Origin of the sequence: Bradyrhizobium sp. HKCCYLRH2060, from assembly GCF_051168135.1 — a bacterium.
In the GTDB taxonomy this organism is placed as follows: Bacteria; Pseudomonadota; Alphaproteobacteria; order Rhizobiales; family Xanthobacteraceae; genus Bradyrhizobium.
The window spans coordinates 225,919-280,950 of sequence record NZ_JBNPUK010000011.1 but is presented as its reverse complement, the minus strand read 5'-3'; the positions used below and the strand labels follow the sequence as shown (position 1 = coordinate 280,950).

The following is a 55,032-nucleotide window of genomic DNA, read 5'->3' as shown; positions in this document are numbered from 1 at the left end:
CTCGATGATGTAGGCTCGGTCCGAGATCAGCTTGGCGAAATGCAGGTTCTGCTCGGAGACGACCAGCGAGACGCCTTCCTTCTTCATGGTCAGGATCGCATCGACCATCTGCTCGACGATCTTCGGCGACAGGCCTTCCGAGGGCTCGTCGAGCAGCACCAGCGACGGATTGCCCATCAGTGTACGGGCGATGGTGAGCATCTGCTGTTCGCCGCCGCTCATGCGGCCGCCCGGGCGGTTCTTCATCTCGCCGAGATTGGGAAACAACTGATAGAGTTTCTCACGCGTCCATTGCGGCGCATTCGGCCGCGGCTTCTGCCGCCCGACCTCCAGGTTTTCCTCCACCGTCAGCTCGGTGAAGATGCGGCGCTCCTCCGGAACGTAGCCGAGGCCGGCGCGGACGATCTCATGGGTGGGCGCCGACGAGATGTCATGCCCCTCGAACATGATCTGGCCCTCGCGCAGCTCGACCAGGCCGACGATCGACCGGAAGGTCGTCGACTTGCCGGCGCCGTTGCGCCCGAGCAGCGCCACCACCTCGCCCTCGCCGACCTCGAGGCCGATGTCGAACAGGATATGCGCCGGACCATAGTGGCTGTTGAGATTGGCGACGGACAGCTTCATGCCGGCGCTCCCTCGCGATGATCGGCATCATAGAGCAGGCCTTCGCCGAGATAGATCGCCTGCACCTCCCGGTTGGCGCGCACCTCGGCTGGCGATCCCTCGGCAATGAGGCTGCCGCGATTGAGCACGAGAATGCGGTCCGCATGCTCGAACACCACGTCCATGTCGTGCTCCGTGAAAAGGACGCCGATCGACTGCTCGCGCGCGATTCCAGCCGTCAGCCGCATCAGCTCGACACGCTCGCGCGGCGCCATGCCGGCGGTCGGCTCGTCCATCAGCAGGAGCTTCGGTTGGTTGGCCAGCGCGATCGCGAGCTCCAGCCGCTTGAGGTCGCCATAGGCGAGCTCGCCGCACGGACGCTCGGCATAGCCGGCCATGCCGACGAGATCGAGCAGGCGATCGGCCTCGCCGCGCTCGATTGAAATCATCGGGCTCCAGAAATCGAACAGACGGTGATGATGCGAGACCAGGGCGACCTGGATGTTCTCGCGCACGGTCATGGTCGGATAGGTCGCGGTGATCTGGAAGGTGCGGCCGACCCCGAGCCGCCAGACCTCGCGCGGCCTGTGCCCCGTGGTCTCCTGCCCCATCACCGTGATGCGGCCGCTGTCCGGCACGTTCTGGCCGTTGAGCATGTCGAAGCAGGTGCTTTTCCCCGCGCCGTTCGGGCCGATCAGCGCCAGGATCTCGCCGGCCCGCAGCGTGAACGACACGTTGCGGACCGCGTGAATGCCGCCATAGGATTTCGACAGGCCTTCGACCGAGAGCAGCGACACGCCGGGGCTCATTGCGCGCCCTCCATCTTGGCCGACAGCGAAGCGCCCTTGGGGGCCAGTGCGCGACGCCGATGCATGACGGTTTCGACCACACCCACGATACCTTTCGGGAACACCACCACGATCAGCACGATGAAGATGCCGAGCACGAGCTTCGACCAGTCGGTCTGGCTGACCAGCCAGATGTTGAGCGCCTTGTAGACGATGGCGCCGAAGATTGCGCCGGGCACCGTCTCCACGCCGCCCAGCAGCACCATGACCAGCGCATCGACCGAGAGCGAGATGCCCATGTTGTCCGGAAACACGCTGCCCTTGAGATAGGCGAACAGGGCGCCGCCGATGCCGGCCGTGGTGCCGGCGATGATGAAGGCCGTCCACTGGATGCGCTTGCCGTTGATGCCGATGGACTCGCTGCGCAACGGCGAGTCCCGCATGCCGCGCAGGGCATAGCCGAACGGCGAGAAGGTGATCAGGCGCAGCACGCCGACGACGAAGGCGGAGACGCCAAGCGCGAGCCAGTAGAAATGCGACGGCGACGCCGCCCATTTCTCCGGCCAGAGCCCGAGAATGCCATTGTCACCTCCGGTCACCGCGACCCATTGGAACGCGATCGACCACACAATTTGCGCAAAGGCCAAGGTGAGCATCGCGAAGTACACGCCGGAGAGCTGCACGGCGAAGGCCCCGAACACGGCCGCACCGAGCGCGCCGAGCAGCGGCCCGAGCAGCAGGCAGACAATCATCGGCAATCCCGCAAGCTTGGCGAGGAACGCGACGCCGTAAGCGCCCAGGCCGAAATAGGCGGCGTGGCCGAACGAAGCGAGGCCGCCGACCGCCATCAGGAAATGCAGCGACGCCGCGAAGATCACGAAGATCGCGATCTCGGCGCCGACGGTCAGCGCGTAGTTGCCGGCGATGAAGGGCAGCATCGCCGCCAGCGCCAGCGCGACGAGAGAGGCCAGCCGCTCGACCGAGCTCAGCGGGCGCCACGGAATGACGGTCAGGCCCGGCGTGCGGCGCGCCGGCGCCTCCTTCTTGCCGAACAGGCCCCAGGGCCGCACGACCAGCACGACGGCCATCACCAGGAACACGAGGATCAGCGAGATCGTGGGGAAGATGAGAATGCCGAAAGCATTGAGCTCCGACACCAGCACGGCGGCAACGAACGCGCCGAGGATGCTGCCGAGGCCGCCGATCACGACGACCACGAAAACCTCGACGATGATGCGCAGGTCCATCGCGTGATGGACCGCGTCGCGCGGGATCTGCAGCGCGCCGCCGAGCGCGGCGAGGAAGACGCCGACCGCGAACACCGAGGTGAACAGCCATTTCTGATTGACGCCGAGCGCCGCGACCATGTCGCGGTCCTGCGTCGCCGCGCGCACCAGGACGCCCCAGCGGGTGCGCTGGAACAGCAGCCACAGCACCCCGAGCACGATCGGACCGAGCGCGATCAGGAACAGGTCGTAGCTCGGGATGTTCTGACCGAAGAAGTCGACCGCCCCCTTGAGGCCAGGTGCACGGCGGCCGACCAGATCGTCCGGTCCCCAGATCAGCACCACGAGATCTTCGACCATCAGGGTCAGGCCGAAGGTCGCGAGCAGCTGGAACAGCTCCGGCGCGTGATAGATCCGGCGCAGCAGCACGATCTCGACGAGGACGCCGATGGCCGCGACCGCGAGCGCCGCCACGACGATGCCGCCCCAGAAGCCGAGCGAGCCAGACAGCCGCTCCGTAAGCGAGAACGCCACATAGGCGCCGAGCATGTAGAACGCGCCATGGGCGAAATTGACGATGCGGGTCACGCCGAAGATGATCGACAGTCCCGACGCCACCAGGAACAGCGAGGCTGCGCTGGCAAGGCCGGTCAGGAACTGGACGAAATAGAAGGCCATGGGCGGTCCGCGTCAGGAGATCGTCTGTATCGAATGAGCCGCGTTCGAGCTCGTGTGCCCTGTCAATGAGCCGGCGAGCAAGCGTGGGGTGAGGGATCTCGGCCTGAACCTGTAGATCAGGCGTCGCGCGCCCTCACCCCGCCCGCTCTCCTCCGCGGGAGGAGGAGGCAGGAAGACCTCACTCAGTCCTTCGGACGGAGCTTGGAAACTTCGGCATCGCTCGGCAGATAGTCCGAGCCCTTGCGATAGACGGTGTCGACCATGATGCCCTTGCCGTCCTTCAGCGCGGTCTTGCCAACATAAGCGCCGAGCGTCGACTGGTGGTCGATCTTGCGGAAGGTGATCTCGCCGAAGGGCGACGGAACGGACAGTCCCTCGGCCGCGGCGATCAGCTTGTCGGTATCGGTCGAGCCGGCCTTGGCGAGGATGGCGGCCGCCGACTTGATGGTCTGGTAGCCGACGATCGAGCCGAGCCGCGGATAGTCGTTGTACTTGGCCTGGTAGGCCTTCAGGAACGCGTCGTGCTCGGGCGTCTTGATCGAATACCAGGGATAGCCGGTGACGATCCAGCCCTCGGGCGTCTCCTCCTTGAGCGGATCGAGATATTCCGGCTCGCCCGTCAGGAAGCTGACGACCTTGCGGTCCTTGAACAGGCCGCGGGTGTTGCCTTCGCGGACCAGCTTGACGAGATCGGCGCCGAAGGTGACGTTGAGGATCGCCTCCGGGTTGGCGGCGGCGACGGCCTGCACCACCGGACCGGCGTCGATCTTGCCCTGCGGCGGCCACTGCTCGTCGACCCACTGGATGTCCGGGCGCTTCTCGGAGAGCAGCTTCTTGAACACGGCGACGGCCGACTGGCCGTATTCGTAGTTCGGCGCGATGGTGGCCCAGCGCTTGGCTGGAAGCTTCGCGGCCTCCTCCACCAGCATTGCCGCCTGCATGTAGTTCGACGGACGAAGGCGGAAGGTGTATTTGTTGCCCTTGGCCCAGGTGATGGCGTCGGTCAGCGGCTCGGCCGCCAGGAAGAACACCTTCTTCTGGTTGGCGAAGTCGCTGACGGCCAGACCGATGTTCGACAGGAACGTGCCGGCGAGCATCGCCACGTTCTCGCTCGACACCAGCTCATTGGCAGCGGTCTGCGCGTCGGCCGGCTTGCCGCTGTCGTCCTTGGAGACGACGACGAGCTTCTTGCCGTTGATGCCGCCGGCCGCGTTGACCTCCTCGACCGCGAGCTGCCAGCCCTTGCGGTAGGGCTCGGTAAACGCCGGCAACAGCGAGTAGCTGTTGATCTCGCCGATCTTGATGACGTCCTCGGCACGCGCCGTGCCCGTCAATCCGGCAACGGCAAGGCCCAGGCCTGCCGCAAGCATCGTTCTCCGTCGCATCCCTTCAGCCTCCAATTTTGATTTGAATTATCTTAGACCGTCGTCGCCCTTGATCTCGGCGACCGTGAGCCCGCCGACCCTTGGCAAGGGACGCCCGCTGTCGGTGACCGCGAGCGCGACCATGATCTCGTTGGCGCGTGGCGCGTCGTTGATCTGCACCTCCATGCCGTCGAAATGGCTGCGCACGAAGGCGGCGTCCTTGTGCCCGAGCGGGATGTCGAGCGTGCAACCGACGCCGCCGCGCTTTTTCGATGACGGGATCAGCGCCGCGCCCTTGCCGAGCACCTTGCGCACCGGCGCGCCCATTTTCGGATGCAGGATCGCGGCGGCATGCTCCAGCTCGCCGTCGCTGCCGACGGCCGCGGCCTTGCCGTAGCTGTGCGCCGCCGGCCCCTCGATGCCGAGCGCGGCCACGGCGCGCTTGGCGAGCATCTCGCCGAGCTCCTCGCCGATCGCGATCAGCGGCGTGAGGTCCTCGACATAGCGGCCGGCAAACGGATTCTCGATCACCGCCACTGCCGCCGCGCGCCGCGTCGGCGGCGACACGGTCCGGCCTATCTCCTGATGGACTTCCTCGACCACGGTCACGATCTTTCTGATGACGGCGCTCATCGTCGACCCTTCGTGTTCCTGCACATCATGCATCAAACCTCACGCCGCCGCCGCCCGCAACTGCGGCCGACGAACGATCTCGATCGCGCGCGGACCGACAACGCGAATGTTGCCGCGGAGCTGCAGTACGGCGCCTTCGATCAGGCCGGCCGAGAGCAGCGACTGCGCACGATGCTCGCCCACGGCCAGCGCTTGGGCAATCTCGGCATCACCGAGATCTCCGACCTCGCATGTGACGAGGCGGTCACCGAGATCGCTGTCCGGCTGCAGCTCGCAGGCGGGTCGGCGAAGCACGGCCGGATGACCCGGAAGGTCAACGGCGTTGCCGATCACCGTCGCCGCCGCATCGGCCTGCGCCGCGCTGCGCGCGAGCACCGTCACCGCGTCGGCAATGCCCAGCGAGAAGCTGCGGCCGTGGCGGCCCGATGTGGCGACGCCGCCGATCGCATCGGCAGCACGAAGCGTCATCCTGCGCATCACGCCTGCGCCGTCGGGACGGTCCATCAGCCCGACGCTGAACGTGGCGGCATCCCGCAGATGGAGTGCGATGTCACCGCCATTGTTGACATAGGCCCGCGTCAGCTTCGCCGCGCCGCGCATGGCGCCGAGAATCTCCTCGGCGACGCTGCCCGCGACCGCGGCCATCGGCGTGATGAACATCTCGCGCGCGAACGGCGACACGGCCGCATGCATCCGCCGCGCAACGACGCCTTTCAATGGGCAACGATCGTGATCGGCTCCCTTGCGCAGATCGGACAGTTCCGCACACAGCTCGTCCAAGAGACCCGTGAAACGCTCGGCCGCCGCACGATAGGCCGCGCGGATATCGCCATCGGCGGCGTCGGCGCCGATGATCAGATCGATCGGGCCGTCCTGCAGATGCAGCCGCCGCTCGGGCAACAAGGCGATCTGTGGCTGCCGGGTCATGCGCCCGGCCTCGGCCACGGCAGCTGGCGAATGTCCTTGCTGACATCCCTGAGCGACGTGAGCGGCTGGACGTAGTCCATGTGCCCACCGAGCGCCGCGTAGTCCGATAGCCTCAACGTGAACTCGATCGGTGCGACGATCGCCGGCGTCGGCACATAGCCGAAGGCGCCGGCCGGCATCTGGGTCACGTCGACCATGTAGGTGATGCCGCCGCCCGGCCAGACATAGACCGGCGCACCGCCGCTCGTGACCCGCGTCAGCGTATCCTTGACCGACCGCGTCAGCCGCACCGGATTGTCGGTGACGCCCGCGCGCAGCGAGCCGCCGGCACCGGCCATGAACAGCACGGTGCACAGTGCCGGCTCGCAGTTCTCCTGGATGCGCTCGACCGAGAACTGCAGCTCCGGCGGCATCTCGCGCTGCACCGGCTTGAGCGACTCGTCGAGCACGTAGTAGCCGGCGTGTTCGCCGGTCGTGGACACCATCAGCAGCGTCGTGCCGGGCTTCGCCGTCTTCGCATCGAACGGCCCGAGAATCGACAGCGGATCGGAGATGTCGGTGCCGCCCCAGCCGGTTCCGGGCTGCGCCACCTGGAAGTAACGGCCCGGCGTGGAGCGCCGTCCCTTCATCTTGATGCCGGTCGCGGCAATGTCGAGCAGCTTGCCGGCCTGGTGCTCCGACAGCACGCCGGTGATATGATCATCGACCACGACGACCTCGTCGACCTTGCCCTGCCATTGCTTGGCGAACATGCCGATCGTGGCCGAGCCGCAGCCGACGCGCATGCGCTCTTCCTTGACGCCGTTGACAACAGGCGGCTGCCCCGCCTGCACGATCACGCTGGAGCCGCCGTCGACAACGAGCTCGACGGCCTTGCGGTTGCTGAGGTCCATCAGCGCGTCGCAGGTGACGCGCCCCTCCTTCTTGGAGCCGCCGGTGAGATGATGCACGCCGCCGAGCGACAGCATCTGCGAGCCGTATTCGCTGGTCGTGACGTGACCGACGGCCTCGCCGTCGACCCGCACCGTCGCCGCTTCCGGGCCGAGATAGCGATCGGTATCGATCTTCACCTTGACGCCGCAATAGCTGAAGATGCCCTCGGTCACGACCGTGACCATGTCGACGCCCTCGACCTGCGAGGACACGATGAACGGCGCGGGCTTGTAGTCGGGATAGGTGGTGCCGGCGCCGATCGCGGTGACGAACAGCTCCGGCTGATGCACGATCTTGCCGTCCCAGTCGCCGCTCGCCTGGAACGGCACCAGCTTGCCGCCATGCGACACCGTGCGCTCCAGCAGGATATGCGGATCGACGCGCACCAGCACACCGTCCTGATTGGCATAGCGGTCGCAGGCGCCAGCCGCGCCCGGCTTGATGTAGCACATCACCGGACAGGCATCGCAGCGGATCTTGTCCCCTGCACCTTCGCTCGCCGTCTCAGTCACCATGCAGAGAAGCCCATCTTGAAGCGGAGTTGACGGCAACCGTCCGCACGCCGCGGCAATTCGTTCGTATACGAATGATGTCGCGCCCCTCCGCCGACTGTCAAGCGCCACCGCGAACGAAAAGCACGATTGCCGGATAAACGATCAGTTTGCCCTGCACAATGACGACAAATCGTGCACACGCTGCAGCGCAAAACGTGGCACTTGCATGTTAGTACACAAACGATACGCTCGGAGCGATCACCATCGCATCCTCGTTAACGATAGCACAGCGGACGGCAGAAGGGCATGACGCCAGCAACGATTCGGCTGACCGTGAACGGACGGGCGCATGACGTTGCGGCCGCGCCGGACACGCCCCTGCTTCATGTGCTGCGCAACGACCTCGCTCTGAACGGTCCGAAATACGGCTGCGGCCTCGGTGAATGCGGCGCCTGCACCGTGCTGATCGACGGCCGTGCCGCCCGCTCCTGCGTCATTCCGGTGGAAGGCTGCATCGGCCGCGACGTCACCACGCTTGAAGGGCTGGGCTCGCGCGAGGCGCCCGATCCGGTGCAGCAGGCCTTCATCGCCGAGCAGGCCGCGCAATGCGGCTACTGCCTCAACGGCATGATCATGACGACCAAGGCGCTGCTGGCGATCAAGCCCGATCCGTCACGCGACGAGATCAAGCAGGCGCTGCGCTACAATCTCTGCCGCTGCGGTGCCCATGTCGAGATCCTCCGCGCGGCGATGCGCGCGGCCGGCCACACGCTCGAGGCGCTGGACTGATGAACGATCGCCTCACCAAGGACGCCGACACGCCTCGCGGCTGGCTGGTTGTCGAACGTCCCATCGCCGGCAACGATGGCCGGTTCGAAACCTTCATCCGGATCACGGCCGCAGGCGAGGTCTCCGCCTTCAACGGCCACGTCGATCTCGGCACCGGCATCCGAACCGCGCTGGGACAGATCGTCGCGGAAGAGCTGGATGTCTCCTTCGCCCGTGTCGTGGTCGTGCTCGGGGACACCGCGGTCGTGCCGAATCAGGGCGCAACCATCGCCAGCGAGACAATTCAGATCACCGCCGTGCCCCTGCGCAAGGCTGCGGCGCAGGCCCGCGCCTTCCTCCTGGCGCGGGCGGCAGCGCAACTCGACCTCGACGTCGTGGATTTGAGGGTCGAGGACGGACTGGTCCGCGGTCCCGACAACCGCGTGCTCAGCTATGGCGAGCTGATCGGCGATGAGACGTTCCGCCTCGCCCTCGCCGACGATATCGTCGTCAAGTCGGTGAACGACTATCAGGTCGTCGGCCGGTCGGTGCCGCGCGTCGATCTGCCGGCAAAGGCGGCCGGTGAACTCACTTATGTCCATGACGTTCGCGTCCCCGGCATGCTGCATGGCCGCGTCGTGCGTCCACCCTATGCCGGTGTCGATGCCGGCCCCTTCATCGGCACCAGCCTTCTTGGCGTCAACAGGGAGTCGGTGCGCGACGTACCGGGCCTGGTTGACGTCGTCGTCATCGGCGACTTCATCGGCGTCGTCGCCGAGCGCGAGGAGAACGCGATCCTCGCCGCCGAGCGGCTCCAGGCGAATTGGAAGCCGGTGCCGAGCTTGCGCGACCTCGACGATGTCGAGAACGCGCTGCGCGCCAATCCGTCCGAGCCGCGTCGGCTGCTCGACAAGGGCGATGTCGATGCCGCCATCGCCGGCGCCGCCAAGCCGATGCGGCGGACCTATCTCTGGCCCTACCAGATGCACGGCTCGATCGGGCCGTCCTGCGCGGTGGCCGACTATCGCGACGGGCAGACCCGCATTTATTCCGGCACGCAGAATCCGCACATCCTGCGCGGCGATCTCGCCAAGCTGATCGACTGTCCCGAGGATCACATCGAGCTGATCCGGCTGGAGGCCGCCGGCTGCTATGGCCGCAACTGCGCCGACGATGTTACCGCCGATGCGCTGCTGCTATCGCGCGCGGTCGGCCGTCCGGTGCGGGTGCAATTGTCGCGCGAGCAAGAGCATCTGTGGGAGCCCAAGGGCACCGCACAGCTGATGGACGTCAATGGCGGCCTCAATGCTGATGGCTCGGTTGCGGCCTATGAGTTCGCCACGCGCTATCCCTCGAACGGCGCGCCGACGCTGGCGCTGCTGCTGACCGGCCGCATCGCGCCGGAGCCTGCGGTGTTCGAGATGGGCGATCGCACCGCGATCCCGCCTTACGACTACGACCACATGCGCGTCACTGCGCATGACATGCCGCCGATCGTGCGTGCGTCCTGGATCCGCGGCGTCTCGGCGCTGCCCAACACCTTCGCGCATGAGTCCTATATCGACGAGCTCGCGGCGGAGGCTTGCGTCGACCCGATCGAATACCGGCTGCGCTATCTGAAGGACGAGCGCGCGCGTGATCTCGTGAACGCCGTGGCCGAACGCGCCGGCTGGACGCCGCGCCCCGTGCGGGAAGATAAGGCGCCCGAGAACGGCGTCGTCCATGGCCGCGGCTTCGCCTATGCGCTCTACGTCCACAGCAAGTTTCCCGGCTACGGCGCGGCTTGGTCGGCGTGGATCGCCGATGTCGCGGTGAATACGACGACCGGCGACGTCAGCGTCACGCGGGTCATCGCAGGCCAGGACTCCGGCCTGATGATCAATCCGGACGGCGTACGCCACCAGATCGAAGGCAACGTCATCCAATCCACCAGCCGGGCGCTGATGGAGGAGATTCCGTTTTCGCGCGGCAAGGTCGCGGCCCGGGAATGGGGGGCGTATCCGATCATCACCTTCCCCGATTTGCCTGAGATCGACGTGCTGATGCTGCGGCGACCGGATCAGCCGCCGCTCGGCGTCGGCGAGTCCGCGTCCGTGCCGAGCGCCGCCGCGATCGCCAATGCGATCTACGACGCCACCGGCGTCCGCTTCCGCGAGCCGCCATTCACGCCGGAGCGCATTCTGAAAGGGCTGCGCGGCGAACAGGTCGAGACGCCGGCGCCGCAGTCGCTGCCCGCCCCTGAAAGACCGGCGACCACATGGCTCAAGCCCTTTGCCAGGCGGGGCGGCGTGATCGCCAGCGCCGTCGCGGCCTGCGCCGCGGCGATCGGCGTCGCCACCGCCGTGTTGCCCTGGCGCGCCATCGCGCCGATCACGCGCCCCGATCCCTCGGTCTATTCCGCCGCGACGATCGCACGCGGCGAGGCACTCGCGGCGCTCGGCAATTGCGCGGTTTGTCACACCGCGGATGGCGGCCTGATCAATGCCGGCGGCCGTGCGCTGGAGACGCCGTTCGGCACGCTGTTCAGCACCAACATCACGCCCGACGTCGAGACCGGCATCGGCGCCTGGTCCTATCCCGCCTTCGAGCGCGCCATGCGCGAGGGCGTGCATCGCGACGGCCGGCAGCTCTATCCGGCGTTTCCCTACACCCATTTCGCGCGAACCGATGAGGCCGACCTGCAGGCGCTCTACGCCTACCTGATGGCACAGGTGCCGGTGAGACAGCAGGCGCCCGACAACGCGCTGCGCTTCCCGTTCAACCTGCGGCCGCTGATCGCCGGATGGAACGCGCTGTTTCATGACACCCAGCCGTTCAGGCCTGATCCAACCCAATCGGAACAGTGGAATCGCGGCTTCTATCTCGTCGAAAGCCTCGGCCATTGCAGCGCCTGTCATTCGCCGCGCAATGCGCTCGGTGCCGAGCAGCGCAACGCATATCTGGCTGGCGGCTTCGCGGAGGGCTGGGAAGCCCCCGCGCTGACCGCGCTCTCGACTGCCCCGATCCCGTGGACCGAGGACGAGTTCTACACCTATCTCCGCTCCGGTCAGTCGCGCCTCCATGGCGTGGCCGCCGGTCCGATGGCGCCGATCGTGAAGGATCTCGCGACGCTGCCCGACGCAGACATTCGGGCCATGGCGGTCTATCTCGCCTCCTTCCAGACGCCCTCGCCCGAGGCAGCGAAGCTGGAGGCGACGGCAGCGGAGTTGGAGGCGCGCACCAGGGTGACCTCGGCGGCATCTCCGGCCGCCCGGCTCTATCTCGGCGCCTGCGCGGTCTGTCACGAGATCGGCGGCCTGCCGCTGTTCGGCAGCCGGCCCTCGCTGGCGCTGAACAGCAACCTGCACAGCGCCACACCCGACAACCTGATCCAGGTGATCCTGCACGGGATCATGAAGCCGGCCTCGTCCGATCTCGGCTACATGCCGGCGTTCAAGGACCATCTCAGCGACGTCCAGCTTGCCGAACTCGTCTCCTATCTCCGTCAGCAATTCGCCCCGGACAAGCCGGCCTGGACGGACGTGGACGCCGTCATCGGTCGCATCAGGTCGGCCGCGGTGCAGTGAGGCCGAGCATGCTCCTTCAGCGCCCGGCGCCCCGCCCACCACCCTGACGCGCATTCGGGCACCTGCTTGCCAGTAATTTCGCCTTGCGGCAGTCGCCCTGCCGCTTCTAGAATTCGGGACTACGTTCCAAAAAATGGAACAAACGGTATCATCATGAGCGCCCTGACCAACGCCATCGACATCCTGCGCTGCTTCTCGACCGCGCGGCCCGACCTCTCCTTTGCCGACGTCCAGGTCCTGACCGGCAAGCCGAAGAGCTCGACCTCACGCCTGCTCCGCTCGCTGCGCGATTGCGGCCTGCTCGAGCAGGATCCGCACAGCCGCCGCTACCGGCCGGGCCTGCTCACCTTCGAGCTCGGGCGGCTGCACCGGGCCCATGACGACCTGATCGCCACCGCCGAGCGCGAGCTGCGTGATGTCTGCGCGCGCACCGGACACACCGGCTACATCGCCGTGCTCGACGGCTATCAGCAGGTGGTGCTGCGCATCGTGCCCGGCTCCAACCCGCTGCGCGTCGTCAACCCGCCGGGCCAGCGCACGCCGGCCATCATCACCTCGAACGGCCGCGCCATGCTGGCGCGTCTGTCGGACCAGGAGATCCGGGCGCGCGTGCCGCTCGACTATCCGAAGGTCCCGGCCAACTCGCCGCAGAACTTCACCGAGCTGATGGCGCGGCTGAACGAGATCCGCCGGACCGGCATCTCGGACGCCGCCGACGAGGCCATCGAGGGCGTCGGCTCGCAGGGCTTTGCGCTGGCGAGCGGCGAGAGCGGTGAGCTGATCGGCATCGCCGTCTCCTACTCGGTCCAGGCCACCACCGAGATCGAGCGTGCCAATGTCCGTCGCGAGCTCGGCAGCATGGCCGCAAAGCTGCGGCGCATGACCGGCGATCCGCTTGGCCAGACCATCGAGCAATTGGCCGGACTGGCCTCCTGATGACGAGCAGCAGCGCGCCGCGCGTCAACAGCCTGGCGCTGTTGATCCTGCCGAGCGCGCTGCTTTTTGCGCTGTTCTTCTTCCTGCCGATCGGATTGATGGCGGTGATGAGCGTCCTGACCGGCAACCCCGTGGTCATGCCGAACGTCGCCCTCACCGCCAGGCACTATGCCCGCATGGGCGATGACGGCTACTATCTCGAGGTGATCTGGACCACGATCCGGATCGGCCTCTGGACGACCCTGGCCGCGCTCATGATCGGCTATCCGCTCGCGCATTGGATGGCGCGGATCAAGAGCCGCACCGGCCACGCGCTGCTGCTGATGGCCGTGCTGGCGCCGATGCTGACCGGCATCGTGGTGCGTACCTTCGCCTGGATGACGCTGCTGTCCGACAAGGGTGTCATCAACCAGATCCTGACCTCGCTCGGGCTGGTCACCAGGCCGTTGCAGCTGATGTACAATGAGACCGGCATCATCATCGGCCTCGTCCACATCTATGTGCCGTTCATGGTGCTGACGCTGACCGGCGTGATCGGCCGCATCGACGAACGGCTGGAGCAGGCGGCGGAGAATCTCGGCGCCAGCCCGTGGCGCGCTTTTCTCGAAGTCACCCTGCCGCTCAGCCTGCCCGGCATCCTCGCCGGGTCGCTGCTCGTGTTCGCGCTCGCGATCAGCGCCTATGTGACCCCGATCCTGCTCGGCGGCTTCCAGGTCATGACCCTGCCGATCCTGATCTACCAGCAGATCTCCGCCAACTTCAACGTCGGCTTCGCGGCTGCGCTCGGCATGGTGCTGCTCGTCATTTCGCTCTCGCTCGTCATCGCGTATAATCACGTGCTCGGCCTCGTCTCGGGCCAGCGCGAGCTGCAATGAGGGCGCAGATGACGAGCCTTGCTCCAGGATCGCAGCCGCCGCTTGCTGCGCCGATCGATCTGGCGGCCGCACCCGCGCTTCGCGGCAGGAAGCGGCCGCTCCGGTGGGGTCGCAGGCTCTATCTCGCCGCCAACGGCGCCGTCCTCGTCTTCCTGCTGGCGCCAATCGCGATCGTGATCGTGTTCGCGCTGAATCCGACGCCCTTCATCCAGTTTCCACCGGTCGGCGTCTCCTTGCGCTGGTTCGAGAAATTCTTCGCCTCGCGCGACTTCATGCACGCGCTGCTCTTGAGCATCGAGGTCGCAGCGATGACCACGGTCGCGGCAACCGTGCTCGGCGCGTCGGCCGCGCTGGCGGTCGCGCGCGGCAACCTGCCGGGCTCTCGCCTGATCGTGGCGACCATGCTGTCGCCGCTGATGCTGCCTGCGATCCTGACCGGTCTTGCACTGTTCCAGTCCTATGTGCTGCTCGATGTCGGGCGCCCGTTGTGGGGCCTTGTCGCCGGCCATACGCTGGTGACGATTCCCTACGTCGTGCGCACCACCCTCGCCGTGTTGCATAATTTCGATGTCAGGCTGGAGGAAGCCGCGCAGAATCTCGGCGCCAGCCCCACCCGGACCTTCTTCGAGATCACGCTGCCGCTGGTGAAGCCCGGCGTACTGGCAGGCGCGATCTTTGCTTTCATCGTCTCGTTCGACCAATTCCCGGTGTCGCTGTTCCTGGTCGCGCCCGGCAGCGAGACCTTGCCGATCACGCTGTTCAACTACCTCAAATTCGATCTGGACGGCACCATCGGCGCCGCCTCGGTGATCTCGATCCTGCTCGCCTTCATCGTCGTCATCGCGCTCGACCGCACCGTTGGCCTGCGCTCCTACGTCAAACTCTAAGGGAGATTCCGGACATGACCGACTCATCGCGTCGCTTCCCCATGAGCCGCCGGCGCCTGCTGACTTCGGCTGCTGCGCTTGGTGCAGGCGTCGTCGCGGCGCCTTACGTCGCGCGCGCCGAGGAGCCCGTGCTGAACATCACCGGCTGGGGCGGCAAATGGGGCGACGTCATGAAGGCCGAGATCGGCCCCGCCTTCGAAAGCGAGTTCAAGTGCAAGCTCAGGACCGACACTGCGCTGCCGTTCCTGCCGAAGCTGCAGGCGAGCTCGCGCTCGGCGCCGATCTACGACGTGCTGCACACCAACTCCAACGAGCAGTGGGCAGCGGTCGAGATGGGCCTCGTCGAGCCGAAGGTCGACCCCAAGCTGGTGCCGAACATGGCCGACGTCTACCCCTACGCGGTCAGCGACAAGATCGTCGGTGTCTGCATCTTCACCAGCGCCATTGGCTTGGGCATGCGCACCGACAAGGGCTACGCCAACGTCACGTCCTGGAAGGAGCTGTGGGACGCGAAGTACAACGGCGTGCGCGGCGGCTATGTGATCCCTGTCAACAGCCTGGGACAGGCTTTCCTGATGATGTGCGGCACTCTCTACGGAAAGGGGCAGACCGATCTCGACGCGGCCTATGCGGCGCTCGAGAAGCTGAAGCCGATCAAGCTCGTCGACTTCACCGGCGCGATGGAGAAGCTGTTCCTGTCCGGCGAGGTCGGCCTCGGCGTGATCCACGACTCCGGCATCTACCGCTATGACGGACAAAACCAGCCGATCGACTTCGTCACCCCGAGCGAGGGCGTGCTGTCGCTGGAGCAGGTGCTGAGCATCACACCCGGCAGCAAGATGAAGGAGCTCGCCAACGCCTATGTGAACTACATGCTGCGCCCCGAGGTCCAAAAGCGCCTCGCCGAGACCGTCTGGTACTCGCCGGCCAACAAGAAGGTGAAGCTCGACGCCAAGTACGACGCCAAGCTGCTGACCACTCCGGAAAAGGTCAGCAAGCTGATCCAGGTCGACTGGAAGTGGTACAACGCGCAGAAGGACGTGATCGACAGCCGGGTCAACCGGATCTTCCGCGCATGAGCGCAAGCATCGAGATCGCCAGCGTCAGCAAGGTCTATGACGGCGGCGTACGCGCCGTCGACGCGGTCGCCATGGACATCCGTCCGGGCGAGTTCTTCTCGCTGCTCGGCCCGTCCGGCTGCGGCAAGACCACCACGCTGCGCATGATCGCGGGCTTCGACAGCCCCAGCACCGGCGAGATCCGCGTCGACGGCGCCGACATCACCCATGTCCCCGCGCACAGGCGCGACATGGCGATGGTGTTCCAGAACTATGCGCTGTTTCCGCACCGGACGGTGGCGGAGAACGTCGCCTTCGGCCTGCGCATGCGCAAGACCGACAAGGCCACGATCGCGTCCAAGGTCACGGCCGCGCTGGCGATGGTCGAGCTGTCCGGCATGGAGGACCGCAGGCCGGCACAATTGTCGGGCGGCCAGCAGCAGCGCGTCGCGCTCGCCCGCGCCATCGTCATCTCGCCGCGCGTGCTGCTCTGTGACGAGCCGCTCGGCGCGCTCGACAAGAAGCTGCGCCAGCAGATGCAGTTCGAGCTCAAGCAACTGCAGAAGACTCTCGGCCTCACCCTCGTCTTCGTCACCCACGACCAGGAGGAGGCGCTGGCGATGTCCGACCGCATCGCGGTGATGAACGCCGGCCGCGTCGAGCAGATCGGCACACCGGTCGAGATCTACGACCAGCCGCGAACCCGCTTCGTCGCCGACTTCATCGGCGACACCAATATCTTCCGCGGCCAGCGCGTGACGCTGGACCACGGGACCGGAATCGCGGTCGGCAATGGCCTGGTGCTGGCCCTGCCGGATGTGTCCGCAACGGCCGGTGGCGAGGTTCTGTCGGTCGCCTTGCGGCCGGAGAAGATCATGGTGTCGCCAGCCGGCCCGGTCGATGCCGAGAGCAAAGGCACGTCCGCACGCGGTACGGTCGAGAGCACGAACTTCCTTGGCGGTGCCGTCCTCTACCGCATCGTCCTGGACGGTGGCGAGCGGGTGCTGGCTCAGCAGCCGAATTCAGGAGCCGGTCCACTCCACGCACCCGGCCAAGCCGTCGCGCTCGGCTGGCGGCCGACCGATCTCGTCATTCTCGAGGATTGATATTGTGAACGTCATACTCCCGTCCCCTTCCCTCGATGTGGCGGATCGCCCTTCGCAACGGCGCATGGGCGTCGTCGTCATCGGCCAGAGCCCGCGCCCCGCGATCGAAGCCGAGATCGCAGCCGTGCTGTCTCCCGGCACGACCATCGAATTGCGCGGCGCGCTCGACGGCATGAGCCGCGGCGAGATCGATCGCATCCCGCCGGTCGACGGCGCCGATGCGCTGTTCACCTTGCTGCCGAACGGTGACAACGTGCGCATCAGCAAGAAGGCGGTCGAGGGCCGGGCCAATGCACAGCTCGCGAAATTTCGGCAGGACGGCATCGACGTCGCGATGCTGGCCTGCACGGGCAAGTTTCCCAACCTCGCGCCAGAGGGGCTCGTGATCCTGCCCTCGGCAGTGCTGCACAAGATGGTGGAAGCCGTGCTGCCGAGGGGCCGGCTCGGCGTGTTCTCGCCGCTGGCCGAGCAGACCGCGCTGATCGCCGGCAAATGGCAGCGTGATCACGTCGAGGTGGTGGGCGTCACGCTGCAACCGGGCTCCGATGACGCGGCCGTCGACGCCGCGGCGCGCGCGATGGCGGCCAAGCAGCCCGACCTCGTCGTGCTCGACTGCATGAGCTACACCAGCGCCAACAAGGCCCGCGTCCGCCGCCATTATTCCGGGCCCGTGATCCTGTCGATCGCCGCAGCCGCCCGCATTGTCGAGGAACTGTTGTCGTGAGCGGGGTGGAATTGAAGACGATCAGTCTCGACGACATCGAGGCGCTCGCGGTCGGCGCCTGGATCCTCGGCACCGGCGGCGGCGGCAGTCCCTATCTCGGCCTGCTCAACCTGCGTCGGCTCTATGCCGATGGACATCGCGTGCAGATGATGTCGCCGCTCGATCTTGCCGACGACGACTGGGTCGCCGTGGTCTCCAACATGGGCGCCCCCTTGGTCGGGCAGGAACGGCTCGCCGACAGCCGCAGCATCGCGCGTGCGGTGCGCATGCAGGAGGAGCTCAACGGCATCACATTTCGCGCCGTGATGTCGGTCGAGATCGGCGGCGGCAATGGCATGCAGGCGCTGATGGCGGCAGCACATCTGAACATCCCCGTAGTCGACGCCGACTGCATGGGCCGCGCCTTTCCCGAGGCGCAGATGACGTCGGTTGCGATCGGCGACCTCAAGCCGTATCCCTGCACGCTCTACGATCCGCGCGGCATCGAGGCCGTCGTGACCAAGGTGCCGAGCTGGAAGTGGATGGAGCGCGCCAGCCGCAAGATCTGCGTCGAGATGGGCTCGATCGCCTCGACCAGCAAGGCGCCGCGCACGGGCCGCGAGGTCAAGGACTGGGGCATCCATTTCACGACCACCAAGGCCATCACGATCGGCCGCGCGGTCGAGGCCGCCAACCGGAGCCACCAGGATCCGATCGCCGCGATCCTCGATTGCGAGGGTGGCCAGCGGCTGTTCAGCGGCAAGATCGTCGACGTCGAGCGCCGCACCACCGAGGGATTCCTGCGCGGCTCTGCCGTCGTCGAGGGCAGCGACGACGATCGCGGCACGCGGCTGAAGCTGTCGTTCCAGAACGAGTGGATCGTGGCCTGGCGCGATGGCGAAGCCATCGCGATGTCGCCGGACCTGATCTGCGTGCTCGACAGCGTCAACGGCCACGGCATCGGCACGGAGACCGTGCGCTACGGCCAGCGCGTCACCGTGATCGCGCTGCCCGCGCCCGCCGTATTGACCAGCCCGCGCGGGCTCGAATTCGTCGGCCCCCGCGCCTTCGGTTACGACCTCGATTTCCGGTCGCTGTTTGCGCCCCCTGGAGCATAGTGAATGAAGCGGATTGGCATTGACGTCGGTGGCACCAACACCGACGCCGTCCTGATTGCCGACGACCAGGTCGTTCACTCCGTCAAGGCTGCGACCACCGCCGACGTGACCTCCGGCATCCTCGCGGCGCTGAAGGCGCTGCGAGAAAATCCCGCAGCGGCCGTACCGGTCGATGCGGTCGTGATCGGCACCACGCATTTCATCAATGCGGTGGTGCAGCGGCGGCACCTGCAGAAGATCGGCGCGATCCGCATCGGAATGCCGGCCTCCGCCTCGCTGCCGCCGTTCTGCGACTGGCCGGGTGACCTCGCCGCGCTGGTCAGCGGCAAGACCTTCATGCTCGAAGGCGGCCATGACTATGACGGCCGCCCCTTCATGCCGCTCGACACCAACGGCCTGAGGGCCGCCGCGCGCGCGATCAAGGCCAAGGGCCTGCGCGCGGTCGCGGTCGCCTCGTCGTTCTCACCGCTCGATCCGAGCTGTGAGAACATCGCGCGCGAGATCCTGACCGAGATCTGTCCTGATGTGGCCGTCACGCTCTCGCACGACCTCGGCCGCATCGGACTGCTCGAGCGCGAGAACGCCGCTTTGCTCAACGCCGCGCTGCACGACCTCGCGGTCACGACGGTCGCCGCCTTCCGCAAGGCGATCGCGGAGTCCGGCATCGATGCGCCGCTGTTCCTGACGCAGAACGACGGCACCGTGATGCAGGCGGAGATCGCGACCGCCTTCCCGGTCATGAGCTTCGCCTCCGGCGCCACCAACTCCATGCGGGGCGCCGCGTATCTGTCCGGCCTCGACGACGCCATGGTCGTCGACGTCGGCGGCACCACCAGCGACATCGGCCAGCTCCGCCACGGCTTTCCGCGCGAGGCCAACGCCGTCGTCGAGGTCGGCGGCGTCCGCACGCTGTTTCGCATGCCCGATCTGCTCTCGATCGGGCTCGGCGGCGGCAGCCACGTCACGCAGGATCCGGTCCGTGTCGGCCCGCTCAGCGTCGGATACCGGCTGACATCCGACGCGCTGGTGTTCGGCGGCGACCAGCTCACCGCGACCGACATCGCGGTCGCCGCGGGGCTGATCGACATCGGCGACAGATCGCGCGTCGCGCATCTGCCGAAAAGCCTGATCGACGCCGCGCTCGCCGACGCCCACCGCAAGCTCGAAGGCGACATCGACCGCATGAAGACCGAGGCGGGCGACGTGCCGCTGCTCGCGGTCGGCGGCGGCGCCTTCCTGGTGCCGGAGCGCCTCGCCGGCATCTCCACCATCGTCCGCGTCGACCATGGCGACTGCGCCAATGCGGTCGGCGCCGCCATCGCCCAGGTCTCCGGCGAGGCCGACCAGGTCTTCCGCGACATGACCCGCGACGAGGCCATCGCGGCGGCGCGGGCCATCGCCGAGGTGCGCGCCGTGCAGGCCGGCGCCGACCGCGACACGCTCAAGACGGTCGATGTCGAGGACATGCCGATCGCCTACCTCCCCGGCAACGCGCTCCGCGTCCGCGTCCGCGTCGCCGGCGCCATCGCCGAGCCGACCATCGGCGCGGCGGCGTAGTCCACGATCATCACGCCAGCTCGGCGATCCGCTCGACCCCGGCCTCCGCGCCCTGCGCCTTGGCCGCCGCCATCGAGCCGCCGAGGTCGATGCCCCGGCAGGCGTTGTCGACGATGATGGCCGCAAAGCCGAGCCGCCGCGCATCGACCGCCGAATAGTGCACGCAGAAATCGGTGGCGAGACCGACCAGGAAAACCCGCTTCAGGCCGCGCTCGCGCAGGTATCCGGCGAGGCCCGTGGGCGTGGTCTTGTCGTTCTCGAAGAACGCCGAGTAGGAATCGATCGCGGCGCGAAAGCCCTTGCGGATGATGAGCTGCGCCTTGTCAGTCGCGAGCCCGGCATGGAAGGCGGCGCCCGGCGTGCCCTGGATGCAGTGGTCCGGCCAAAGGGTCTGCGGCCCGTAGGGCATCGTGACGCTTTCGAACGGCGCCTTGCCCGGGTGGCTCGAGGCGAACGAGCTGTGTCCCGCCGGGTGCCAGTCCTGGGTCAGGACGACGTGATCGAACATCCCGCTCAGCCGGTTGATCACCGGCACCACGGCATCGCCGTCGGCCACGGCGAGCGCACCGCCGGGACAAAAATCGTTCTGCACATCGATGATGAGCAGCAAATCCTCGTTGGCCCTGATCTGCATTCCTGCCTGCATCCGTTTCACGCGAGCTCCATCAAGGATGGCCCCAGGCCGCGGCGATCTCAAGCCGGGCCGCCGAATAATCCGCGGCCAGCCAGTCCCTCCATTTTGGAATCCCTGCTCTGCAGGCCGGGCCTGGAAACGCCCGCCGATTCATGGATTCTCCCGGCGGGAGAGAATGGCCGATGCCGACTGCCGTCAAACACCGCTCCGCGAGCCAGCGTCTCGAGCGCTGGGCGGTCGCCACCCTGCGCGAGGCCGGCGCGATCGTCGAATGCGAACGGCACGGCTGGATGCGCGAACGCGGCGACCCGGAAGCGCTGGCGCGGGCGCTTTGCGTCGCACGCGACGATCCACCACCCGGGCTGTGCAGTTCGGACGCGCTCGCGGCCATCGAGGACGTCCTGGCTGCGACCGGCGACACCTGTCCTGATTGTTCACGGCACGGAGAGCCGGAAGATCCGCCGCGATTCAAATAAGTGATTCCGCGGCTACCCCAAGATGCCCTAGCCTGAGGCCTCCACCGGGAGACGCCATCATGCCGAAGCATCCGGTCCCATGGCTGCTGCGCAAGCCGTGCCCGACCTGCGGTCGCGCGCTCGCGGTGCGCGAGGGCAAGGGCGAACGTCGCCAGCTTGTTTGTCCAACCTGCGACGGGCCCGATCCGCTGCACTCGCCCAAGGCGCTCGGCTGGGCGAGGGGATCGCTTCGGCCGCCGCAGCGGCCGAAGCAGCATTGACGTCACTTGCGCGTCAGCTTGCGCTCGACCTTGTTGCGGCTGTTGCCGACCTTCTTGACCGCCTTCTTCACCGCGGACGCCGAGCGGCCGCTCTTCTTGGCTTCGTAGCGGACTTCGTAGTCCTGTCCGCCCGCGACGCGGGCGCGATCCTGCTTGCGTCCGCGCCCGGATGTTGCGGTAGCTGACTTCGCGGTGGATGTCTTCTTCTTCACTGCCATGGTGCATCTCCTTGTCAGCGCGCAACGCACGACACATCGAAGCGGTTCCGCCGATGAGGAAGACCCATCACGTCGATCAGCCGAGGTCGAACCTGACGCCCTGCGCCAGCGGCAGGCTGCGGCCGTAGTTCACGGTGTTGGTGGCCCGGCGCATATAGGCCTTCCATGAATCCGAGCCGGACTCGCGGCCGCCGCCGGTCTCCTTCTCACCGCCGAACGCGCCGCCGATCTCGGCGCCCGAGGGGCCAATATTGACGTTGGCGATGCCGCAATCGGAGCCGCGCGACGACACGAACAGTTCGGCCTCGCGCAGATCATTGGTGAAGATCGACGACGACAACCCCTGCGGCACCACATTGTGCAGCTCGATCGCGGCATCGAGATCGCGATACGGCATCACGTAGAGAATCGGCGCAAACGTCTCGCGCTCGACCGGGCCGCATTGTGCGTCGATCTCGACCAGCGCCGGCCGCACGTAATAGGCCTCCGCGCAGCCGCCGACCGCGACGCGCTCGCCGCCGAACACACGGCCGCCGTGATCCCGCGCGGCGCTCAGCGCATCCTGCATGGCGTCATAGGCGCCGCGGTCGATCAGCGGTCCGATCAGGGTGCCCTGCTCCAGCGGATTGCCGATCGCCACCGAGGCATAGGCCTGCTTCAGCCGCGGCACGAGCTGGGCGTAGACGTCGGCATGCACGAACAGGCGGCGCAGGCTGGTGCAGCGCTGGCCCGCGGTGCCCATCGCCGCGAACGCCACCGCGCGCAAGGTGAGATCGAGGTCGGCGGTGGGCGTGACGATCGCGGCATTGTTGCCGCCGAGCTCGAGGATGGCGCGGGCAAAGCGGCCGGCAAGGCAGGCGCCGACGACGCGCCCCATGGCCGTCGATCCGGTCGCCGACACCAGCGGCACCCTGGCATCGTCGACCAGCATCTCGCCCACCGCGCGGCCGCCGAGCAGCAGGCCGGCGAGCCCCTCCGGGGCCTCGCCGCCCTCGCGGCGATAACGCTGCAGCGCGCGCGCCAGCAGCGCGTCGGTCGCGAGCGCGGTCAGCGGCGTCTTCTCCGACGGCTTCCAGACGACGCTGTTGCCGCACACCAGCGCAACCGCCGCATTCCAGGCCCACACCGCCACCGGAAAGTTGAACGCCGAGATCACGCCGGTGACCCCCAGGGGATGCCAGGTCTCCATCATCCGGTGCTCGGCGCGCTCGGTGGCGATGGTCAGGCCATAGAGCTGGCGCGACAGGCCGACGGCGAAGTCGCAGATGTCGATCATCTCCTGGACCTCGCCGAGCCCCTCGGAGACGATCTTGCCGGCCTCGATCGAGACCAGGCGGCCGAGCGCGGCCTTGTGGGCGCGCAGCTCCTCGCCGAACAGCCGCACCAGTTCGCCGCGCTTCGGCGCCGGCTTGAGTCGCCACTGCAGGAACGCGGCATGCGCGCGTGCGATCACCGCCGTCGCATCCGCTCTGCTGTCGTCATGCACATGGGCCAGCACCTCGCCGGTCACGGGCGAACGGGCGGCGCGCGTCCCGCCGCGCAGCCGCTCTGGCGCAACGCCGAGCGAGGTCAGGATCTCGGCCGTTTCCGCAACGAGTGTCAGGGGCGATGCTTGGCTGGGCGACATATGCAACTCCGGATTGTCCCTTGCGCCGGCGCACGCGAGACGTCATGAATGGTCAATCGTAAACGCCCCCGTGTAGATCAAATCCGGCTGCGGCGCGAGCACCCGCGCGCTGTGCAAACCGCCACTGGAGCCGATCGCCTATCCGCTCCCGCGAGTCGTTATCTCTCACGCTCGTTGCCCGCGTCGCGCCCTCCGGATGGGCCATGAGTCGCGCATCGGTGCGATCCCGCGACGCAACGCGCCCGGGCTGATGAGATCGATGAACCCTCGCGAAACACGAGGGCGCAGGGAATGCCGGGAGCTGGCCGCCCCCATGGCCCGCCTGCGAAAAAAATGCAGGCGGCAGGAACCACAGGTTCAGCCGAGACATCCCGGCATTCCCCGCGCGATGGTCTTCACGCTTATATCGTGATCTCCCCGGTGTACGGCTCTTTAGCCACCGTCGCCCCCGGGATCATCGCCCGACGGCTTGGCGCCAGCGTCGCGGCGCCAGGACCACACGACTTCACGTCCGCAAGCTGCCGTTCGTCCGCGTGCAAGCACGCTGCGGCAGGCAAGCGGCCATCGCCTCCCCGCCTCACGTGTCGTGACGATCGCGATACGCCCCTCGTGGCGAAGCAGGATGGACGCAGTAGAGCACATTTTCTGGTAAAGCGAAAGCCATTTCTTCTCGGCGGTCAGAGTTTGCTCCATACCGCCAGCTGCGCCATACCGCTGCCACATCCCATCCTGCGAAGGACATAGCCAATATCTGTGAAATCGGAAGCTTGCAGCGTTTCCTGAAGTCCACTTCCCTGCCGTCACAGATCGTGGCCCGCCCCACCCCGATCGACAAAGTGAGCGGCATAGTTGCCCAGTCGGCAACTTCTACTTTTCCTGAATCCGATTGAGATAGTCTATTATGGCAAGAATTCGCGCTCTCGCAATACTATCCGGATCAAATGACGATGCATCGGCTCCAGAGCTCAACTGCGTCGCTTGACTTGGCCGATACCGATACCCCCAAATGGGCATATCTCGCGTACCATGCGCCAGGATTGCCTGCCTGCCATCGATCACTTCGTAGGTACTACTAACCGGAAACACTCCATTATTCTTCTTGGCAATCGCCGTAAGATCGGACGGAACCGATTTCAGCTGCGTGCTCACCGGTCCACCCCCCTTACCATCGGCTCCATGGCAAGGAGCACATGACATGGCAAAATCGGACTTGCCCGCATCTTGAGCCCAACAAGCGGCTGCCATCGCAACCGTTGCAACTGCCACAGCGAAACACTGTCCTGTAGATCGCATGGTGCACCCCTATTTTTCCGAACCTGAGACATCCGCTCTACCTAAACAAAACACTTGAACGCTGATCTTCTGACCAATCTCTGCGACGTCTGCCGATGACAACTCCTGAGCACTTTTCGTCGCTGCCGAGATCTCCGGAGAGACTCCCCGACGATTGAGGAAATTGACGACAATCTGCGATACAATCGCGAAGTTTATTAGTTCTGGAATGTCCCTGCCAGCCTTCATCATGGCCAATGCATTCAATTTGCTATCCACGATTCCGACGACACGCCCCGACATGTCGAGCAACGGTCCACCGCTATTGCCGCTTTGCACGGGAGCGGAGGTCTGCAAGAACCTCGTATCGTTCCCTAGGCCGGTCAACGCCGTAACGTCCCCAGTCGTGAAATTGCCAACGCTCGGGAGCAAGCCTGCAAGCGGAAATCCGAATGCAGCAACCCTGTCTCCAAGACGCGCCTGGAGGCTGAACGAAGCAACAGCGGCATTGCCCATATCGGTCCTCAGTAAAGCCAGATCATTCGCGTCATCCTGACCGTACACCGTAGCCGCATACTCTGCTCTGTCGGCATAGCGAACCTTGATCGGGCTCGTGCAGCCGCTCACAACGTGATTGGCCGTAACGATCACTCCGCGGGCGACAAAAAATCCCGTTCCCGTTATCACGGAAACTTCGCTTGGCTTGGCTCGCGACCGATGATCTTCTACGCACTGCTTGATCGACCTCACTATACTGATGGCGTCTTGCATGTTGAGCAGAGCAAGACTTTGCCCGGCATCAGTCCGAATCCCCAGAAAGCCCGCCGTAATCACACTTGCCATGAACTCGTCCTTGAGCGGACCGACGCTCAGGACACCATCTGAGACGTCAAAAGTCGCGTCGAACTCCCTCGTCGTGACAAGGCGAAGACGAATCTGGGTCTTGTTCGCGGTCAGATCCCTCCACTTTGGATTGATCACTAACAGCCCAAATCCTCTTTCATCCTCTCGAGCAGCCTGAACGAATCCCAGGCCAACGGCCGTTCCATCCGTGAACGTCGCCTTTGCAATACAGATGTCTGCTTGTTGATCGTATCCTAGCGACCACCCACTGGTCGGGGCGCTCTTTCGTGGATGATCATGCACGCACCGCCGAATCGCATTGATCGCGTTGGCAGAGTCCTGCATACTTACGATTGCGATTGACTGCTTACTTTCGTTCTTTATTGAGATTGACCGCGCATCAGCAACACTCTGGACAAATTCCTCACTGAGTTGCTTAACCATTATGACTCTCTCGGAAACCTCGAAATTTCCCTCCCATTCACTCGTAGTCGTTATGAAAAGATGGATCTTGTTTCGCTTTCCCAGCGCCCCGTCCCATTTAGGATTCGCAAACGCCAGGGACCAAGCGGATTCTTTATCACTCACAGCCAACGTTACTAATAAGGTTGTACTGTCTGCAAAGGCGATTCCTGCGTAGCAGGCGTTTATCTCTTCGGTCTCGTCGTATCTGATTGACCACCCGCCAACGCGAGCATACTCGCCCGAATCTGCCCGAGCCGCAGGCTGCTGGAGGAACTGCAGCGCGACGAAGGCCAGGGTCGCTATTGCGAGCCGGCAGTGTTTGCTAAATGACTTGAGGGAAAAGTCCATGCAGGAGCCTCCCTGACAACTCAGGTCACTATTCAATTTTAGCGTGCACTACTATTGCTACCCTATCTTTGATCCAGCTCAATGGTTAGAACGCAAAGGCGTTCCATATGATTGCGGGACTCCGCGGTCTCAGTTGTCATCCCAACACTCCATGCACGACGGTTTGGCGCTTGATCTCGTCATACTCCTCAGGCCAGGAGATTGCCGGCACCATCGCGCGCTACTGATCTTGCGAGCACAGTTCTCGTCTCGCCCCTCAATAGCCATGAGGGTTGCCGCCAGGAGAGCAACGAGCCGCCGTTCGCCGCCGCTCTCGGCGAAAACCTCGCTCTGGGCGAGCGTCAGCGTCCGGCCTGATTTGACAACCCTGCCCTCGGCGACGATGCGCTGGCCCACGGCTGTAGCTACCAGATCGATCTTGAACTCGGTGGTTAGAACTGCGCGGTCCGCGGGCATCATGCTGAGCGCCGCATAGCCTGCAGCCGTGTCCGCGATGGCGCTGACGGTTCCGGCGTGAACGAACCCGCGCTGCTGCGATATCTCCGGCCTGGGCGTGAGTAGGACCATCGCCTCCCCGCCTCACGTGTCGTGACGATCGCGATACGCCCTTGTGGCGAAGCAGGATGGACGCAGTAGAGTAAAATTTCTTATAAAGCGAACGAATTATTGGAGCGCCGCAGCGACCGAAGGTCGTGCATGACACGTCTTGCGTTCGTGATCGTCGAGGAGAACTGTTGAAGCGGGTCTCGCAACAAAGATCATTGCGGCCCTTTCCGCCTCGATATACCAACGTCGCATGTGTCCTCGCGAGAGACAATCAGCATGACGATCGAGACCTGGTTCGCATTTGCCGGAACGTCCATCATCCTCCTGGTGATCCCGGGGCCGACGGTTCTGCTGGTGGTCTCCTATGCGCTGGGCCAGGGATGGCGAACCGCGCTGCCGACGGCCGTCGGCGTCGCGCTGGGCGACTTCACCGCCATGACCTTGTCCATGCTGGGCGTCGGCGCACTGCTGGCGACCTCGGCGCTGCTGTTCACCGTGCTGAAATGGATCGGCGCGGCCTATCTCGTCTGGCTCGGGATCAAGCTGTGGCAGGCCGGCGGCGCGCTCAACGCCGTGCCGCGGACCGACCGAACCTCGGCGCTGAAGATGCTCGGTCACGCCTGGATCGTCACGGCGCTGAACCCGAAGAGCATCACCTTCTTCGTCGCGTTTCTGCCGCAGTTTCTCAGTCCGAACGGCAGCTTCCTCACGCAGATGGTCGTGTTCGAATCGACCTTCGTCGTGCTCGCCTTCGCCAACGCCGTCGGCTATGCGCTGATCGCCTCGCGCGCCCGCGCGCTCGTACGGAGCGAGAAGGTGATCAGCATCTTCAACAAGGCGGGCGGCACCCTTCTGATCGGTGCGGGCGTCGCCGCCGCGGCGGCGCGGACGGCGCAGAACTGAACGGGCCGCGAGCTTTCGGCGGAATGTCGCCGGCCACATCGGCTGACAACGCCCGCGAGGCATCGTCCAGGTTTCAGCAGCGCGCAGGTCAGGCTATATTGCCGCCGTCACCTGTCATCGAGCAGGCTCTGCCATGGCCGACACGCCCCCATCCAGTCCCGAGCTCTGGCCGTCGCTCCAGCACGAGGCCCGGCGCATCGCTGCGGCCGATCCCGTGTTCAGCCGCATCCTGTCGGCTGCAATCCTCGACCATTCTGATCTCGGCAGTGCCGTCGCGCAGCAGATTGGCGTCCGCATCGGTAGCGGCGATGCCGCGCGCGCCCGGTTTGCCGCGGTCGCGCGCGAGGCGTATGCCGCCGCGCCTAAGCTCGTCGAGGCGGCGGGTCGCGACCTCGGTGCGATCGCGACGCAGGATCCAGCGACGACGGCGCTGCTGCCGCCGCTGCTGAACTACAAAGGCTACGTCGCACTGCAGGCGCATCGCGTCGCGCACTGGCTCTGGAGCAACGGGCAGCCCGACCTGGCGCTACTGCTGCAGGCGGACACGTCAACATCCCTGCAGGTGAGCATCCATCCCTCGGCGCGGCTCGGCACCGCGGTGTTTCTCGATCATGCTACCGGCATCGTCATCGGCGCCCACAGCAGCATCGGCGACGACGTCACCATCCTGCAGAACGTTACGATCGGACGACACGACACACTGCCCGGCCGCGCCCCGCGGATCGGCCGCGGCGTGCTGCTCTCCTCGGGCGCGACCGTGCTGGGCGACGTCGCGATCGGTGATTTTGCCAAGATCGGCGCCGGAGCACTCGTTACGTCCGATGTGCCGGCTGGCTGCACGGCCGTGGGCACGCCGGCCCGGCTGACGAACTGCCCGGAGCAGCCGATCGCCGTCGGCGCGTGAGGGCGGACGCGACAACCGCCCCCCCTGCCACTTCGTCGGATGTCCCGCGCGGCGCGCCGGATTGCCACCTCGACGTGGGGACTAGGCAGCGGGCTGAACCGCTGCGACGACGCGCGCCGTCAACTCCGGCACGGGACGCGCGCCATCGAGGCGCAGCACGGGACAGGGCAGCGTCGCCAGCCAGGCCTCGTGTTTTTCGCGTGTGCGGCTGACCCCGCCCACGTCATAGCCGGCTGCCCAGGCGATGAACGCCTCGGCGTCCTGGTGGCGCGGGCCGCCCGGAGCCACCGCCTCGGCACCATAGCGCAGCGCCTCGCGCGCGCGCAGCCGCTGCAGCCGGAGATCCTGCGCGGTGGAGACGAACACCACGAGGTCGAAATGCGCGATCAGCGGATCGCCCCAGCCCTGCAGCGATCCGCTCAGGACCCACCGCGCGAGCGGCACGAACATCTCGTCCATCAGGCGCAACCGCTCCGCCGCCGCACGCATCTCGACGTAAGGCGGCTCGGTCGGTTGCCAGAAGTAGTCGTCCGTATCGTGATGCGGGATGGCGAGCGCAGAGGCCACGGCGCGGCCGAGCGTCGTGGTGCCGGAGGCGGAAGCGCCGGTGATGTGAATGCGGCGGGAATTCATGGCGAGCGACGTAGCGACAGGAGCGCGAGACTTGAGAGCGTAGCACGACGGGATGACGGCTGCATGCCGGCCTGCGCGGTACCGGATGCGCGAAAGCCGCCCGCAGGCGGCTTCCGTTCAGCAATCGGATGTGTCTGTCGCGAGTCCGGAGGTCAGGCCGCAGCGCTCGCCGGCAGGGCCCGGGCGCTCGGCTTCGCCTGCGCGAGATGCGTCTTCCACGCCTCGATGGCGACGACGAGCGAGGTGATCGCCCAGAACACGGGATACTCATAGCCGCCGGTGTTCCAGGTCCAGCCGAAGCCCTTCACGACCTGCAGCGCGTAGACCGCAAACAGCAGCAGCGCGGTGGCGCCGAGCGCGGCAAAGCGCGTGCAGATGCCGAGGACCAGGGCAATGCCGGCGGCCGACTCGGAGGCGGCCGCGATCACGACCCACACCTCGGGGGGATGAAAGCCGGCCTTGGCGAAGAAGCCGGCGGTCGCCGCCGACACCGCGCCGCCTGCGAATTTTCCGGCAACGTGAGGAAACAGAAACAAGCCGCAGATGATGCGAAGAATGTTCAGGCCGTTCGAGAGATCAAAATTTTCCGCCTTGATACGAAAATCGTCCTTGGTGAGCCACATGGCGTCAACTCCTTTCCGCTTGCCGTCATAGTCCGGGAAAGACGGGCTGCCGCCGTTGCGGCAAATCAAAAACGCGCCTGGAAAAACGCAGAACAGCGTTGCGTCCAACGTGTTCGCTCGGGGATCGGCGGCCCATGCGCGACGATGGCACGCGGATGGACTCACGACTCCTGGGGCGGCCGGTTCTACAGCAGTGTGTCAAGCTTGCCGGCCGTGACGGAGATCAGTTCGCGGATTTTGTCGCACTCGGGCGCGAGCGATGCGAGGGCCGGATCCGATCTGATGCACCGCTCCAGATTATCGACCGCGCTTCGCCAGGCCTCCAATTCGCGCCGCAGCCGCCCGATCTCGCTGGTGACCACGGCATCGCGCAGCCGTTCCGATTGCGCGCCGATGATAGGCAACGGGGCCCGGTCGGGAAATGCGAGGATATCAGCCACGGATCACCCCGATGAGAGAGGGGAATTCGGCGAAGACGACAGGCGCACGACGCGCGGGGCGGCGGCATTGCCTGCAACCGCGCGGCGGCCTGGATTGACAGGCCACCGCGCGATCGGCGCTTTCCGATCCGGCGTCAAGCCGCCGCGCGCTCGGCCAGAGCCTGAGCTTCGGCCGCGGCACGCGCCATGCTGGAGGACATCTCGCTCGTGACCGTGCTCTGCTCCTCGACGGCGGCGGCCGTTGACGTCACATACTCGCTGACGTTCTGGATCGCCTGCTTGATCGAGCTGAGAGACGTGACGACGCCCCCGGAGATGTTGTTGAGGCTGTCGATCTCCGTCGCGATCTTGTCGGTGGCGGTCTTCGCCTGGGTGGCCAGGTTCTTGACCTCGGATGCGACGACGGCGAAGCCCCTGCCCGCTTCGCCGGCCCTGGCGGACTCGATGGTGGCATTCAGCGCCAGCAGATTGATCTGGCCGGTGATGTTGTGGATCATCTCGACGATGCCGCTCATCGACTGGGCGGCATCGGAGAGCCGCTGCGCCTGCGCGTCGGCCGAGGTGACACGGTCCACCGCGCCCATGGCGGTCTCGCGCGACTTCGTCATGGCTTCGGAAATCTCGCGCACGGACGCGTTGAGCTCCTCCGCGCCCGCCGCCACCGATTCCATCATGGCGCGCACGCGCTCGTTGCCCATGCGAACGAAGACCTGCCGGGTGACGTCGGTGGCGTATTTGACCACCTTGAACGGCTTGCCGTTGAGGTCGAGGATCGGATTGTAGGAGGCCTGGATATAGACCTCCCGGCCGCCCTTACCGATGCGCTTGTACTCGGCCGACTGATACTGGCCGCGGTTCAGGCTCGCCCAGAAATCGCGGTAGGCGCCGCTCTCCCGCTCGGACGGTTCGACGAACATGCTGTGATGCTTGCCCTGGATCTCGGCCAGGGTGTAGCCGAGCGCGCGCAGGAAGTTGTCGTTCGCGGTGATGACCGTGCCGTCCATGTTGAACTCGATCACCGCCTGGGACTTGCCGATGGCCTCGATCTGCCCGGCGAGGTCGGCGTTCTTCAGCTTCTGCGCGGTGACGTCGGTCGCGAACTTCACGACCCCGATCGGCCTGCCCGCCGCGTCGAGCACCGGATTGTAGGTGGCGAGGATCCATACCTCCTTGCCGCCCTTGCCGATGCGCTTGTACTCGCCGCCCTGGTATTCGCCGCGATTGAGCGCAGCCCAGAACTCGCGATAGGCTTGGCTGTCGCGCAGCGCGGGTTCGACGAACATGCTGTGATGCTTGCCCTGGATCTCGTCGAGGCGATAGCCCAGCGCATCCAGGAAATTCTTGTTGGCACCGACGATGGTGCCGTCGAGCTTGAACTCGATCATGGCCTGCGCGCGGTCGATGGCGGCAAGCTTGGAGCCATCGGCCATGCTGCGCAGCTTCTTCTCCGTGATGTCGGTCGCGAACTTGACGACCTTCACGGGCTTGCCGGCGCTGTCGAGGACGGGATTATAGGACGCCTCGATCCAGATTTCGCGACCGCCCTTGCCGATGCGCTTGAACTCGGCGGCCTTGAGCTCGCCGCGGCTCAGCGCCGCCCAGAACTCGCGGTAGGCGGCACTGTCGCGTTCGGACGGCTCCACGAACATGCTGTGATGCTTGCCCTGGATTTCCTCCAGCTGATAGCCGAGTGCGTTCAGGAAGTTCTTGTTCGCGGTGATGATCGTGCCGTCGAGCTGGAATTCGATCACCGCCATCGCGCGACTGATTGCTGCAAGCTGTGCTTCCGCGTCCGAGCGGCTGTTCGATCGAAACAACAAGATAACCTCCAGATGAATAGTTCGTTTGCAGATGGTCGGCGGCGATGACGATCGTCCCCGCGCGCCCGGCGACATGTCTGCGCAAAATTGATGCAACTTGTTCCAGTCTCGTTAAAGCGCGTTGAGAAACTCCGGCTTTTCCGTAGTTCTACCGCTGTGACATGACGCCCGACATACAATTACGGCGCACGGAAGCTGCGCTGCGGCCCCGAAGCGTCGGCAATCGGCCGCGCGGCGCGAAGATCGCGCGGCGTCCAGGCGGTCGATCGCATGTCTGCCGCAGCCCTGCTGCGTCAGACAGCGGTTGGGGGACCAGGCGGCCGAGCGTCGCCTGGTTGGCGCGCAGCGCCTCTCCGAGCAGCCGCACCAGTTCGCAGCACTTCGGCACCGGGGCAACCGCCAGTGCAAGAACGCCCGATGCGCGCGGGCGATCACCGCGCTCCATCCGCGCTGGTGTCGTCATGCACCTGGGCTGGCGGGCCTCGATCGGCGGCCGTCCCGTTGGACAGCAGCGCTAGACCGCCTCGACCACCGCCTTCAGGGCGTCAGAGACCTTCGTGGCGAGCGTCGCAAGCGCGGCATTCTCGATGGCCTGCATCGAGGCGACGGGATTCACGGCGGCGACCTCGACCTTCCCGCCGATCTCCTGGACGATGACGTTGCAGGGAAGCATGGTGCCGATCCGGCTCTCCGCCTGCAATGCCTCATGCGCCAGCTTCGGATTGCAGGCGCCCAGAATGGTGTAGGGCCGAAAGTCGGCGCCGATCTTCTCGTGCAGCGTCGCCTGCACATCGATGCGGGTCAGAACGCCAAAGCCGCGCGCCTTCAGCTCCGCGGTCACCCGCTCGATCGCTGCTTCGAACGATAGATTCACCGCTTTGGCAAAATAGTAGCTCATGCTCGCCTCTTTCCGGCTGGTCTGCCGCCGCGTCAACACGGTTCGTCGCGCGCGGCCATGGGATCTCCCGGCGGCACTGTTGCGCGTCCGTGCGGCGTGCACTTGATCGAGATCAGCGAAATGGCCGCCCGTGCCGGACTCGCGGCGGCGCAGGCCAGGCCATCACGCCGTTTTGACGCCGGTCATTGCGGCCCGTGCATGAACGCCTGCATCTCTTCCGGGGTCAACTTGCCGTCTTGTTGCTGTCCATGGCCCTGAAGATGCGCTCATGCGTCGCCTGGAATTCCCGCAGCGAGATCTTGCCGTCGCCGTCGGCGTGACGGCGCGGCGGATCACGCTGCGCCGATCCGCCCCGCCCGTTTCGATCTACCGGCCGCAATGACAGTCTCGCGCGCCGGTTTCCTCATATTCATCGTGCAGGCGCACCCAATCGGAGAGATTGCCGCGGCCGGTCTCGTTGCGGCCCTTGGGCGTGAGATCGAGATAGTGATAGGCGCCGATCAGCGGATCGCCGCCGCGGGAGCGGACCTGGAAGGTGCAGAAGATGTTGCCGGCGTCGTCCTTGGTGAACACGGTCAGGCCCGGGAGCTCGGGCGACCTGCGCGTCAAGGGTGCGAAATTGTAGACGGCCTTGCCCGTCACGATCTGCTCGTCCGAGAACGAGACCTGAAAGTCGAAGTTGAAATCACCGCCCTCGGATGACACCCAGTCGAACGTCCAGCCCATGCGCGCCTTGAACGGCGCGATCTCGGCGAGCGGCGCACGCGAGACGACGACCAGGCTGACGTCGTGATGGCGAAGGTGCTGGTTGGCGCCGTCGATGTGGTCGCACAGAAACGAGCAGCCGGGACAGCGGTGCGGATCGCCCGGCGCCATCATGAAATGATAGACGATCAGCTGGCTCCGTCCCTGAAACAGGTCAGCCAGGCTCACGGGTCCATCCGCCGCCTGGAAGACATAGTCCTTCTCGACCCGGACCCACGGCAGCGCCCGGCGGGCGGCAGCCAGCGCATCGCGCTGCCTGATGAAGGCCTTCTCCTGGGAGAGGTGGGCGCGATGAGCTCCGGTCCATTCGTCCGCGGTGACTATTCTGGGGGTCATGTCTGGAGTCCTCCGTATCCTTCGCAGAGGACGATGCAAGGCTCGGCGGCCCGACACCGACGCCATCTATTTTGTCGGCAGGTCATCGCAGCGCGGCCGGGTGCAGCGAACCGCGGATCGACTGGACAAAGCCAGCTTCGGGCGCCCCCGCTCCCGTCTCAGACCGGCGTGCGCGCTCGACCTGATCCACCGTCTGCTCCCGTCCGTTTCGGGGCGGCCATGACAAACGTGTCGGATCAGAGCAGTGACTCCCGCAGCGGCCGGACCGAGCCGGCGCGCTGCCGCAGCTGCGGCCAACCGGCGCGCGCGGTTCAGAGCATCCTGAACCCGCGAACCGGCGAAGCGGCGCGTCTGTTCAACTGTACCGCCTGCGGATCTGTCAACTGGATGGACGACCGCCGGTGAACAACCGGTTCGGTCGCGACTGGCTGCCGGCAAAAAAAATCTGATCCGCGAGGAACAAACCCGCATTCAGCCGTTTTCGATGATCGCGGGCTTCCCCGCTTCGAGCCGGCGGCAGAGGGATGATCGTGCTCCCACTGTGCAATCGCGCGCGACCGACTCCATCCCTCCTCGACGAACGTCTGCCTCGAGGTCAGCTCCGATGACGGCCAGATCGGGCATGTCACAATTTCGGTGCTGATCGAGCGCGGTTGACGGCTGTGAAAGGTCCAAGGCCGCAGCTCGCTATCAGCAGCTCCCTATGAGGAAATGCGGGCCTGCGTCCAAACGTGGCCCATCTTCACCGCGTCGAGCGCGGCGGCCAGCTCATCGATGCGATACGGTTTCGACAGGATGCGGACGCCGGCCTCCTTGGCGGCGTGAACGGCAGCGCCGGAATAGCCGCTGGTCAGCAGGATCGGCATGTCGCCGCGCCGCTTCTGAATCTCGCGTGCCAGCTCGACACCATTCATGCCCCCCGGCATCATGACGTCGGAGAACACGAGGTCGACCGTGCGCCCGTCGGCGAGCGCGCCGAGCGCGGCCGCCGCGCTGGAGGCGCGGGTCACCTCATAGCCGAGCTGGCGCAGCATCTCGCCGACCAGGGCCGCGACCTCGTCGTCGTCCTCGACCAGGAGAATGCGGCCCTCATCATGCTGGCGCGCCCGCGGCCGCTGCAGGTCGAGGAGATGGTGCTGCTGCCTGGATGCCGCCTGCGCGGATCGCGGAAGGTACAGCGCAATCGTCGTGCCCTTGCCCACCTCCGAGTCGATGCGGACGGTACCGCGCGACTGGGTGACGAAGCCGTAGACCTGGGCGAGGCCGAGGCCCGAGCCCTTGCCGACATCCTTGGTGGTGAAGAACGGCTCGAACACCCGCATCCGAACGTCGTCCGTCATGCCGGTACCGGTGTCGATCACGGAGAGGCGGACATAGTCGCCGGCCAATTCGTCGTCCTGCAGATTTCGCAGGTTCTCGGCCCGGACCAGGATCGTGCCGCCGGCCGGCATCGCATCGCGGGCGTTGACGGCGAGATTGAGCACCACGAGCTCGAGCTCGCCCGGATCGACCGCGACGGGCCAGAGCGCGTCGGGGAAGTCGAACTCGACGTGCACGTCGCCGCGCAGGCTGCGGTCGAGCAGCTCGCGCATGCCGCCGATCTGGCGGGCAATGTCGACCGGCTCGGGCCGCAGCTCCTGCCGGCGCGAGAACGCCAGCAACTGCCGGGTCAGGCTGGCGCCGCGCTGCGCCGCCTGGATCATGCCGTCCATCAGGCGGCGGCGCCGCGCCGGATCGCCCTGGCGGTCGAGCATGTCGAGGCCGCCGGAGATCACCATCAGCAGGTTGTTGAAGTCGTGCGCCACGCCGCCGGTCAGGCGGCCGATGGCCTCGATCTTCTGCGCCTGGCGCAGCGTCTCCTCGACCCGTGCGCGCTCGGCCATCTCGATGCGAAGATGCTCGTTCGATTCCGCGAGCGCCCGGGTCCGCTCGACGACGAGCTGCTCGAGCTGCTGCGCCGCCTGCTCGCGCGCCTGGATCAGTGCGCGGATCTGGTATTGGCGGCGCCGCGCCCTCAGCGCCGATTGAACGGCGCTTGTGAGCGTGATCGGCTGAATCGGCCGTTCGAGCAGCGAGACGTTGCGCAGCGCGCCGACCAGATGGCGCCGCCAGGTGACGACGGCGCGCTGCTCGCGGTGGCTGGTGAGCACGATGAAGGGCAGGTCGGACCAGGCCGGCTGGCGTTCGACCCATTGCGTGAGGGGAGCGGTGTCCTGGGCAAACAGCCCTTCCTCGGCGACGAAGACCGCGCCGACGCCTGCGCTCATCTCACGGAGCAGATGCGCCAGGTCCGAGCAGACCGCCGCCTCGATCCTTGCGCTGCGGAGCAGCTCCGCCGATGCCGGTCCGTCCCGCCCGATCGGCGCGAAGACCAGGACACGGTGATCTTGCTCAATGCTCATCCCGCATGTCCATGTCGGGGAAATCCGTCCCGGTGAAGCGCGGATTGCCGGAGAAGATGCCGCTGAAATTCTTGAGCGGCGGACCGAGGCTGATGCCCGCGCTGCTCAGGCGAAATTCGCGAATGCTGTGCTCGTGGTGGCCGCTGCGCTTCTTGACCACCGACAGAGCGCGCCGAACCGCGCCGCCGACCTCGAAATAGCGCAGCATCAGCACGGCATCGCTGAGATAGCTGATGTCCAGCGGCGTATCCATCGGCCCGACCAGCCCATGCTGGGCCAGCACCAGGATCGTCAGCACGCCCTGCTGGGCCAGATAGGTCAAGAGCTCGTGCATCTGCAGGATCAGAAACCGCTCGTCCGGCATCGCGTTGAGATAGCCGTTGAGGCTGTCGATGATGATGACGCGGGCATTGTCCTGCTCGACGCTGTGCCGGACGATGGCGCCGAACTCGCCCGGCGACAACTCGGCCGGATCGACCTGCTGAAAGCGGATGCGCCCGGAGTCGATGTGTTCATCGAGCGGCAGACCGAGCGTCCGCGCGCGGGCCTCGACGGTGCCGCGCCCCTCGTCAAAGGCAAAGAATACCGCATGCTCGCCGCGCCTCGCCGCCGCGATCGCATAGATCAGCGCGACCGAGGATTTGCCGACGCCGGCGGCGCCGATGAGCAGCGCGTTGGTGCCGCGCTCCAACCCGCCGCCGAGCAGCTGATCGAGTTCGGCATTGCCGCTCGGCGTGACATCGCCCGCGAACGTCCGGTGATGCTCCGCGGCGACGAGGCGCGGAAAGATCTTGAGCCCGCCGGACGCAATGGTGAAGTCATGGTAGCCGCCGCGGAATGCGATGCCGCGCATCTTGATCACGCGCAGCCGGCGGCGCTCCGCGCCGTAGTCGATCGCGAGCTGCTCCAGCATCACCACGCCATGCGCGACCGAGTGCAGCTGCAGGTCGTCCTGGGCCGACGACAGATCGTCGAGCAGGACGACGGTACAGTTGCGCTTGGCGAAGAAGTGCTTCAACGCGAGCACCTGGCGGCGGTAGCGCAGCGGGCTCTGGGCCAGCAGGCGAAGCTCCGACAGGCTGTCGATCACGACGCGGCTCGGATTAATCCGCTCGACCTCGTTGAACATCAGGCCGGTGGTCTCGCTGAGCTCGACCTCGGCCGGATGAAACACGGTGAGCTCGCGCTCGGGGTCGAGCGTGGTTTCCGGCGGCACCAGCTCGAAGATGTCGACGCCGGCCAGCGACCAGCCGTGCCGCCGCGCCACCAGCTCGAGCTCGCGCCGGGTCTCCGACAGGGTGATGTAGAGCACGCGTTCGCCGCAGCTCACGCCCTTGAGCAGGAACTGCAGCGCGATGGTGGTCTTCCCGGTGCCGGGCCGGCCTTCATACAGATACAGGCGATTGGGATCGAAGCCGCCGCCGAGAATGTCGTCGAGGCCTTCGCTTCCGGTCGAAATACGCGGCAGATCCGTGGGCCCGCCCTCGTCGCTTCCGCGAACAGGCTGCTCCGTCATGCAAAAGCTCCGTTATGACAATCGAGACGACGCGGCAGCGAAACCGATAACTCGGGGATTCGCGACGACCGGATAGGAACACAGTCGATCCGCCTCGGGTTCCCCAGTTCCATAGTTCCATCCCAGGCAGCGGGCGGTTCTACAGGATCGTGGCGCGGGCGCCATGCACGGCTGACGCCGATCGCACCCGTCTTCTCAGCCGACGGCCGATCAGCTCGCCCGGCCCACCGTGTCAGCCATCGCGGCGCCGCGGGTGCCGAGCGGCTGTGCGACGCCGGTGGTGGTGTCGCGCAGGGTCTGATGCTCCAATTCGGCATCGAGCTCGGCACCGATCAGGATCACGATGGCGGAGATCCAGATCCAGGTCATGAAGCCGATGGCGGCGCCGAGCGAGCCGTAGGTCGCGTTGAAGCTGCCGAAATTGGCCGCATACCAGGAAAACAGCGCCGAGCCCGCGAGCCACAGCGCCGCCGCCAGCGCGCTGCCCCAACTGATCCAGCGCCATTTGGGCTCCTCGCGGTCCGGCCCGTAGCGGTAGATCAGGGCCAGTCCGAGCGCGACGCAGATGAAGATCGCGGGCCAGCGGCCGATCCGCAGCACCAGATCGCCGGCCCCGGACATGCCGAGATAGTTCAGCAGCACCGGGAGCACGACGACGGCACCGATGGCGAGCAGCGCGAACAGGATCGCGCCGCCGGTGAACAGCAGCGAAATCGCGTTCAGCTTGATGAAGCCACGCCTCTCGGGTTCGCGATAAACGATGTTGAGCGTGTCGAAGAGCGACTTCATCGCCGCATTGGCGCTCCACAGCGAGATCGCGAGGCTGACGAGGAAGGTGATGCCGAGCGCCTGACGGCCGTTGGCGGAAACGCGCGTCAACTGGTCGCGCGCAATGTCGATGGCGCCGCCGGGCATCAAGCCCTGCAACTGTTCCAGATGTCCGGTGATTTTGGCCGGATCGGAGAACAGGCCGTAGATTGCCACCAGCGCGGCCAGCGCCGGAAAGATCGCCAGCAGCGTGTAGAAGGTCATGCCTGCGGCGAGCGCAATGATCCTGTGCTCGGTGACATTCTCATAGACCCGGAGCAGGACGTCCTTCCAGCCGCGCGCGGGAATCTCCGCGGGCGAACGCGCCAGCCGGCCGTGTCCAGCGCCGGCCCGGCTCGCGCCTCGCGAGCGCTCCGCCTGTTCGGGCCGCTGATCGAAATAGTGGATCAGGAACGCGAACCCGAGCAGAGCCAGCATCCCGCCGGTGCCAGGTGTGCGCGGGCGGCCCGCGAAAACGCTCGAAGAGTCGCGATGGGCGGCGTCTGACGTCTTGGATCGGCGAAACATGGGATCGGTCCATCACCAGCGGCCAAAAAGCAACCGGTGCGGTGGACGAATGTTCCGGCATCACGTCATGACTCGCGTTGCCAGGCTCCGCAACGGTGGGGCTGCCTCAGACCTTCAAGAGGCCAACTCGGGCGCCAACATCCAGACAATTTCGCCGGCCTGTGAACGCGTCGCTGCGGCGCCGACACAAAACAGTTATGTTGCGCGCGAGGAACGGGCCTGCGCACCCTCGCGTTGCAACGGGACTTTTCAACGCAAGGATAAACGCATGCGCCGCCTGTTATTTGCCTCGCTGTCCGCCACCGCCGTCCTCGCGAGCTTTGCCGCGATCTCGCCCGCATCCGCCGCCCAGGACCGCTACTGCCTGCAAGGCAGGATCTGGGGCTATCCGGGCAACTGCCAATTCTCCACCTATCGCCAGTGCCTGGCTTCCGCCTCCGGCACCGATGCCGGCTGCGGCATCAACCCCGCCTACGCCTATGCCCGGCAGCGCGGCTACGACCGACGCTATTGAGCGTGGACCGTTGCGTCAGCCTCTTGCGCGGTGCACGATCAGCGCCATCGACTGAGAGATGGCTAGCGGCGGGATGTCAGGCCCCCGTGCTCCCCCGGCCCTGTTCTATTGCGTCGCGCAACGGCACGATGATCCGTTAGCTGTTGTGGCAAGCCTTACTCCGGCGCCGGCAGTCGCGCGTGCTCTCCTCCTCCGCCGCTCGGCGCACGGAACATTGCGGCTCGCCGTCGCTTATACGGCGACCAATGTCCAATCGGAGGAGGATCATCATGGACGGACTGATTTATCTCGTGGGGCTGATCGTGGTCATCATGGCCGTTCTATCGTTCTTCGGCCTGCGTTGAGACGACGATCATGGCCATGGAAACTGCGCCGGTCGTCGCCTCACCCGTTTCAAGCGCGACGGCCGATAGCTGGACCCTGCAATGGACGCCGGTCGTTGCGGGAGCTTTGACCGCGGCGGCGGTCTCTTCGATCCTGATCAGCTTTGCCATGTCGGTCGGTCTCGGTGTCAGCTCCACCGCCCCGACATGGCGCGACGCCTCGGTGGCGCTCTGGCTCCTGTCCGGACTCTATCTGGTGCTGCAGGCGCTGATCAGCTTCGGCTGCGGCGGCTACATGGCGGGCCGCTTGCGCGCACCGCACGGGCTCGCCGAAAGCGAGGAGACCGAGAAGCGGGACGGCCTGCACGGCGTCACAGCCTGGGCGCTGGCGGTCGTGCTCGGCGCCACCCTGGCCGTACTCGGCGCGTCCGCGGCGACACGGACCCATCCGCTGACTACGCCGGCGACGGCCAATGAACCGTCGATCCTGAGCTATGAGCTCGACCATCTGTTCCGCGCGCCCCGGCGGGTACCCAGCCCGGATCTCGCCCCCGCGCGCAGCGAGGCCGGCCGCATCCTGCTCACGGCGTCGAGCCACAATGGCGTCAGCCCGGACGATCGCAGCTATCTCGTGCAGCTTGTCAGCGGCACGACGGGTCTTGCTGCGCCCGATGCCGAGCGGCGGGTGGACAGCGTGATCGCAGAAGCCAAGAGCGCCATCTCGCATACCCGCGCCGGCACCGTCATCCTGGCGTTCTCGGTTGCCACCGCGCTGCTGCTCGGCGCCGTCGCCGCCTGGGCGGCTGCGGAGAGCGGTGGCCGTCACCGCGACGGCAAGCCTGTCACCGGATGGATGCTGCACGCCAACCGCTTCAGCCGGCGGCGCGACATGTGGCGGCGGCCAATGTCGATGCCGGAATAGAGCACACCAAGACCAGCGAGCGGCCCGGCCCATCGCCGGGCCGCTTCGCGTTGGACCGCCGCCGCGAACGAAGCGCGTGCAATTCAGGCGAGCCGCAGGATCATCAGGTTCGCGTCGCTGCCATAGCTGCCGGTCGGATCGGCAGCGGCTGTCTTGTCGACCGCAAATCCTTGCCTCTCCCAGAATGGCGTCGAGCCGTTGACGGCGATCAAGGACAGCGACGTCAGGCCGAGCGCACGCGCGTGTCGGATCAGATCCTCGACGATCACGGTCGCCGAGCCGCTGCCGCGGGCCTCGGGCAGCAAGGCGAGATCGTGGATGTAGTAGGTCGACGCAGCCGGCGGAATGCTGCCGATCAGCAGGTTCAAGGCCGGGGGCCGGCCGAGATGCCAGGGATGGCTGAGCACATAGCCGGCGATGCCCGCGCCCGTCCCACGCAGCACGCGGCAGCCATCAGGATGGAGACGCAGGCGCTCCGCGAAAACACTCTTGTCCTCGGGATAGTTCGGGTGCACGCGGGCCGCGATCTCATCGACATCAGCAAGATCGCCCGGCGCCATTGCGCGCCACCTCATGGTCTGGTTCTTTCTCACTCGCCCTTTCTCACTTGGCGAGCGCCAGCCAGCGCTCGCTGGCCGACAGCGCCGTCGGCCACAGGGCCTCCGTCGGCAGCCCCCGATGCAGTGCCTTGCCGACCTCGCAGATCGACATGAAGGCCGCCGAGCGCGCCTCCTCCACCTCGAGCGGCTGCTCCGCGCTCGGGCTGCGGACGAGGCCCATCAGGCCGTTCAACGTCTGCAGTGCCGCTTCCGGCGGGCTCGCCTTCGCCGCCCTCAGCGCAGCCACGATCTGCTGCGCCTTTTCCGATTCGGTCATCACGTCGGTCATCGTCTTTTCGTTTGCCCGTGCCTCACGGGAGAACGCTAGCAGCCGGACGAAGGTCGGGCAATGCTCGGGCGGACGGCACTCCAATGCCGAACGCGCGGTGCCGACGTGCGATTTTCCGCCGGTCCTGGCTCGGCCCTCTTGCGATGCTGCTTCGCCAGCGTCTCGGCCGGCGTGCATTGGCGTCGTGATCTGCAACGCGTTCTTCAGATAGCGCGTTCTTTGGCGATCACGACGCCTCGACAAGGCGGAGGCATCGTGATCGCTCCGGCGCATGTCATTTCGCCAAGGATTTCGCCATGTCGAGGTGTTTCTGCAGCACCGGCACGGTCTGCTGGGCGAAGTCCGACAGCGGTGAGTTTGCCGCCGCCTGCTTCTGATACTTCTTGATATCCTCCTGGTGATCGCGAACCATCGCCTGCGCAAACGCCTGGTCGAACCGACCGCCGGACATGCCTTCCAACCGGTTGTAGATGGCCTTCTGCTTCCTGCTCGGCTCGGACGGCACCTTCATCCCGTTCTGGCTCGCAAGCTGCTGCGCCTTCTGCAGATGCTCGCTATGGTCCTGCTGCAAGGCCTGCCCGAACTGCTTGACCTGATCGCTCTGCCCCTTCTGCTGCGCCAGCTTGCCCATGTTCACCTCGGACATGTCGCCCTCGATCGCCTCGGTCATGAAATGCCGATCCTTGGCGGGCGACCGGCCCTTCGGAGCGGCGACCGCGCCGCCGGCCACCAACACGGTCACGGCAGAGGCGGCCAGGGCAATTCGGATTGCTCTCGTCTGATGGTTGTATATCGTCCTGCTCATCGTTGATCTCCGAGGGGTTCGACTCCTGATCGTCGCGACGGCAAGAGCCTTGCCCGACGATCGTTCCTAAGCCCCGCGCGGCACCCCTGCAGAATGCTTCCGCGCGCAACGACGCGGCGGGTTCCAAATGCTGCGGCACAACCGTCCCTGCAGCACAACGTCCGCGACTTCTCGGTTTCGGACCCGCGCCATGCAGCGCTCAGTGAGTGCGTGCATCCCCGCCGAGCGCCCGAGCCAGCACGCCTCGAAGCAGGCCGGCCTGCGCTGCGCTCCCGCGCCAGGCCACGATCTGATCGGGACGGATCAAAGCGAGGTCGGCCTCGTAGAGATCGCGCAGGGCCCGCGGCAAGGTGACGATCTCGACGTCGACACGCAGCGGCCCCATGGCCTCACGTAGTTGATCCTCATCGAGGTCGTTGCCCTCATACCGCAACAGCGTCCATTCGAAGCCGAAGCGGTCGTACAGCGAGATACCTTGCTCCAGCCAGGCGTGCGGCGCGCGGCCGCCGGGACAGGCGCTCGGCACGTAGGCGTTGGCCGCATCCAGCGGCGGCCGGGTGCCATCGGGGATGATGATCGGTGAGCCATCATAGCGGCCGCCGAAGGTGACGCCGGGGATGTTGAACTCGGCGCGCGCATGCTGATCGAGATAGGCGCTGGCGATGCGCCGTGCCTCGTCGCCGGCCGCGGTCGCGTCCTCGATCTCGGGCACCGCGGCAAACAGGCCGAGCGAATCCGCAAAGCCGCGCGCGTAGTCGGTGTTGCGCAGCGCCACCGGACGGCGCTCGGCCTCGTAGCTGTCGAGCAGCGAGACGGGGCTCGTTTCCTTGACGACGCTCGCGATCTTCCAGCCGAGATTGACCGCGTCCTCGATCGCGGTGTTGTAGCCGAGCCCGCCGGTCGGAGTGAACAGATGCGCCGCATCGCCGCCAAGGAAGACCCGGCCGCGCTGCATGCTCTCGGCGACCAGCGCATGCCCCGCGGTCCAGGTGAGATGCGAAAGCACCTCGCAGGGAATGGGCGCACCGCAGGCGCGCTGGAACGCTGCCCGCGCATCGTCGGCGGTAACAGCGCTTTCGTTCTCGCCGGGCCGAAGCTGGGTATGGAAAGCGAACTCGTCGCGTCCGTTCACCGCGGCCATGAAGGCGCGGCGGTCGCGGTTGAAGCAGACATACATCCAGGCCCGCGCATGCGGGACGCTGGCGTAGAACTCCGGCGAGCGCAGATAGACCGCGAGCATGCGGCCGCCCATGAAATCGCGCTGCACGCCCGTCGTTCCGCCATAGGTGATCCCGAGCGACTGTCGCACTTGGGAGCGCGGACCGTCGGCCCCGATCAGGAAATCAGCCGCGATCTCGAGGCGCGCGCCGTCGCTGACACGCTCGACCTCGGCGGCAATGCCGCCGTCGGTAACGGCATGGCCGATCAACCGGTGCCCGTAGTGCAACTGAATGCCCGCAAGGCGCGCGGCATGCCGGCGCAGGATTTCTTCGACGAATTTCTGCGACACCCGGTGCGGCAGCTCGGCCGCGCTCCATGAGCCGGACAGGCCCTTCACCAGTTCCGTCGCGCGCGCCGCGGACGGCAATTGAAAACGTGCCAGCTCGTGCGCCGTGTAGCGCGTGAAATAGGCGACGTCGGTCGGGTAGTCCGCGGGCAGGCCGGCGCGCCGGACCTCGTCGGCGAATCCGAGCCGGCGGAAATGCTCCATCGTCCGCGCCTGCGTCGCGTTGGCCTGCGGGTTGAACGCCGTTCCCGGCTTCTCGTCGACCAGGATTGCGGACACGCCGCGGCGGCCAAGCTCGTTGGCCAGCATCAGCCCGCACGGACCGCCGCCCACGATCAGCACCGAGGCGCTCAGACGTTCGATCACGGCGCTCCTCCTCGCAATGGAGGAATGCTAGCGCGCCCCGCGAATTAGTCAAGCAGCCTGACTATCTGGTGTCGTCGAGCGTGTCGAAGCGGGCGCCATAGGCCGACAATCCCTGCAGAATCGCGTCCATCGCGGCCTTGCCGAGCTCCTTGCGCATCTCGGCTTCCGCCACATCCACGGCATCGCCAAACGCCTCCAGCCATGTCAGTCCGGCCGGCGTGAAGCGGACGAGGCGCGCGCGCCGGTCGCTCGGATCGGCCTCGCGCGACACCAGCCCCAGCTCGGCGCATTGATCGACCAGTTCGCCCATCGCCTGCTTGCTCATCGAGGCCCGCCGCGCGAGCTCGGTCAGCCGGGTGCCCTCGACGTCGAGGTTGCGGGTGAGGCTGACATGGGCAATCCGCGTCTCGCCGTGACCGCTCTCCGCCATCAATTGGAGAACCCGGGATTCGAACCGGCGCACCGCATTGTTGAGCAGCCGGCCGACATTGGCGTGACGCCATGCCGTCTGCCCGGTGGGCCGCGCCTTGCGTTGATCTCGCGCTGTCATATCGGGACTACCTCGCCATATCGAACCACGCCGGGTCAACGTCGCAGACGCAAGGTGAAATCGGGAAACGCGTGAGATGTCACGCGAAGAATGGCCGGAACGGCAGGATTCGAGCCTGCGCCCCCAGCGTCCCGAACGCAAATAGCGAACGAAAAGGCCAATAGGGAAAATGAAGTTTGCTCGTGATTGATGACCATTTTCGCCGTCTGTTCACAGGGGTTCGGTGGTCAACCGGTGGCCGGCCTGCTCACGCGCCAGGCGAGCCCGCTCTACCGTCGCCGATGCAAATCGCTTGACCGCCGCCGCGTCCCGTCGCCAGCTTCAGCAAATGTTCGCAATAGCCGCGAAGCTGGCCGTCAGCTCGTAGCAGCGCACGGCGCACGCAGTGATGCCACGCTTCGCCAGATCGGTAATCGTGCGGACGGTGACGCCGAACAGGTCCCAAGCGCGGCGCCGCCGATGGTCTCAGCCATGATCCAAATTGCATTAGGCCGAAACGAGATCGCGAATGAAATAGTGAGGCCACCAACTAAAACGGTTGCCCTATAGCATGACATGGCTCGACGTTCACCAAGCAATCCGCAAAATTGATTATTAGATCTACTATCTATTATGTCTTGATGTCGCGAGGCAACAATTGCTGCAACGGCAAGCGCCATGTGTGGGGCAAAATCTGCAACCCGTGCCACAAATCAAAGTATACTCGCATCTACCAATAGGCTCCGCCTTTATCGGCTTATGTGGAGCCCCTTTGGCATGTGCCACAGATAGGCCCAGTGGTATCAACACCGCGAGGAAGACAACCAATCGCATTGACCCTCCTTCTTGCTTGTCTTGCATCACATTCAAGAATTGAACTATAACGCAAACGCAACCCATAGAAACGGCATTTATCAACCGCCGGTCAAATCAGGCCTCCGTTAGGGAACATCGGGTGTGCGGGTCAGATCGATCTCGGGACGTCGAAAATTTTCTTTTTTTGGTAAGCGATATGCCGGAAGGTGGCATCCCCAGCCCGAAGCGGATGCGCTGAACCGTGCCACCAGCGCCGTGGAGATATTCCACAGCCGGCGAGCTCATGTATTGCCGTGCATTGCGTCTTCCGCCGCAAGCATTTCGTCGAGGAGATCCCATGCACCCGACGCTTCGGCTTCCGACATCTTCCGGATGGCGTAACCGACATGAACCACGACGTGATCGCCGGGCTCGATAGCTTCATGCTGTAGCAAAAACAGACTCACCGTGCGCTCGATGCCTTTGGCCTCGCATCGCGCCATGACTCCGTCACTCTCCACGACCCGCATCGGGATGCCAAGGCACATCTCGGTTCCACCCGCAAATACTTGAGTCTGAAATCATAGCCCGATCGATGAACTCGATTTGACGTGGATCAAGATAAGGGAATCATATTCGCTGCATAGAATATGTGGCGTCTGATCTCGCGGGGATTTCCATGCGGACCAATGTCGCGGCGACCACCACGCTGGTGCTCGGACTCGGCAATATCCTGCTGAGCGATGACGGCATTGGTGTGCACGTCATTCGGGCCCTCGATGCGCTTGAATGTGCGGGCGAGATACCGCCTTGTGTTGCTCTGCGGGATGGCGGGACGCTCGGGCTGTCCCTGTTTTCGGAGATCGAAGACGTCGGCTCGCTGATCGCCGTCGACGCCGTGGAACTGGGCGCGAAGCCCGGCACCGTCAAGATCTTTCAAGGTCCGGAGATGGACCGGCAGCTCACGGGCAAGAAGCGGACGGCTCATGAGGTCGCGCTTGCCGACCTGATGTCGGCGGCGCGGCTGGCCGGCTGCGAGCCGGCGCGCCGGGCGCTGGTCGCAATTCAACCTGAATCCACCCAATGGGGCCTGTCGCTGACGCCCGCGGTTGGCGCGGCCATTCCCTCCGCGTGTCAGCAGATCAAAACACTGCTCAGCAGGTGGCACCATGACAGTTGAAGCGGATGCCGCGGCAGGGTTCCGCACGGGGATGACCGACAGCCTGCTCCGCGAGATCGCCCATCACCTCGGTGTGCTTGCCAAAACCGGCGCATGCGCGGCGATCGATCTGTGCAGCCTGCCTCTCACGGCTGCGGACCGCAGCGAGTTGGAAGAGCGGTTGGGCCATGGTGACCTGGAGGCCGTTTTGACCGCAGCCGGCACCAGTGAAATCTGGGAGACGCGCTATGCCGGCGTGTGGTGGGTTCGCCATTTCGGCGCCGGGGACAAGCTCGCCGCCGAACGCATTGAAATCACGGCGTCCCCGGAGATCCTGACGAGCCATGCGGCCGACATCGCTGCGGCCAGCAACAGACTGGCTGAAGACCTGATCGACCGCGTCTCTTCAGAGGATGCCGAAGATGCATGAAACCGAGACGATCGGCGAGCTCTTGACGCGCAGCGGCGTCTCCCGCCGCGCCCTGCTGAAATATACGACCTATCTTGCCAGCCTTCTCGCATTGCCCCCGATGGCCGCGAAGGGCATGGCTGAGGCGTTGGCGAATACGCGCCGCCAATCCGTGATCTGGCTCTCGTTTCAGGAATGCACCGGCTGCACGGAGTCGCTGACGCGTTCGTTCGGTCCAACCATCGAGGACATGATCTTCAATCTCATCTCGCTCGACTATCACGAAACGCTGATGGCGGTGTCGGGTACTGCCGCGGAAGCGGCGCGCCTGGCTGCCATGAAGGAGAACAAGGGCAAATATGTCGTCGTGGTCGACGGCTCCGTTTCGACGAGGGATGGCGGGGTCTACTCCACCAACGCCGGCAAGACCAACCTCGAGGTGCTGAAGGAGACGGCCGCAGATGCAGCCGCGGTGATCTCCGTCGGGACCTGCGCGGCCTTCGGTGGCATTCCCCACGCAAATCCCAACCCCACCGGCGCAGTTGCCGTCAGCGACATCATCACCGACAAACCGGTGATCAATGTCTCCGGTTGCCCGCCCATTCCGGAAGCCATCGCCGGCACGGTTGCCTATCTCGTGACGTTCAACAAGCTTCCCGATCTCGACGACAAGGGCAGACCGAAAGCGTTTTTCGGCGATACGATCCATGACCGCTGCTATCGCCGGCCGTTCTACGACAAGGGGCAGTTCGCCAAGCAGTTCGACGATGAGGGAGCGCGCAAGGGCTGGTGCCTCTATGAAGTCGGTTGCAAGGGGCCCGTGACTTACAATGCGTGCGCGACCATGAAATGGAATGGTGGCGTCTCTTTCCCGATCCAGTCGGGACACGGCTGTCTGGGCTGTTCCGAACCGAATTTCTGGGATCGCGGCAGCTTCTACCAGCCACTTTCCTCAAACACGTTGAATGATCCGGAGATCATCGGCGGCGCTGCGGCTGCGGGCGCGGCGGTCGGGATCGCCAGCGCATGGCTGGCGCGGCGACGCAAACAACGAGCGGAGAGGGAGACCCAGCCATGAGCCTGCTGGATTTCGTGCGCGGACCCGCGATCGAGATCGCAATCGCGATATTCGTGGGCGGCGTGTTGTGGCGGCTCGCGTCGCTGCTGCTCCTGCCCTGGACTAGCGACAGATCGGCGAGGCGAGCTGATGCACCGCATGCCGTGGTTGGCGCGTTCCGTGGCTTCGTGCGTCACCTATGGCCCGCGAACACCTATCTGCGCGCCTCGTTGTTCAGCACGGTGAACGGCTATGTTTTTCACGTCGGCCTTGCCATCATCGTGTTCGGACTGGCGCAGCACATTCTCTTCCTGCGTGGATTGTTCGGCTTTTCATGGCCGAATCTGCCCACCGGCGTGATCTCGGCCGCCTCGGTGGTCACGCTGGCGTCGCTCCTGGCTGCGCTGGCGCGACGGATGACGAATCCGGTCTTAAGACTGCTTTCGACGCTTGACGACTACTTCAGCTGGCTGGTGACGTTCCTTCCGGTCGTGACGGGGCTGATCGCGGTGAGCCACCTATGGGCGCCGTACGAGACGCTCTTGTCCGTGCACATCCTGGCCGTGTGCCTGTTCCTGATCTGGTTCCCGTTCGGAAAACTCATGCATGCCTTCCTCGTCTTCCTGACCAGGAGCGAGACCGGGATCTTCTACAGCCGCCGGGGAGTCGAGATATGAACCAGCGCATCGTCGTCGATCCCATCACGCGCATTGAAGGGCATCTGCGGATCGAGGCGGAAACAGATCCCCATGGCGCCATCACCGGTGCGTACAGTTCCGGCACGATGGTGCGCGGCATCGAACTGATCCTGAAAGGACGCGATCCGCGCGAGGCCTGGGCTTTCGCTCAGCGCATATGCGGCGTGTGCACGCTGGTCCACGGCATCGCCAGCGTCCGCGCCGTGGAGAATGCGCTGGGATACACCATTCCGCCGAACGCGCAACTCATCCGCAACCTGATGATTGCCGCACAATATGTGCATGACCACGTCATGCACTTCTATCATCTGCATGCGCTCGACTGGGTCGACGTGGTGTCGGCGTTGAAGGCCGATCCGGCGGCAACGTCGCAACTGGCGCAATCGATCTCGAGCTTCCCGAAGTCGAGCCCGGGCTATTTCGCGGACACGCAGAAGAGACTGAAAGCCTTCGTCGAAGGCGGCCAGCTCGGTATCTTTGCAGGTGGATTCTGGGGACATCCCGGATTCAAGCTGCCGGCCGAAGCAAACCTGATGGCGGTCGCGCACTATTTGGAAGCGCTCGCCTGGCAGCGCGAGGTGGTGCAGATCCACACCATCTTCGGCGGCAAGAATCCGCATCCGAATTTCCTGGTCGGCGGCGCCCCGTCAGCGATCAGCCTGAACACCGGCGGCACCGCCATCGGCATCGACGGCCTGCAGACGGTGAAGACCGTGATCGGCCGAATGAAGGATTTTGTCGAGCAGATCTATCTGCCGGACACGCTGGCCATTGCGTCCTTCTACAAGGACTGGTTCGCGCGCGGCGAAGGCGTGGGCAACTTCCTGACCTACGGCGACTTCCCCGAAAAGGGCATGGACGACCCGGCCAGTTGGCTGATCCCGGCGGGCGCGATCCTCAATCGCGACCTGACCACGATCCATCCCGTCGACATGAACAATTCGGAGGAAATCCAGGAGTTCGTCTCCCATTCCTGGTACGACTATGCAAGCGGCAAGGACAAGGGCCTGCATCCCTACGAGGGTGAGACCAATCTGCATTACACCGGTCCCAAGCCCCCCTTCGAGCAGCTCGATGTCGGCGCGAGCTATTCCTGGCTCAAGGCGCCGCGCTGGAAGGGCCATGTCATGGAGGTCGGTCCGCTCGCGCGCGTGCTGATGCTCCATGCCAAAGGTCACGAGCCGACGCGCGAACTGGTCGGTTACGCGCTGGGCAAGCTCGACCTGCCGCTGACGGCGATGTTCTCGACCATGGGACGCACAGCGGCGCGCGCGCTGGAAAGCAAGATCGTCGTCGACCAGATGTCGACCTGGTACGACCGTCTTCTTTCCAACATCCGCGCGGGTGATCTGAACGTTCACAATTCGAACAAGTGGGATCCCTCGACCTGGCCCACCGAAGCCAAGGGTGTCGGCTTCATGGAAGCGCCGCGCGGGGCGCTGGCGCATTGGGTGGTGATCAAGAACAAGCGCATCGATAATTATCAGGCCGTGGTGCCCTCGACCTGGAACGCGGGGCCGCGCGATTCCAAGGGCCAGCCCGGACCTTACGAAGCGGCATTGATGGATCGCCACACGCTCCACGATCCTCGGCAGCCGCTCGAGATCCAGCGCACGATCCACAGCTTCGATCCGTGCATCGCCTGCGCGGTGCATGTGATCGATCCCGACGGCGAAGAGCTGATACAATTGCAGGTGAGGTAAGGCGATGGGCGGCGAAATCGACGTCGAAGCAGCCAGCAGAACGTTCCTGGCGCGGACCGAGGAACATCTGGTCAGCTATCTCGAGGCCTGCGTCCATTGCGGAAACTGCGCCGAAGCCTGCCACTTTTATCAGGCCTCCGGAGATCCACGGCATACGCCCGCCTACAAGCTGTTTCCGATGGCCAAGGCCTATCGCCGGCAGAAATTCCCGCTCTCCCTCTTCGCTCCCCGCATCACGGAAGAGGACCTCAAGGAATGGGAGGAACTGCTGTTCGATACCTGCACCATGTGCGGTCGATGCACCACGATCTGTCCGATGGGGATCGACATCGCTTCCATCGTGGGCGGCGCGCGGCAGGCCTTCGTCAAGGCAGGACTTGGGCCGAAGGACCTTCTGCAGGCCGCCGACAATTCGCGCGACCATGGAAGCCCGCTGGGCGTGACAGCCGACAAGCTGCGCGATCGCATCGAATGGCTCGAAGATGAGCACGACGTGCCCATCGCGCTCGACAAGGACAAGGCCGACATTCTGCTGACGCTCTCGTCCGTCGAAACGATGAAATACCCCGATTCCGTGGTGGCCATGGCCAAGCTGCTCAACCACGCGGGCGTCGACTGGACGCTGAGCACCAAGGGCTATGAAGCCACGAATTTTGGCTATCTGGCCGGCAAGGCAGACGTCGCCCGGATCATGGTTCAGCGGATCACCGAGGCCGCCGAGGCGGTCGGAGCCAAGACGGTCGTGATTCCGGAGTGCGGCCACGCGTTCGGTGTACTGCGCTGGTCGGGCGCCAATGTGCTCGGCCGCCCCCTGCCCTTCGCAGTCGTGCACATTTCGGAATTCATGGCGCAGCTCAAGCGCGACGGCAGGCTGAAGCTGAAACCGATCGAGGAGTCGATCACCTATCACGATCCTTGCCAGATCTCCCGTCGCGGCGGCGCGACCGAGGATGCGCGATTCCTCCTGCAGGATTTCGCGAAGGACTTCCGCGAGATGACCCCGACCGGAGATCTCAACTGGTGCTGCGGTGGCGGCGGCGGCGTGCAGGCGATCGCGCGCGCAGCCGATCTTCGCCACAAGGTCTTCAAGATCAAAATGGATCAGGTGGAGAAGACCGGCGCGAAGACGATGGTCTCGGCATGCTCAAACTGCCGGCTGACCATGGACGAGAGCAAGGCCCACTGGAAATGGGAAGGTGGCCTCGCGAGCCTGGTGGAGATCATTGCGGATCACCTGATCGAGGACGCCCCGGCAAAGACGCAAGGGTGACGGCTCACAGTCGTGCGCCTTGCGTCGTGGGCAAACGGCGGCGCAACGCGGGCCGCGGGGCAACGTAGACTGCGTCGGCGCCCCCGCCTTGTTGCGGCCCCGGTCTCGATCATGACGAAAGGCACTTCGGCGTGGCAGAGATTGCGCAGCGTCAGGACGTTCGCCTGATCAGGAACTCGAACTGCTTGCCTTCCGACTTGGATTCCAAGAGATCATTTCCGGTCGTGCGACAAAACGCCTCGAAGTCTTTCACAGCGCCGGGATCGGTGGCGAGCACTTGGAGCGTGCCACCGATCGGCACGTCCTTGAGCGCCTTCTTCGCGCGCAAGATCGGCAGCGGGCAGTTCAATCCCTTGGCATCGAGAACCTGGTCAGCCATCCTGTCTCTCCGTCATTTCTGGTGCTGGGTCCGTGACACGTTCAAATGAACAGGTTGATGTCGCTCTTGGTCGCCGTCTCGATGTAGGTCGCAGCGCCCCCGAGCACCGGCCCCTCGATCATGTCGTCCTTGGTGTACTCGAACAGATCCATGGTCATCTGGCAGGCGATCATCTTGACGTCGGCTTCGATGGCCATCGTGCGCAACTCCTCTATCGATGCGACCCCCTTCTTCTTGATCAGGTTTTTCATCATCGTCGTCGCCGCCGCGTCGACGCCGGGGATGGCCGATACGAGATTCGGCATACCGATGTGCATTCCAAACATCGGCATCTCCATGGCCGGATTGCCGAGCGTAGAGATTTTCAGGTCGAGATTCTTCTTGAGCAGCGTCAAGCCGTAGAAGGTGAAGAACATGGTCACGTCGAGGCCCATGGCCGCCGCTGTCGTGGCCAGGATGAAGGGCGGATAGGCCCAATCCAGCGTCCCCTTGGTGACAATCATCGACATGCGCTTGGTATTGTTGTCTTCGGCCATTGCATCTCTCCGTTTGGTCTCTCGCAGGCGCAACCGCGCGCGTCATTGGATTCCTGCTATTGGATTCCTGCTTTCCAACGCACGACCATCAGCACGAGGACTGCGAGGAACAGCGTCTCGGCGACGATCAGCGCGATCGCCCGGCCGCCGACATCGGCCATCGCCTTGAGCGACGTCTTCATCCCGAGCGCTGCGATCGCCGTCACGAGGCACCACCTTGAAATGTCCTTGATGACGGCAAGCAGGAATGCGGGAATGACGCCGGCGCTGTTGAGCATCACCAGAACGGCGAACACCACCAGGAACCCCGGCAGTTGGCGCCCGGCCTTGCCGACGCGATGGGCGCGGAACACGTAGGACAGCATCACGACGACAGGCAGCAGCATGGCAACCCGGAGCAGCTTGGTGAAGGTCGCGACGTTTCCGGTCTCCTCCGACACGCTGAAGCCGGCGCCAACCACCTGCGCCACGTCGTGAATGGTACCGCCAAGAAACATGCCGACGGCAGCGTGATCGAGATGGAATCCTGCGATCACCAGCGGATAGACGATCATCGCGATCGTGCTGAGCGCCGTCACGCCGATCACGGTAAAGACCGTGTCGCGTTCGTGGTGCTCCCCCTTGGGCAACACCGACGAGATCGCCAGCGCCGCCGACGCTCCGCAAATCGCCACGGCCCCGGAGGTGAGGATTCCGAACGGCCGGCTCAACCCCATGGCGCGGGAGGCCAGCGCGCCGAACAGGATGGTCAGGATCACCGCGCCGACGACCGTGATCACGGGCGTCGGGCCGAGCTTCATGATCTCGGCAATCGTGATCTGCGCCCCGAGCAGGCCGACGGCGACGCGCAGGATGCGCTTTGAGGCGAGTTCGATGCCGGCAACGCAGCGCCCCTCCTGCGACAGGAAATAGAAGGCCATCCCAAGCAGCAAGGCGAACAGCATGACCGGCCCGCCATAGTGCTCGGACAGGAAGGTTGCCGCGATCGCGATGATCAAACTGGCCAGGACACCCGGGAAGTAGGTCGGCAGCGACATGAAGGCCGCGAGGCCGCGACTTATCATCGATGTCCTGATTGCGGCGGTCTCAGTCACAGCCTGTCCACTTCCTTACGCGCAGCCAGCGAAATTCTCGGCAGCCATCTTCGCTTCATAAGGGGCGGCGGCCGCCGTGCCCGGCACGAGGCCGGCCTTGGCAGCAGCCCAATCCTTCGGGCGCACCTTGACCATCCATCCCTCGCCATACGGGTCGGTGTTGGCCAGCTTGGGCGCTGCGCTCATTGCATCGTTGACCTCGACGATTTCCGCATTGAAGGCGACCTTTGCCGGGCCGACCCACTTACCGGATTCGATCGTGGCGCAGGACTTGCCCGCATCGACCGACCGGCCGGCCTTCTTTGGTGTGAAGGCGACAAGCTGACCGGCCATGGCCGCTGCCACAGCGGTCATCCCGAGCGTCACGGTGCCGTCGGCGTTCTCGCGATACCAGATGTTGTTTTCGACGTCATAGAGGAGGTCGTCGGGAAGGTTGCAGCCGCGGACGATGGGCATCGTCTTCTCCTTATCTCAAACAGTTTCGTTGGTCTGCATCGATGCATCGAGTTGACGTAGCGGCCGGGACGCGCAGCAGAATTCGCCGAGCCCGGCCACCTCCAGCTTGCCTCCGATGAACAGCATAAGATGCCGCGC

55 protein-coding genes and 1 pseudogene (2 of these 56 cut by a window edge) are annotated in these 55,032 nt (G+C 65.4%); 22 read left to right on the top strand and 34 right to left on the bottom strand.

From position 1 onward, the window contains the following. The 7 genes from ACQR10_RS22280 to ACQR10_RS22250 form a co-directional block, all read right to left on the bottom strand. Positions 1-624: the 5' portion of an ABC transporter ATP-binding protein gene (locus ACQR10_RS22280; protein WP_316217230.1), read on the bottom strand. Its footprint begins 81 nt before the window's first position; 624 of the gene's 705 nt are visible here — the first part of the coding sequence; its start codon is at positions 622-624; its stop codon lies off the left edge, out of view. Further along, on the bottom strand, positions 621-1,412 hold the full coding sequence (locus tag ACQR10_RS22275) for an ABC transporter ATP-binding protein (protein WP_316217231.1): 792 nt from the start codon (positions 1,410-1,412) through the stop codon (positions 621-623). Before ACQR10_RS22275 ends, ACQR10_RS22280 begins: the two co-directional genes overlap by 4 nt. Next, positions 1,409-3,295: an ABC transporter permease gene (locus tag ACQR10_RS22270; RefSeq protein ID WP_316217232.1), complete on the bottom strand. Its 1,887-nt coding sequence runs from the start codon at positions 3,293-3,295 to the stop codon at positions 1,409-1,411. The genes ACQR10_RS22275 and ACQR10_RS22270 overlap by 4 nt, the downstream gene beginning before the upstream one ends. Positions 3,296-3,477: 182 nt before the next feature. After that, positions 3,478-4,680 carry an ABC transporter substrate-binding protein gene (locus tag ACQR10_RS22265; RefSeq protein ID WP_315802283.1) on the bottom strand — a complete coding sequence of 401 codons (1,203 nt, stop codon included), beginning with the start codon at positions 4,678-4,680 and terminating at the stop codon, positions 3,478-3,480. Between the two features lie 27 nt (positions 4,681-4,707). Continuing rightward, a complete protein-coding gene (locus ACQR10_RS22260) occupies positions 4,708-5,292 on the bottom strand; it encodes an amino acid synthesis family protein (protein ID WP_316217233.1) in 585 nt (194 codons plus the stop codon). A 39-nt stretch (positions 5,293-5,331) separates the two neighbouring features. Further along, the gene (locus ACQR10_RS22255; RefSeq protein ID WP_316217234.1) at positions 5,332-6,219 is read right to left on the bottom strand and encodes a UPF0280 family protein; all 888 of its coding nucleotides are present in this window, start codon (positions 6,217-6,219) and stop codon (positions 5,332-5,334) included. Next, entirely contained in the window at positions 6,216-7,667 is a 1,452-nt protein-coding gene (locus ACQR10_RS22250) for a 6-hydroxynicotinate reductase (protein ID WP_316217235.1), read from the bottom strand. Before ACQR10_RS22250 ends, ACQR10_RS22255 begins: the two co-directional genes overlap by 4 nt. Before the next feature lie 285 nt (positions 7,668-7,952). Here ACQR10_RS22250 and ACQR10_RS22245 point away from each other — a divergent pair, with 285 nt between their 5' ends. From ACQR10_RS22245 to ACQR10_RS22200, 10 genes are all read left to right on the top strand, one after another. Then, positions 7,953-8,435, top strand: a complete 483-nt coding sequence (locus ACQR10_RS22245; protein ID WP_315802279.1) for a (2Fe-2S)-binding protein — start codon at positions 7,953-7,955, stop codon at positions 8,433-8,435. Beyond that, a complete protein-coding gene (locus tag ACQR10_RS22240; protein ID WP_316217236.1) occupies positions 8,435-11,980 on the top strand; it encodes a molybdopterin cofactor-binding domain-containing protein in 3,546 nt (1,181 codons plus the stop codon). The genes ACQR10_RS22245 and ACQR10_RS22240 overlap by 1 nt, the downstream gene beginning before the upstream one ends. Positions 11,981-12,133: 153 nt before the next feature. After that, positions 12,134-12,916 (top strand): IclR family transcriptional regulator, encoded by a 783-nt coding sequence (locus ACQR10_RS22235; protein WP_315802277.1) that lies wholly within the window; start codon positions 12,134-12,136, stop codon positions 12,914-12,916. Beyond that, entirely contained in the window at positions 12,916-13,791 is an 876-nt protein-coding gene (locus ACQR10_RS22230) for an ABC transporter permease (protein WP_316178315.1), read from the top strand. Before ACQR10_RS22235 ends, ACQR10_RS22230 begins: the two co-directional genes overlap by 1 nt. An 8-nt stretch (positions 13,792-13,799) precedes the next feature. After that, the gene (locus ACQR10_RS22225; RefSeq protein WP_316178313.1) at positions 13,800-14,678 is read left to right on the top strand and encodes an ABC transporter permease; all 879 of its coding nucleotides are present in this window, start codon (positions 13,800-13,802) and stop codon (positions 14,676-14,678) included. A gap of 14 nt (positions 14,679-14,692) precedes the next feature. Further along, the gene (locus tag ACQR10_RS22220) at positions 14,693-15,757 is read left to right on the top strand and encodes an ABC transporter substrate-binding protein (protein WP_316178311.1); all 1,065 of its coding nucleotides are present in this window, start codon (positions 14,693-14,695) and stop codon (positions 15,755-15,757) included. Further along, on the top strand, positions 15,754-16,842 hold the full coding sequence (locus ACQR10_RS22215) for an ABC transporter ATP-binding protein (protein ID WP_316178309.1): 1,089 nt from the start codon (positions 15,754-15,756) through the stop codon (positions 16,840-16,842). Before ACQR10_RS22220 ends, ACQR10_RS22215 begins: the two co-directional genes overlap by 4 nt. Positions 16,843-16,906: 64 nt before the next feature. Then, a complete protein-coding gene (locus ACQR10_RS22210) occupies positions 16,907-17,566 on the top strand; it encodes an AroM family protein (RefSeq protein ID WP_316217238.1) in 660 nt (219 codons plus the stop codon). Continuing rightward, positions 17,563-18,663, top strand: coding sequence for a DUF917 domain-containing protein (locus ACQR10_RS22205; protein WP_316217239.1), 1,101 nt, complete (start codon positions 17,563-17,565; stop codon positions 18,661-18,663). Before ACQR10_RS22210 ends, ACQR10_RS22205 begins: the two co-directional genes overlap by 4 nt. A gap of 3 nt (positions 18,664-18,666) precedes the next feature. Then, complete coding sequence (locus ACQR10_RS22200; protein ID WP_316217240.1) at positions 18,667-20,220, top strand: hydantoinase/oxoprolinase family protein; 1,554 nt, start codon at positions 18,667-18,669, stop codon at positions 20,218-20,220. A gap of 10 nt (positions 20,221-20,230) precedes the next feature. On the opposite strand, the gene pncA is transcribed toward ACQR10_RS22200, so the two are convergent. After that, positions 20,231-20,866 (bottom strand): bifunctional nicotinamidase/pyrazinamidase, encoded by a 636-nt coding sequence (gene pncA, locus ACQR10_RS22195; protein WP_316178473.1) that lies wholly within the window; start codon positions 20,864-20,866, stop codon positions 20,231-20,233. A 170-nt stretch (positions 20,867-21,036) separates the two neighbouring features. Between pncA and ACQR10_RS22190 the strand changes: the two genes are divergently transcribed. Both ACQR10_RS22190 and ACQR10_RS22185 read left to right on the top strand, forming a co-directional pair. Then, positions 21,037-21,330 (top strand): hypothetical protein, encoded by a 294-nt coding sequence (locus tag ACQR10_RS22190; RefSeq protein WP_316217241.1) that lies wholly within the window; start codon positions 21,037-21,039, stop codon positions 21,328-21,330. A 59-nt stretch (positions 21,331-21,389) separates the two neighbouring features. Further along, positions 21,390-21,590: a hypothetical protein gene (locus ACQR10_RS22185; RefSeq protein WP_315802268.1), complete on the top strand. Its 201-nt coding sequence runs from the start codon at positions 21,390-21,392 to the stop codon at positions 21,588-21,590. Positions 21,591-21,592: 2 nt separating this feature from the next. Here the strand turns inward: ACQR10_RS22185 and ACQR10_RS22180 are convergent, their stop codons facing one another. The 5 genes from ACQR10_RS22180 to ACQR10_RS22160 form a co-directional block, all read right to left on the bottom strand. Beyond that, positions 21,593-21,808, bottom strand: a complete 216-nt coding sequence (locus ACQR10_RS22180) for a DUF3606 domain-containing protein (protein WP_315802267.1) — start codon at positions 21,806-21,808, stop codon at positions 21,593-21,595. Between the two features lie 76 nt (positions 21,809-21,884). After that, positions 21,885-23,435, bottom strand: a complete 1,551-nt coding sequence (amaB, locus tag ACQR10_RS22175; protein WP_316217242.1) for an L-piperidine-6-carboxylate dehydrogenase — start codon at positions 23,433-23,435, stop codon at positions 21,885-21,887. An 867-nt stretch (positions 23,436-24,302) separates the two neighbouring features. Continuing rightward, positions 24,303-24,632: a hypothetical protein gene (locus ACQR10_RS22170; RefSeq protein WP_409997924.1), complete on the bottom strand. Its 330-nt coding sequence runs from the start codon at positions 24,630-24,632 to the stop codon at positions 24,303-24,305. A gap of 105 nt (positions 24,633-24,737) precedes the next feature. After that, entirely contained in the window at positions 24,738-26,363 is a 1,626-nt protein-coding gene (locus tag ACQR10_RS22165; RefSeq protein ID WP_316217244.1) for a S1C family serine protease, read from the bottom strand. A 129-nt stretch (positions 26,364-26,492) separates the two neighbouring features. Further along, entirely contained in the window at positions 26,493-26,930 is a 438-nt protein-coding gene (locus ACQR10_RS22160) for a PaaI family thioesterase (protein WP_316217245.1), read from the bottom strand. A 255-nt stretch (positions 26,931-27,185) separates the two neighbouring features. Here ACQR10_RS22160 and ACQR10_RS22155 point away from each other — a divergent pair, with 255 nt between their 5' ends. After that, positions 27,186-27,812: a LysE family translocator gene (locus ACQR10_RS22155; RefSeq protein WP_316217246.1), complete on the top strand. Its 627-nt coding sequence runs from the start codon at positions 27,186-27,188 to the stop codon at positions 27,810-27,812. Between the two features lie 133 nt (positions 27,813-27,945). Next, positions 27,946-28,716: a serine O-acetyltransferase gene (locus ACQR10_RS22150; protein WP_316217247.1), complete on the top strand. Its 771-nt coding sequence runs from the start codon at positions 27,946-27,948 to the stop codon at positions 28,714-28,716. 81 nt (positions 28,717-28,797) lie between these two features. Here the strand turns inward: ACQR10_RS22150 and ACQR10_RS22145 are convergent, their stop codons facing one another. The 10 genes and pseudogenes from ACQR10_RS22145 to ACQR10_RS22100 form a co-directional block, all read right to left on the bottom strand. Beyond that, positions 28,798-29,349 (bottom strand): ATP-binding protein, encoded by a 552-nt coding sequence (locus ACQR10_RS22145; RefSeq protein ID WP_316178296.1) that lies wholly within the window; start codon positions 29,347-29,349, stop codon positions 28,798-28,800. Between the two features lie 152 nt (positions 29,350-29,501). Then, complete coding sequence (locus ACQR10_RS22140; RefSeq protein WP_315802261.1) at positions 29,502-29,972, bottom strand: DoxX family protein; 471 nt, start codon at positions 29,970-29,972, stop codon at positions 29,502-29,504. A 185-nt stretch (positions 29,973-30,157) separates the two neighbouring features. Next, positions 30,158-30,412, bottom strand: coding sequence for a hypothetical protein (locus tag ACQR10_RS22135; protein WP_316178294.1), 255 nt, complete (start codon positions 30,410-30,412; stop codon positions 30,158-30,160). Positions 30,413-30,546: 134 nt separating this feature from the next. Then, the gene (locus ACQR10_RS22130) at positions 30,547-32,169 is read right to left on the bottom strand and encodes a methyl-accepting chemotaxis protein (RefSeq protein WP_434845627.1); all 1,623 of its coding nucleotides are present in this window, start codon (positions 32,167-32,169) and stop codon (positions 30,547-30,549) included. Positions 32,170-32,746: 577 nt separating this feature from the next. Continuing rightward, positions 32,747-33,130 (bottom strand): DUF302 domain-containing protein, encoded by a 384-nt coding sequence (locus ACQR10_RS22125; protein WP_316217249.1) that lies wholly within the window; start codon positions 33,128-33,130, stop codon positions 32,747-32,749. 182 nt (positions 33,131-33,312) lie between these two features. Further along, positions 33,313-33,446: pseudogene (locus ACQR10_RS22120) on the bottom strand (EF-hand domain-containing protein); the annotation flags it as partial. A 50-nt stretch (positions 33,447-33,496) separates the two neighbouring features. Further along, a complete protein-coding gene (locus ACQR10_RS22115) occupies positions 33,497-34,231 on the bottom strand; it encodes a DUF899 domain-containing protein (protein WP_316217250.1) in 735 nt (244 codons plus the stop codon). Positions 34,232-34,932: 701 nt separating this feature from the next. Then, positions 34,933-36,633, bottom strand: a complete 1,701-nt coding sequence (locus ACQR10_RS22110; RefSeq protein WP_316217251.1) for a response regulator — start codon at positions 36,631-36,633, stop codon at positions 34,933-34,935. Then, the gene (locus tag ACQR10_RS22105; RefSeq protein WP_316217252.1) at positions 36,623-38,149 is read right to left on the bottom strand and encodes an ATPase domain-containing protein; all 1,527 of its coding nucleotides are present in this window, start codon (positions 38,147-38,149) and stop codon (positions 36,623-36,625) included. The genes ACQR10_RS22110 and ACQR10_RS22105 overlap by 11 nt, the downstream gene beginning before the upstream one ends. 210 nt (positions 38,150-38,359) lie before the next feature. Further along, entirely contained in the window at positions 38,360-39,394 is a 1,035-nt protein-coding gene (locus tag ACQR10_RS22100; RefSeq protein WP_316217253.1) for a YihY/virulence factor BrkB family protein, read from the bottom strand. A 358-nt stretch (positions 39,395-39,752) separates the two neighbouring features. Here ACQR10_RS22100 and ACQR10_RS22095 point away from each other — a divergent pair, with 358 nt between their 5' ends. After that, complete coding sequence (locus tag ACQR10_RS22095; RefSeq protein ID WP_315802253.1) at positions 39,753-39,998, top strand: DUF3551 domain-containing protein; 246 nt, start codon at positions 39,753-39,755, stop codon at positions 39,996-39,998. Between the two features lie 354 nt (positions 39,999-40,352). Beyond that, positions 40,353-41,243, top strand: coding sequence for a hypothetical protein (locus ACQR10_RS22090; RefSeq protein ID WP_316217254.1), 891 nt, complete (start codon positions 40,353-40,355; stop codon positions 41,241-41,243). Between the two features lie 83 nt (positions 41,244-41,326). Here the strand turns inward: ACQR10_RS22090 and ACQR10_RS22085 are convergent, their stop codons facing one another. The 6 genes from ACQR10_RS22085 to ACQR10_RS22060 all read right to left on the bottom strand — a co-directional run bounded on the left by ACQR10_RS22085 (position 41,327) and on the right by ACQR10_RS22060 (position 46,681). Continuing rightward, positions 41,327-41,818 carry a GNAT family N-acetyltransferase gene (locus ACQR10_RS22085; protein ID WP_316217255.1) on the bottom strand — a complete coding sequence of 164 codons (492 nt, stop codon included), beginning with the start codon at positions 41,816-41,818 and terminating at the stop codon, positions 41,327-41,329. A gap of 28 nt (positions 41,819-41,846) precedes the next feature. Then, the gene (locus ACQR10_RS22080) at positions 41,847-42,119 is read right to left on the bottom strand and encodes a hypothetical protein (RefSeq protein ID WP_316178472.1); all 273 of its coding nucleotides are present in this window, start codon (positions 42,117-42,119) and stop codon (positions 41,847-41,849) included. Between the two features lie 286 nt (positions 42,120-42,405). Next, complete coding sequence (locus ACQR10_RS22075) at positions 42,406-42,936, bottom strand: DUF4142 domain-containing protein (protein WP_316217256.1); 531 nt, start codon at positions 42,934-42,936, stop codon at positions 42,406-42,408. Between the two features lie 199 nt (positions 42,937-43,135). Further along, positions 43,136-44,752 carry an FAD-dependent oxidoreductase gene (locus tag ACQR10_RS22070; protein ID WP_410051436.1) on the bottom strand — a complete coding sequence of 539 codons (1,617 nt, stop codon included), beginning with the start codon at positions 44,750-44,752 and terminating at the stop codon, positions 43,136-43,138. A 118-nt stretch (positions 44,753-44,870) separates the two neighbouring features. Beyond that, positions 44,871-45,359, bottom strand: coding sequence for a MarR family winged helix-turn-helix transcriptional regulator (locus tag ACQR10_RS22065; RefSeq protein ID WP_315802249.1), 489 nt, complete (start codon positions 45,357-45,359; stop codon positions 44,871-44,873). A 1,076-nt stretch (positions 45,360-46,435) separates the two neighbouring features. Further along, complete coding sequence (locus ACQR10_RS22060; RefSeq protein WP_315802248.1) at positions 46,436-46,681, bottom strand: HypC/HybG/HupF family hydrogenase formation chaperone; 246 nt, start codon at positions 46,679-46,681, stop codon at positions 46,436-46,438. A gap of 131 nt (positions 46,682-46,812) precedes the next feature. Here ACQR10_RS22060 and ACQR10_RS22055 point away from each other — a divergent pair, with 131 nt between their 5' ends. The 6 genes from ACQR10_RS22055 to ACQR10_RS22030 are packed head-to-tail and all read left to right on the top strand — an operon-like array spanning position 46,813 to position 52,429. After that, positions 46,813-47,313 (top strand): HyaD/HybD family hydrogenase maturation endopeptidase, encoded by a 501-nt coding sequence (locus ACQR10_RS22055; protein WP_316217258.1) that lies wholly within the window; start codon positions 46,813-46,815, stop codon positions 47,311-47,313. Then, the gene (locus ACQR10_RS22050; RefSeq protein ID WP_434848695.1) at positions 47,303-47,722 is read left to right on the top strand and encodes a hydrogenase expression/formation C-terminal domain-containing protein; all 420 of its coding nucleotides are present in this window, start codon (positions 47,303-47,305) and stop codon (positions 47,720-47,722) included. Before ACQR10_RS22055 ends, ACQR10_RS22050 begins: the two co-directional genes overlap by 11 nt. Continuing rightward, entirely contained in the window at positions 47,715-48,779 is a 1,065-nt protein-coding gene (locus tag ACQR10_RS22045; protein ID WP_434912071.1) for a hydrogenase small subunit, read from the top strand. The genes ACQR10_RS22050 and ACQR10_RS22045 overlap by 8 nt, the downstream gene beginning before the upstream one ends. Continuing rightward, positions 48,776-49,435, top strand: coding sequence for a hypothetical protein (locus ACQR10_RS22040; RefSeq protein ID WP_434912070.1), 660 nt, complete (start codon positions 48,776-48,778; stop codon positions 49,433-49,435). Before ACQR10_RS22045 ends, ACQR10_RS22040 begins: the two co-directional genes overlap by 4 nt. After that, positions 49,432-51,159: a nickel-dependent hydrogenase large subunit gene (locus tag ACQR10_RS22035; protein ID WP_434912069.1), complete on the top strand. Its 1,728-nt coding sequence runs from the start codon at positions 49,432-49,434 to the stop codon at positions 51,157-51,159. The genes ACQR10_RS22040 and ACQR10_RS22035 overlap by 4 nt, the downstream gene beginning before the upstream one ends. Positions 51,160-51,163: 4 nt before the next feature. Beyond that, positions 51,164-52,429, top strand: coding sequence for a (Fe-S)-binding protein (locus tag ACQR10_RS22030; protein ID WP_315802242.1), 1,266 nt, complete (start codon positions 51,164-51,166; stop codon positions 52,427-52,429). Between the two features lie 151 nt (positions 52,430-52,580). On the opposite strand, the gene ACQR10_RS22025 is transcribed toward ACQR10_RS22030, so the two are convergent. The 5 genes in view from ACQR10_RS22025 to ACQR10_RS22005 are tightly spaced (at most 56 nt apart) and all read right to left on the bottom strand, a layout consistent with a single transcriptional unit that may run on beyond the window. Next, positions 52,581-52,808 carry a sulfurtransferase TusA family protein gene (locus ACQR10_RS22025; RefSeq protein WP_315715462.1) on the bottom strand — a complete coding sequence of 76 codons (228 nt, stop codon included), beginning with the start codon at positions 52,806-52,808 and terminating at the stop codon, positions 52,581-52,583. 41 nt (positions 52,809-52,849) lie between these two features. Next, a complete protein-coding gene (gene dsrE2, locus ACQR10_RS22020) occupies positions 52,850-53,344 on the bottom strand; it encodes a sulfur carrier protein DsrE2 (protein ID WP_315802241.1) in 495 nt (164 codons plus the stop codon). Between the two features lie 56 nt (positions 53,345-53,400). After that, positions 53,401-54,408 (bottom strand): YeiH family protein, encoded by a 1,008-nt coding sequence (locus ACQR10_RS22015; protein WP_315802240.1) that lies wholly within the window; start codon positions 54,406-54,408, stop codon positions 53,401-53,403. Positions 54,409-54,453: 45 nt separating this feature from the next. Beyond that, positions 54,454-54,894 carry a glycine cleavage system protein H gene (locus tag ACQR10_RS22010; protein WP_315715458.1) on the bottom strand — a complete coding sequence of 147 codons (441 nt, stop codon included), beginning with the start codon at positions 54,892-54,894 and terminating at the stop codon, positions 54,454-54,456. Between the two features lie 15 nt (positions 54,895-54,909). Beyond that, positions 54,910-55,032, bottom strand: the end of a protein-coding gene (locus ACQR10_RS22005; protein WP_315802238.1) for a hypothetical protein. The gene runs 354 nt beyond the window's last position; 123 of the gene's 477 nt are visible here — the last part of the coding sequence; its start codon lies off the right edge, out of view — the gene reads right to left on this strand; it ends in the stop codon at positions 54,910-54,912.

What these genes read in the sequence shown, in the direction of transcription:
- ACQR10_RS22085 (WP_316217255.1), bottom strand. Translation starts at nt 41,818, where the DNA reads ATGAGGTGGCGCGCAATGGCGCCGGGCGATCTTGCTGATGTCGATGAG.
- ACQR10_RS22235 (WP_315802277.1), top strand. Translation starts at nt 12,134, where the DNA reads ATGAGCGCCCTGACCAACGCCATCGACATCCTGCGCTGCTTCTCGACC.
- ACQR10_RS22025 (WP_315715462.1), bottom strand. Translation starts at nt 52,808, where the DNA reads ATGGCTGACCAGGTTCTCGATGCCAAGGGATTGAACTGCCCGCTGCCG.
- ACQR10_RS22210 (WP_316217238.1), top strand. Translation starts at nt 16,907, where the DNA reads ATGGGCGTCGTCGTCATCGGCCAGAGCCCGCGCCCCGCGATCGAAGCC.
- ACQR10_RS22265 (WP_315802283.1), bottom strand. Translation starts at nt 4,680, where the DNA reads ATGCGACGGAGAACGATGCTTGCGGCAGGCCTGGGCCTTGCCGTTGCC.
- ACQR10_RS22190 (WP_316217241.1), top strand. Translation starts at nt 21,037, where the DNA reads ATGCCGACTGCCGTCAAACACCGCTCCGCGAGCCAGCGTCTCGAGCGC.
- ACQR10_RS22050 (WP_434848695.1), top strand. Translation starts at nt 47,303, where the DNA reads ATGACAGTTGAAGCGGATGCCGCGGCAGGGTTCCGCACGGGGATGACC.
- ACQR10_RS22155 (WP_316217246.1), top strand. Translation starts at nt 27,186, where the DNA reads ATGACGATCGAGACCTGGTTCGCATTTGCCGGAACGTCCATCATCCTC.
- ACQR10_RS22160 (WP_316217245.1), bottom strand. Translation starts at nt 26,930, where the DNA reads ATGGTCCTACTCACGCCCAGGCCGGAGATATCGCAGCAGCGCGGGTTC.
- ACQR10_RS22150 (WP_316217247.1), top strand. Translation starts at nt 27,946, where the DNA reads ATGGCCGACACGCCCCCATCCAGTCCCGAGCTCTGGCCGTCGCTCCAG.
- ACQR10_RS22035 (WP_434912069.1), top strand. Translation starts at nt 49,432, where the DNA reads ATGAACCAGCGCATCGTCGTCGATCCCATCACGCGCATTGAAGGGCAT.
- ACQR10_RS22255 (WP_316217234.1), bottom strand. Translation starts at nt 6,219, where the DNA reads ATGACCCGGCAGCCACAGATCGCCTTGTTGCCCGAGCGGCGGCTGCAT.
- ACQR10_RS22130 (WP_434845627.1), bottom strand. Translation starts at nt 32,169, where the DNA reads ATGGCGGTGATCGAATTCCAGCTCGACGGCACGATCATCACCGCGAAC.
- ACQR10_RS22250 (WP_316217235.1), bottom strand. Translation starts at nt 7,667, where the DNA reads ATGGTGACTGAGACGGCGAGCGAAGGTGCAGGGGACAAGATCCGCTGC.
- ACQR10_RS22080 (WP_316178472.1), bottom strand. Translation starts at nt 42,119, where the DNA reads ATGACCGAATCGGAAAAGGCGCAGCAGATCGTGGCTGCGCTGAGGGCG.
- ACQR10_RS22110 (WP_316217251.1), bottom strand. Translation starts at nt 36,633, where the DNA reads ATGAGCATTGAGCAAGATCACCGTGTCCTGGTCTTCGCGCCGATCGGG.
- ACQR10_RS22060 (WP_315802248.1), bottom strand. Translation starts at nt 46,681, where the DNA reads ATGTGCCTTGGCATCCCGATGCGGGTCGTGGAGAGTGACGGAGTCATG.
- ACQR10_RS22170 (WP_409997924.1), bottom strand. Translation starts at nt 24,632, where the DNA reads ATGTCATGTGCTCCTTGCCATGGAGCCGATGGTAAGGGGGGTGGACCG.
- ACQR10_RS22115 (WP_316217250.1), bottom strand. Translation starts at nt 34,231, where the DNA reads ATGACCCCCAGAATAGTCACCGCGGACGAATGGACCGGAGCTCATCGC.
- ACQR10_RS22245 (WP_315802279.1), top strand. Translation starts at nt 7,953, where the DNA reads ATGACGCCAGCAACGATTCGGCTGACCGTGAACGGACGGGCGCATGAC.
- ACQR10_RS22270 (WP_316217232.1), bottom strand. Translation starts at nt 3,295, where the DNA reads ATGGCCTTCTATTTCGTCCAGTTCCTGACCGGCCTTGCCAGCGCAGCC.
- ACQR10_RS22180 (WP_315802267.1), bottom strand. Translation starts at nt 21,808, where the DNA reads ATGGCAGTGAAGAAGAAGACATCCACCGCGAAGTCAGCTACCGCAACA.
- ACQR10_RS22065 (WP_315802249.1), bottom strand. Translation starts at nt 45,359, where the DNA reads ATGACAGCGCGAGATCAACGCAAGGCGCGGCCCACCGGGCAGACGGCA.
- ACQR10_RS22105 (WP_316217252.1), bottom strand. Translation starts at nt 38,149, where the DNA reads ATGACGGAGCAGCCTGTTCGCGGAAGCGACGAGGGCGGGCCCACGGAT.
- ACQR10_RS22015 (WP_315802240.1), bottom strand. Translation starts at nt 54,408, where the DNA reads ATGATAAGTCGCGGCCTCGCGGCCTTCATGTCGCTGCCGACCTACTTC.
- ACQR10_RS22100 (WP_316217253.1), bottom strand. Translation starts at nt 39,394, where the DNA reads ATGCTGGCTCTGCTCGGGTTCGCGTTCCTGATCCACTATTTCGATCAG.
- ACQR10_RS22090 (WP_316217254.1), top strand. Translation starts at nt 40,353, where the DNA reads ATGGCCATGGAAACTGCGCCGGTCGTCGCCTCACCCGTTTCAAGCGCG.
- ACQR10_RS22070 (WP_410051436.1), bottom strand. Translation starts at nt 44,752, where the DNA reads ATGCTGGCCAACGAGCTTGGCCGCCGCGGCGTGTCCGCAATCCTGGTC.
- ACQR10_RS22045 (WP_434912071.1), top strand. Translation starts at nt 47,715, where the DNA reads ATGCATGAAACCGAGACGATCGGCGAGCTCTTGACGCGCAGCGGCGTC.
- ACQR10_RS22200 (WP_316217240.1), top strand. Translation starts at nt 18,667, where the DNA reads ATGAAGCGGATTGGCATTGACGTCGGTGGCACCAACACCGACGCCGTC.
- pncA (WP_316178473.1), bottom strand. Translation starts at nt 20,866, where the DNA reads ATGCAGGCAGGAATGCAGATCAGGGCCAACGAGGATTTGCTGCTCATC.
- ACQR10_RS22185 (WP_315802268.1), top strand. Translation starts at nt 21,390, where the DNA reads ATGCCGAAGCATCCGGTCCCATGGCTGCTGCGCAAGCCGTGCCCGACC.
- ACQR10_RS22215 (WP_316178309.1), top strand. Translation starts at nt 15,754, where the DNA reads ATGAGCGCAAGCATCGAGATCGCCAGCGTCAGCAAGGTCTATGACGGC.
- ACQR10_RS22260 (WP_316217233.1), bottom strand. Translation starts at nt 5,292, where the DNA reads ATGAGCGCCGTCATCAGAAAGATCGTGACCGTGGTCGAGGAAGTCCAT.
- ACQR10_RS22030 (WP_315802242.1), top strand. Translation starts at nt 51,164, where the DNA reads ATGGGCGGCGAAATCGACGTCGAAGCAGCCAGCAGAACGTTCCTGGCG.
- ACQR10_RS22220 (WP_316178311.1), top strand. Translation starts at nt 14,693, where the DNA reads ATGACCGACTCATCGCGTCGCTTCCCCATGAGCCGCCGGCGCCTGCTG.
- ACQR10_RS22010 (WP_315715458.1), bottom strand. Translation starts at nt 54,894, where the DNA reads ATGCCCATCGTCCGCGGCTGCAACCTTCCCGACGACCTCCTCTATGAC.
- ACQR10_RS22275 (WP_316217231.1), bottom strand. Translation starts at nt 1,412, where the DNA reads ATGAGCCCCGGCGTGTCGCTGCTCTCGGTCGAAGGCCTGTCGAAATCC.
- ACQR10_RS22225 (WP_316178313.1), top strand. Translation starts at nt 13,800, where the DNA reads ATGACGAGCCTTGCTCCAGGATCGCAGCCGCCGCTTGCTGCGCCGATC.
- ACQR10_RS22145 (WP_316178296.1), bottom strand. Translation starts at nt 29,349, where the DNA reads ATGAATTCCCGCCGCATTCACATCACCGGCGCTTCCGCCTCCGGCACC.
- ACQR10_RS22095 (WP_315802253.1), top strand. Translation starts at nt 39,753, where the DNA reads ATGCGCCGCCTGTTATTTGCCTCGCTGTCCGCCACCGCCGTCCTCGCG.
- ACQR10_RS22240 (WP_316217236.1), top strand. Translation starts at nt 8,435, where the DNA reads ATGAACGATCGCCTCACCAAGGACGCCGACACGCCTCGCGGCTGGCTG.
- ACQR10_RS22165 (WP_316217244.1), bottom strand. Translation starts at nt 26,363, where the DNA reads ATGGACTTTTCCCTCAAGTCATTTAGCAAACACTGCCGGCTCGCAATA.
- ACQR10_RS22055 (WP_316217258.1), top strand. Translation starts at nt 46,813, where the DNA reads ATGCGGACCAATGTCGCGGCGACCACCACGCTGGTGCTCGGACTCGGC.
- ACQR10_RS22140 (WP_315802261.1), bottom strand. Translation starts at nt 29,972, where the DNA reads ATGTGGCTCACCAAGGACGATTTTCGTATCAAGGCGGAAAATTTTGAT.
- amaB (WP_316217242.1), bottom strand. Translation starts at nt 23,435, where the DNA reads ATGTCGCCCAGCCAAGCATCGCCCCTGACACTCGTTGCGGAAACGGCC.
- ACQR10_RS22230 (WP_316178315.1), top strand. Translation starts at nt 12,916, where the DNA reads ATGACGAGCAGCAGCGCGCCGCGCGTCAACAGCCTGGCGCTGTTGATC.
- dsrE2 (WP_315802241.1), bottom strand. Translation starts at nt 53,344, where the DNA reads ATGGCCGAAGACAACAATACCAAGCGCATGTCGATGATTGTCACCAAG.
- ACQR10_RS22040 (WP_434912070.1), top strand. Translation starts at nt 48,776, where the DNA reads ATGAGCCTGCTGGATTTCGTGCGCGGACCCGCGATCGAGATCGCAATC.
- ACQR10_RS22125 (WP_316217249.1), bottom strand. Translation starts at nt 33,130, where the DNA reads ATGAGCTACTATTTTGCCAAAGCGGTGAATCTATCGTTCGAAGCAGCG.
- ACQR10_RS22075 (WP_316217256.1), bottom strand. Translation starts at nt 42,936, where the DNA reads ATGAGCAGGACGATATACAACCATCAGACGAGAGCAATCCGAATTGCC.